This is a genomic window from Thiomicrorhabdus cannonii, from assembly GCF_013391695.1.
In the GTDB taxonomy this organism is placed as follows: Bacteria; Pseudomonadota; Gammaproteobacteria; order Thiomicrospirales; family Thiomicrospiraceae; genus Thiomicrorhabdus; species Thiomicrorhabdus cannonii.
In genome coordinates, this window is sequence record NZ_JACBGH010000013.1 from 1 (window position 1) to 53,569 (window position 53,569).

Here is a 53,569-nt window from a genome sequence, read left to right on the forward strand (position 1 = left end):
ATGCCGGTGAGTGTTGAGAGAGCGGTAGAATTTTCGCCCTGAAGATAGCGCTTTGCTATGGTGACTTTTGTATTGCGACTGTATTTGGAAATGAAAAACCCCCAAAGTTGGTGTCCAACATTTGGGGATCACTTCACAACGGGCGGTTTTTTTGTTTCCGCCACTCACGCAAAATCTCACCAAATTTCCGTTCAAAAAACTCAACAGGCCGGGTATTTCACCCGCGAAATCCCATTATATTTTTTTACAACCCCCATCTTTTTTGTTACAACTATTTTGTGCATACTATGCCGAAATTAACCGAGGCAAATTTTATGGCAAATGTTTTAATTGTAGGATGTGGCGGAATCGGCTGTGATCTAGGTTTGGCGCTGGCCGAGCAAGGTCATAAAGTGTATGGTTTGCGTCGCAATATCGACTGCATTCCGGAAGGCATTGAACCCATCGAGGCCGACCTGACCAATCCTACCCTGCCACTGCCGCAGAACATCGACTATGTGTTCTATACCGCTTCGGCCGGCAAACACAAAGACGCGGCTTACTATCAGGCTTATGTTGCGGGCGTCAAACACACGCTTAAAGCCCTGCAAGGCCAAAACATCAAGCGCTTTTTCTTTATTTCCAGCTCATCGGTATTCGGTCAAAGCGACGGCGAAAAAGTCACCGAGGAGAGCCCGACCATCGGCAACAACTTCTCGACCAAACGCCTGCTGGAAGGCGAGGAACTGGTGCGCGAAGCCACCGTTCCCACAACCATTATCCGCTTTGGCGGCATTTACGGCCCCGGACGCACCCATTTGATTGAACTGGTCATGCAAGGCAAGGCGCACTGCATGGAAGATGTGTACAGCAACCGCATTCACTCGGCGGATTGCGTGGGCATTATGATGCACCTGCTAAACATGAACGAACAGGACGCCACCCAGGTCGAGCCGTTGTATATCGGTGTGGACGACCAGCCCACGCTGTCATGCGAGGTTTATGAATGGCTGGCCGAACAACTGAATGTGGGTTATATCGAACACATCGAGCCCACCGAAAACAGCCGTATGCAGCGCAGCAACAAGCGCCTGTCCAATGCCAAAATCCGCGCCACGGGTTATAAATTCAAATATCCGACTTATCAGGACGGTTACGCCGAACTCATCGGTTAATTCGCCCGTGGTCAATTCATCGGCGACTCAAAAGAAACCGCAAAAAACAAAGCCCGCATTCGCGGGCTTTTTAATTGGCAACATCAAAAGCTACTTTTTATCGTCCAACACTTCACCTTCAAGCGGCTCACGGTGCGATAAACTTTGCGGCTTTTTGGGTTCCGCTTCACGCCATTCGCCTTCAAAAGTGTCGCCCTGACTATTCTGGTAACGATAATGCCCTTTTACGGCAAAACCTTTCATGGTTTGACGAATCAGCGCCCGGCGCACAAACGGGATCAAAAACAGCAGTCCCAACGTATCCGTCATCAGCCCCGGCAACAGTAACAGCACGCCGCCCAGAAAAATAAACACGCCCTCCATCATCGCCATTTGCGGCGCTTCGCCCTGCGCCATGGCAATCTGCGCCTGCTGCAAAGTACTCATTCCCTGGCTACGCATCAACAGAAAGCCGGCAACTGCAGTAAACACCGTCAACAACACCGTGGGTAGCGCACCAATCACACCACCCACCTGAATCAACACATACAACTCCGCCAACGGAATCAATACAAACAAAATCAAAAACACTTTTGCCATTTCAGCCCCAACGCTTTAATTGAAATCTCATTATCGTTGCGCGATTGTACCACGCTTAACACTCTCAACCCCACAGGTACAAACCTTGAAAAACCCTGACTTTTCGACAACTAAAACTCCCAGCCAAAACCCAAACTGGTATAGAATCACTTGATTATTTGGATTAAAAAGACTTGATGACCAGCCGCCCATTTCGGCGCACTTCATCGGATAAAACCAACCTCAATATAAAAAGGGTTTTGTGTATGCGCGGGATTAAAACGCTCAATCTAATGCTCGTCGGGCTATTGCTCTCCTTAACCGCCTGGATGGCGCACGCGGATGATCTGCTATCGGTGGATGACGCCTTTAAATTGAACACCCCGCAGATTGCAAATGGCCAAATTGTGGTCGAATGGAACATCGCCAACGACTACAAACTCTATAAAGACAAAATCAGCGTCAATGCCAACAATGTCACACTGGGCAGCATCAACTACTCCAAAGCCAAACAGGTGGACGATCCGCTTTTTGGTAAAAGCGAAATCTTTGAACATGCCGCCATCCTGAAAATCCCCTACCAAGGCGAGGCCAGTGAAACCAAACTCACCGTAAAATACCAAGGCTGTGCCAGCAAAATCGGCGTGTGCTACCCGCCGCAAACGCGTGAATTCACCCTGGCTTTGCCTCAAGCCGAAGTAAAATCCGAACAGGCCGCCCCCTTCAACTCTCTGAGCGGCCTGAACCAACTACTGGAAGCCAATAGCGGCGAACCTGAATTGCTGGATGCCGACCAGGCCTTCCAATTCACCACCGACATCGTCAACGGCCAACTGGTGGCCAACTGGAACATCGCCCACGACTACCACCTCTACCGCGACAAAATCAAAACCAAAGTGACGTCGGGCGATGTCACACTGGGCGCACTGCAACTGCCACAAGCGGAAACCATCGACGACCCGCTTTTTGGCAAAACCGACGTTTACCACGGCCAGTTCCAAGCAACCTTGCCGGTTAGCGCCATTCAAGGCCAAGCCACCGTCGAATTCGAATTCCAGGGCTGTTCGGCTGCCGCAGGCGTATGCTACCCGCCAATCCATAAAACCGTGACCATCAACGCGGCGGACATCCAAACGCAAAATACGGCCGCACAAACTCAACAGGCCGGGTCTGACAACACCGCAGCGGGCAACCTCTCCGAAACCGACCAGATTACCGACACCCTTAAAAACAGCAGCGTGTGGATTGTCATCGCCACTTTCTTTGTATTCGGTCTGTTATTGGCCTTTACGCCTTGCGTGTTCCCGATGATTCCGATTCTGTCGAGCATCATTGTCGGTCAGGGCGACCAACTGACCACACGCCGCGCCTTTGTAATGTCATTGGTATATGTTTTGGCGATGTCGGTCACCTACACCGTAGCCGGCGTGTTGGCGGGACTGTTTGGCGAAAACCTGCAAGCCGCCTTCCAGAATCCGTGGATTATCGGCACCTTCAGCGCCATTTTTGTGCTGCTTGCCCTGTCGATGTTCGGTTTCTATGAACTGCAGCTACCCAGCAGCCTGCAGTCCAAAATCACCATGCTTTCCAACAAACAGCAAGGCGGCACACTGACCGGCGTGGCAGTCATGGGCTTTTTGTCGGCGCTGATTGTTGGCCCTTGCGTGGCTCCGCCATTGGCCGGCGCCTTGATTTACATCGGCCAGACCGGTGATGCCCTGCTGGGCGGTACCGCCCTGTTTGCGATGAGCATGGGCATGGGCCTGCCCCTCCTGCTGCTAGGCACTTCGGCCGGCAAACTGCTGCCGCGCGCCGGCGGCTGGATGGAAAGCGTCAAAGCCGTGTTCGGCGTAATGCTGATCGGTGTCGCCATCTGGATGGCGGAACGCATTCTGCCGGTCGAGCTAATTCTCGTGGCCTGGGCCTTGCTGTTTATCATTTCTGCCGTCTATCTGGGCGCCTTTGAAAGCACCGCTCAAAAATCGGGCTGGTTCAAGCTGTTCAAAGGGTTCGGCCTGGTGCTGGCGCTGTACGGCGCGATGATTCTGATCGGCCTTTTGGGCGGCGGCAAAGAGTTGCTGCAACCACTTAAGGTCTTCCAGGGCGGAAGCGCCGGCGCACAGGCCGAGCAAAGCCACCTGCAGTTCAAATCCATCAAAAGCATCGATGACCTGAATGCCGAACTGGCCAAAGGTCAGCCGGTCATGCTGGATTTTTACGCGGACTGGTGCGTAAGCTGCAAAGAGATGGAGGCGCTGACCTTTACCGATGCCAACGTACAATCCGCCTTGAAAAACGTCACCTTGCTGCAAGCAGACGTGACCGCCAACGACGCCATCGACAAAGCCTTGATGAAGCAGTTCGGCATTATCGGCCCACCGGCCATTCTATTCTTTAATGCACAAGGCGACGAACACAAAAACCTGCGCGTGGTCGGCTTTAAAAATGCCGCCGACTTCCACGCCACACTTTTGAAAGCCTATCCCTAAGCAAAACCGACAGGCCGGGTCTGAAAATCCAGACCCGGCCTGTTGAGTTTTCGCAAAGTATTTTTTGCGGCCGCATAAATAAAACTCGCACAACTGTCCGTTTAACGACGTTTAAAACAGAACACGACATTTCAGGCGTTTTTTATCTTTTTTAAATCCAGTATCATAGTGTTATAACCTTACTTCAGCTATAATTATTAAATCTAACACTACGGATTTTCCCCATGGCAAGCATCCTCGTCATCAACGGTCCTAACCTCAACATGCTCGGCAGACGCGAACCCGAAATCTACGGCCGTCAAACCCTGGCCGACATTATCGAAGACCTTGAATTGCTGGCCGATGAATACAGCGTGCGCCTGCACAGTTTTCAGAGCAATGCCGAATATGAAATCATCGAACGCATCCATGAAGCCATGGATGACGGCACCGAATTCATCATTATCAATCCGGCGGCGTTTACCCATACCAGCGTAGCGATTCGTGATGCACTTGCAGCAGTCGATCTGCCATTCATTGAAGTGCACCTGTCCAATATTCACAAGCGCGAACCTTTCAGAGCCCACTCCTACTTTTCCGACCTTGCTGTCGGCGTGATCGCAGGTCTGGGCCCCAAAGGTTACGAGTTGGCTTTGCAGGCCGCGGTGGAAAGAATCAAATAAAAATTCAGGGCAAACCGCTGTTGTTTGCCTACACGTATCACCATTAAAACCCTGACAAGGTCAGGTAGATAATCAAAGGAAAACACATGGATATTCGTTCGATTCGTAAACTGATTGAAATCGTTGAGCAGTCTGACATTGCCGAAATTGAAATTAAAGAAGGCGAGCACAATATTCGCATCACCCGTTCAAAAGAACCAGTGATGATTGCTGCCCCAGCGATGGCGGCAGCACCAGCTTATTATGAAGCACCAGCAGCGCCTGCCAGTGCAGCACCTGCAGCCGCGCCAGCCGCAGCAGAAGTCAGCGGTCATAAAGTTACCTCGCCAATGGTGGGCAGCTACTATGAAGCGCCGTCTCCAAACGCGCCAGCGTTCGTCAAAGTGGGTGATAAAGTAGCCGTTGGCGACACCCTTTGTATCATCGAAGCCATGAAAATCATGAACCCGATCGAATCAGACGTAGCCGGTACGGTTAAGCAAATTCTGGGTGTGAACGGCGAACCTGTTCAGTACGGCCAAGTTCTGTTCATCATCGAGTAAGGATCGACAGAATGATTGAAAAAATTCTTATCGCAAACCGCGGCGAAATCGCCTTGCGTGTATTGCGTGCCTGTAAAGAGATGGGCATTAAAACCGTCGCGGTACACTCTACCGTCGACGCCAACCTTAAACACGTCTTGCTGGCGGACGAAACGGTCTGTATCGGCCCTGCCCCGTCTTCAGAAAGTTACCTGAACATTCCGGCGATTATCGCCGCCGCCGAAGTCACTGACGCCGAAGCGATCCACCCGGGTTACGGCTTCCTGTCCGAAAACGCCGACTTTGCCGAACGCGTGGAAGAGAGCGGTTTCGTGTTTATCGGCCCGAAAGCAGACACCATCCGCATTATGGGTGACAAGGTTTCCGCCATCCGCGCCATGAAGGCGGCCGGCGTACCGACTGTTCCAGGCTCGGGCGGACCTCTGGGCGACGATGCCGAAGAGAATATGCGCATCGCCAAAGAGATCGGCTATCCGGTGATTATCAAAGCCGCCGGTGGCGGTGGCGGACGCGGTATGCGTGTGGTGCATACCGAGGCCAGCCTGATGAAATCCGTCCAGTTGACCAAATCGGAAGCCGGCAGTTTCTTCGGTAACCCTGAAGTTTACATGGAAAAATTCCTGGAAAACCCGCGTCACATCGAAATCCAAGTGTTGTCCGACGGTCAAGGCCATGCGATTCACCTGGGCGAACGTGACTGCTCCATGCAGCGCCGTCACCAGAAAGTGGTCGAAGAAGCGCCGGCGCCAGGCATCACTGCCGAACAGCGCGCCAAAATCGGCCAGGCTTGCGTCAACGCCTGTTTGGAAATCAACTACCGCGGCGCGGGCACGTTCGAGTTCCTATATGAAAACGGCGAGTTCTACTTCATTGAAATGAACACCCGTCTGCAGGTGGAACACCCTGTGACCGAACAGGTCACCGGCATTGACCTGGTGAAAGAACAGATCAAAATCGCCATGGGCCAGCCATTGAGCATCAAACAGGAAGATGTGATTATCCGCGGTCATGCGATCGAGTGCCGTATCAACGCCGAAAACCCGGCGCGCAACTTCATGCCTTCACCCGGCACCTTGGAGCGCTTGCACCTGCCAGGCGGCTTGGGCGTACGTTGGGATTCGCATATCTATACCGGTTATCCGATTCCGCCGAACTACGACTCCATGATCGGCAAGCTGATCACTTACGGCCCGGATCGCAACACCGCCATCGCCCGTATGGACGTGGCGTTGCAGGAAATGGTCATCAAGGGCATCGACAGCAACATCCATCTGCAGCGTGAAATCATGAACGATCATGGTTTCCGCGAAGGTGGCATGAACATCCATTATCTGGAGCACCGTTTGGAGCATTTGCTGTAAGCCTATAAACCAACCGGTTTAGCTGAACCACAGCGGCAACACCGCAGTTGAAAGACTGCGGCAAGCCAATGTGGTTTTTTACTTTTTGGATAATTCACGAATTTTTCACGAGAACCCTCATGGCCTGGATACAAATTAATACCATCGTTGACGAGAATCTGGCGGAAACCTTATCCGATGCCTTTATGGAAGCCGGCGCCTGCTCGGTGACTTTTGAAGACGCCAAGGACCAGCCGATCTACGAACCCGAACTCGGTACCACACCAGTGTGGAAAAACACCAAAGTCGTCGGCCTGATTGATGCCGAAATGGATCCCAACGACGTCATTGCCACGGTCACAGCCATGCTACCGCAGATTTCGGCGGAAGCCTACAAGGTCGAACAGCTGGAAGACAAGGATTGGATTCGCGCCTGGATGGACCAGTTCAAGCCGATGCGCTTCGGCGACCGCCTATGGATTGTACCGAGCTGGAGCGAACCGCCGGAAAAAGACGCCGTCAACCTGATGCTTGATCCGGGCATGGCGTTTGGTACCGGCACCCATCCGACCACCGCCCTGTGTCTGACCTGGCTGGATCAGCACACGCCCAGCGGATTAAACGTCATCGACTACGGTTGCGGCTCGGGCATTCTGGCACTGGCGGCACAAAAGCTGGGCGCGCAAACCGTTTCCGGCACGGACATCGACCCGCAAGCCATTCTGGCCAGCCAACAAAATGCCGAGCGCAATCATGAATCCATCCACTTTGCCCTGGTCAAAGACTTTGATTCCGAGCCGGTCGATTTGCTGGTGGCCAATATCCTTGCCGGCCCGCTGAAAGAACTCTCCACCGAATTCGACCGTTTGCTCAAACCCGGCGGACAGTTGGTGCTATCCGGCCTGCTGGAAACCCAAGCCGCCGAACTGCAAGCGCATTACGCCACCCTGGGCATTCAGCTGAATACATTACAGACCAAAGAAGAGTGGGCGTTGTTGAGCGGCTTTAAAAATTAATGGAACCACAGAGACACCGAGTCACAGAGTGGTTTGACATACTTTCTCTATTTCTCTGCGCCTCTGTGCCTCTGTGGTAAAAAATAGATGCTTAAGATTGGTCCCTATCAGTTTCGTCACAATATCGTGCTCGCCCCCATGGCCGGCATTACCGATGCCGTATTCCGCAATCTGTGCCGTGAAAACGGCGCCGACTATGCGCTGGCGGAAATGGTCGCCTCCAAAAAGGAACTGTGGGAATCCAAAAAATCCTCGACCCGCCATGCGTCCTTGCAAGAAGCCGAACCGCGGGCAGTGCAGCTCTTGGGGACTGACCCCATTGAGCTGGCTGAAGCCGCCGCCTGGCAGCAATCGCAGGGCGCGCAGATCATCGACCTGAATATGGGCTGCCCCGCCAAAAAGGTCTGCAGCGTGGCGGCCGGTTCGGCCCTGATGGGGCATCCGGACAAGGTGGCGGAAATCTTCGAAGCGGTGGTCGCGGCGGTGGAGGTTCCCGTGACCGTCAAAATCCGCACCGGACTGGAGCGCGACAGCAAAAACGCCTTGCAAATCGCCCGGATCGCCGAGGAAAAAGGCTTGCAGGCGGTCACCATTCACGGCCGTACCCGCGCAGACAAATTTAACGGGCTCGCCGAATACGACACCATTCGCGAAGTCAAACAGGCTTTGTCGATTCCGGTGATTGCGAACGGTGACATTAACAGCCCCGAACAGGCCAAATTTGTATTAGAATATACCTCCGCTGACGGGGTAATGATCGGACGCGCCGCGCAAGGCTACCCGTGGATATTTCGTGAAATAAATCATTATCTTACAACAGGTGAAAAACTGGCAGGCCCTGACCAAGCGGCCTTCCGGCATACCATGCTGGAACACGCGCGCGGACTGCACCAGCTTTACGGCGACGAGCTTGGCGTGCGCATCGCCCGCAAGCATATCGGCTGGTACAGCCAACACCTGGCCGTTCTGCATAATTGGCCGCCTGAAACGGGCGCAGCCGAGGTTAGACAGGGGTTTAACCGACTAACATCGCCGTTAGCACAACTGGATTATCTTGAGGCGCTTTTTGCCCATGGCAAACGCGCCGTTTAACACGACACCTGACGATTATGACAACCCGCAAAAACGAACACTCTCTGAGCGAACAAGTCACCCTGACACTGGAAAACTACTTCGAAACCCTGCAGGACGAATCTTGCTGTGGTTTGTACGATCTGGTGATTCAACAGGTGGAAAAACCGTTGATTGAGTTTGTACTCAACAAAACCGAACATAATCAATCTAAAAGTGCCCAGATTCTGGGCATTAACCGTAATACCCTGCGCAAGAAGATGCAGCAATACGATCTGATTTAACCGTCTTTTTTTCAGTTTTATTTTAGTTTTAGCTTTATTTTTGGAGAAATTTAACATGATGAAACCCGTTCGCCGCGCGCTGATCAGCGTTTCGGATAAAACCGGCATCCTGGAATTTGCACAAGCGCTTTCTGCGATGAATGTCGCGATCCTTTCTACCGGCGGTACTTACAAAGTGCTGTCAGAAGCGGGCCTGCCTGTCACTGAAGTGTCCGAATACACCGGCTTTCCGGAAATGATGGACGGACGTGTTAAGACCCTCCACCCTAAAATTCACGGCGGCCTGCTGGGGCGTCGCGGCAAGGATGACGCGGTGATGGCCGAGCACGGCATTGAAGCCATCGACATGGTCGTCGTCAACCTGTATCCGTTTGAAGCGACCGTCGCCAACCCAAACTGCTGTTTGGAAGACGCCATCGAGAACATCGATATCGGCGGACCGACCATGTTGCGTTCTGCCGCTAAAAACCACAATGATGTCGCTGTGGTGACTGATCCGGCCGATTACAGCCGCATTTTGGAAGAGCTGAAAGCCAATGACGTGCAACTGTCTTATGCCACCCGTTTCGACTTGGCCATCAAGACGTTTGAACAGACGGCGCGTTATGACGGTGCGATCTCCAACTACTTCGGCAAAATGTTCAACACCGAAGCCGGCGATAACTTCCCACGCACCTTCAACACCCAATTCGTTAAAAAGCAGTCAATGCGTTACGGCGAAAACCCGCATCAGGCGGCGGCGTTCTATACTGAGCGCAATCCGAGCGAAGCGTCTATCTCGACAGCCACGCAAATCCAAGGTAAGGAATTGTCTTTCAACAATATCGCCGATACCGACGCGGCGTTGGAACTGGTTAAAACCTTTGACGAGACGGCTTGCGTTATCGTCAAACACGCCAACCCTTGCGGTGTGGCGATCGGTTCAAACCAGTTTGAAGCTTACGACCGCGCTTACAAAACCGATCCAACCTCGGCGTTTGGCGGCATTATCGCCTTCAACCGTGAACTGGACGCTGAAACCGCCAAAGCCATCGTTGATCGTCAGTTTGTCGAAGTAATTATCGCCCCAACGGTTTCCGAAGAAGCCAAAGCCGTCGTGGCTGCCAAGCAGAACGTGCGTTTATTGGCTTGCGGTGAATTCAATGGGCAGCAAGCGGCTTACGACTTCAAGCGCGTGACCGGCGGCCTGTTGGTTCAAGACCGCGACTTGGGTGCGGTCGCTGTTGAAGACCTAAAAGTAGTGTCGAAACGTGCGCCGACCGACAAAGAGATGCAGGATCTGATGTTTGCCTGGAAAGTCGCTAAATACGTCAAATCCAACGCCATCGTTTATGTAAAAGACGGCATGACCATCGGCGTGGGCGCAGGCCAGATGAGCCGCGTGTACTCCGCCAAAATCGCCGGCATCAAAGCCGCTGACGAAGGCTTGGAAGTGCCAGGTTCGGTCATGGCCTCAGACGCTTTCTTCCCGTTCCGCGACGGAATCGACGCAGCAGCCGCTGCGGGAATCACAGCGGTGATCCATCCGGGCGGATCGATGCGCGATCAGGAAGTCATCGACGCAGCGGATGAACATGGGATTGCAATGGTGTTCACCGGAATGCGTCATTTCCGCCATTAAGGGTGCTTGAACCACAGAGACACAGAGGCACAGAGTTTTGATTCAAGCGCAAGATCCATTGACTCATAAAATTATTGGCTGTGCCATAGAAGTTCATAAACAACTTGGACCAGGGCTTTTGGAATCAATCTACCAAGAAGCCCTCGCAGTTGAATTTCTATTACAGGGAATTCAATTCGACAAAGAGCTGAACTTCCCGTCTCGTACAAAGGGAATCCCCTAGGTTCTAAATATCGCTTAGATTTTATGGTTTCGAACGAAATTATTATTGAACTCAAATCAGTTGAAAAAACATTGCCTATACATCATGCACAGTTGTTAACCTATATGAAATTGACAAATAAACCGAAAGGATTACTCATCAATTTCAATGTTCCAGTGTTAACTAAAGGCATCAAACGATTTGCTCTTTAACTCTGTGCCTCGGTGTCTCTGTGGTTCAACAAAAGGAAAATTATGAAAGTATTAATTATTGGTAGTGGCGGGCGCGAGCACGCCTTGGCTTGGAAAGCGGCGCAATCGTCGAAGGTTTCTCAGGTTTTTGTGGCGCCGGGTAATGCCGGAACGGCCATCGAGCCTAATCTGCAAAACGTCGATATCGCCGTCACCGACCTACCCGGCCTGGTGAAATTCGCGCAGGACAACCAGATCGAGATCACCATCGTCGGCCCCGAAGTGCCGCTGGTGTTGGGTGTGGTCAACGCCTTCAAGGCAGCCGGATTGAAGTGTTTCGGCCCAGACAAAGATGCCGCGCAGTTGGAAGGTTCCAAAGCGTTTTCTAAAGATTTCTTGGCGCGCCACAATATCCCGACAGCCGCTTATTCAGTGTTCACAGAGATCGAACCGGCGGTGGCCTATATCGAGAAAATGGGCGCCCCTATCGTCGTTAAAGCCGATGGTTTGGCGGCCGGTAAAGGTGTGATTCTGGCTGAAACCAACCAGGAAGCGATCGACGCGGTTAAAGACATGCTAGCCGGCAATAAGTTCGGCGATGCCGGCGCGCGCGTGGTCATCGAAGAATTTTTGGTGGGTGAAGAAGCGAGCTTTATCGTCATGGCTGACGGCAAAAACATTCTGCCGATGGCCACCTCGCAAGACCACAAAGCCCGCAACAACGGCGATACCGGCCCTAACACCGGCGGCATGGGCGCTTACACGCCGGCACCAGTGGTTACCCCTGAAATCCACGACCGCATTATGCGCGAAGTCATCCGCCCGACGGTGGATGGCATGGCCAAAGACGGTCTGCCCTATACCGGCTTCCTGTATGCCGGTGTAATGATCGATTCAAGCGGCGCGCCGAAGGTATTGGAATTCAACTGCCGTTTCGGCGATCCTGAAACCCAGCCGATTATGATGCGCCTGCAATCCGACCTGGTTGAACTGTGCCTGGCCGCCGTTGACGGTAAGCTTGATACGGTCAGCGCCAACTGGGACGAGCGCGCCGCGTTGGGCGTGGTCATGGCAGCCGGCGGCTACCCGGCCGACGATTACCGCAAAGGCGATGTGATCTCCGGTTTGGATAACGTCAATGCCGACGACCTGAAAGTTTTCCATGCAGGTACTAAACTGAACGCCCAAGGTGAAGTCATCACCGCCGGCGGTCGCGTATTGTGTGTCACCGCATTGGGTGAGAACGTCACCGCCGCGCAGAAACGCGCTTACGAAGGCGTGGCTAAAGTCCAGTGGAATGAAGTGTATTACCGTACCGATATCGGCCATCGCGCCGTGAGCCGCGAAAACGCTTAATCGAGCAAACTTGCGTTAAAACAAGTCAGGCTGCTTTTATGAAAAGCACCCGTGCAAAGCCTTTGCCGGGTGCTTTTTTTGTGCCCGGAATTTATGTATAGTGAAAACTCACTCAATGCAGGAGTTTATTATGGAATTCGATTCCGTCCACAATTATTATGATCGCCTGGTATTCAACGAAATCGCCGAGAACTATACCGAAAGAGATTTAAACAATGAGCAACTTGCCGATATGGCCTGCATTGCGTTGAACCACCTTCCTCCCCGCTACATCCGTTATGATATCGACATGTCTTTCTACATGTCCGGTCAGGAACGCCTGGAAACCGAGGAACGCGTCAGACGCGCGGTACATTCCGCTTACTTGAAAATCAAAAAACTCGATCACCTGACGGAAGAAGGATTGTAGAAACTTCGGCACCAGAAACAAACAGGCCGGGTGACGCCCGGCCTCAGCTTGGTTGGCGAAAACCGCTCGCAACCCGCTAATAGATTTTACTAATCCCATATAAAAAATATCACGTCCATTAATAACCGGTTTTAACGTCTGCTTATTTCTCCCTATTCGCAACTTTGCTAAACTCTCACCCCCAAGAACATAAAACAAATTAGGTCGTCTTTGCTGGGAATTCCGCTTTCCGTCACAAGAACACCGCTTAAGAGTTAGCCGTTTCAATGCTTTTTCAAGCCACAGAATTAAGTTGTACGCGCCAAAGCAGACCGCTTTTCCAACCGGTTTCCTTCTCGCTTCATGCAGGCGATGCCTTGTTGGTCGAAGGCCCCAACGGCGCCGGCAAAACCACTTTGCTCAAGACCTTGTGCGGCCTGCGCCGCCCGGAAAGCGGCGACATTCAATTGAACAGCCAACCCATCGCAAGCCATGCGTCATCCTTTCTGAGCTGGCTCGGACACCACAATCCGCTCAAAGACGATCTGAGCGCCCTGGAAAATCTGGAAATGCTCGCCCTGCTGCGCGGGCACAATCAGCATTGCCCGCTTGAAGCTCTGCACTTTATGCAACTGGGTAAACAGCGCCATCACGCCGTTAAAACCTTTTCCGCCGGCATGAAACGGCGTCTGGCGCTGTCCAGCCTGCTATTGAGCGATGCGCCCTTGTGGATTCTCGACGAACCGCAAACGGCGCTCGACGTGAACGGTATCCGCCTGTTTGAGAAGATGGTCGAAAACCATCTGCAACGAAGCGGCCTGCTGATTATGACCTCCCACCAACCGCTGGACATTGCCTTGCAACGCCTGCAACTTCAACCTCTATAGGCAAGCGGATGCATAGTCTGTTCACCCTTATGCAGCGCGATCTGCGCCTCGCCTGGCGGCGCCGCGGCGAGTCCTACCAGAACCTGCTGTTCTTTGCGATGGTGGTGGTGCTGTTTCCGATCGCCATGGGCGGTTCCGAAGCCAAACTCGCACAGATCGCCCCCGGCGTGCTGTGGATTGCCGCTCTTTTAGCCGCCCTGATGTCCATGCCCGTCCTTTTTAAAGACGACTTGGAGGACGGCACGATCGAGCAGTGGATTCTCAGCCGCCACAGTCTGATCGGCTTTGTGTGGGCACGACTGCTGGCGCATTGGCTGCTCACCGCCGTGCCCTTGCTGCTCATGGCGCCGTTTTTTGCGCTGGCGCTGCATCTGCCGCAGGCCAGTTTAGAAACCCTATTACTCAGTCTGCTGCTTGGCACCCCGGCGCTGATTTTTATCGGCGGCATCGGCAGCGCCCTGACCAGCGGACTGCAAAAAAACAGTCTGCTTTTGCCCTTGCTGATGCTGCCGTTCTACCTGCCGATACTGATTTTCGGCGCCAGCGCCGTGCAGGTTGCGGCCGAAGGCTGGTCGGCGGCCGGACAACTATACCTACTGGCGGCCTTGCTGGTGTTGAGCCTGGTGCTCGCCCCGTTTGCCATTGCCGCCGCATTGCGGCTTGGCGCCACACAATAGCCGCAAACAAACAGGAAACCACCGTGACTGAAAAACGTACTATGCACCCTCTGCTCAAATGGTTTTACCGCCTCGGCGCGCCCGCCTGGTTCTACCCGTTTGCCGGCAAACTGCTGCCGTGGCTCGGCGGCCTGTTTTTGCTGTTGCTGGTACCCGGCCTTTATCTGGGATTGTGGCACGCTCCGGCCGACTACCAACAGGGCGACTCTTTCCGCATTATGTATGTGCATGTCCCGGCGGCGTGGCTCTCCATGTTCGTCTATTTCGCCATGGCCGTCAGCGCGGTGATTGCGCTGGTATGGCGGGTGCGTATGGCGGAGATCATGATTATTTCGAGCGCACCGATCGGCGCCGGCTTTGCACTGATTGCGCTGGTCAGCGGCGCCCTGTGGGGCAAACCCATGTGGGGCGCCTGGTGGGTGTGGGACGCCCGCCTCACCTCCGAACTGATCCTGCTGTTTATCTATCTGGGCATTATCGCCCTGTACAACGCCATCGACGAGCGCCGCAGCGCCGGCCGCGCCATGAGTTTGCTGACGCTGGTGGGCGTGGTCAACCTGCCTATCATCCATTACTCGGTGGTGTGGTGGAACACCTTGCACCAGGGCGCCACGGTCAGCAAATTCGACACCCCCTCGATTCATATCGACATGCTCATCCCGCTGCTGCTCATGGCCGCCGCCTTCAAGGTCTTCTACGGCTGGGCGATGCTGCTGAAAATGCGCGCCCATCTGCTGGAACAAGACCTGCACTGCGGTTGGGTGAAGGAACGCATTTTTAACGCCCAAAAAATGCCCCGAAAAAACTCAACAGGCCGGGTAGCCAACCAAGGACACAAGCATGAGTGAATTTTTGAATATGGGCGGTTACGCCTTTTATGTGTGGAGCGCCTTCGGTTTCAGCACGCTGGTGATGACCATCCTGTTGATTCAGCCGCTTCTGCAGCACGCGCAGGCATGGCGCGAAGCCGAAGCCCTGCACGACCATGACGGAGAACGCCGATGAGTCCGCTGCGCAAAAAACGCCTTTATACGCTGCTGCTGCTTCTCAGCGGCGTCGGCCTCGCGACCTTTCTATTGCTGCAAGCCTTCAGCGAAAACATGATGTTCTACTTCTCCACCAGCGAAGTCCAACAGGGCAAAGCCCCGCAGGGGCGCGATTTCCGCTTGGGCGGTCTGGTGGTCAACGGCACGGTGCAGCGCGACCCGACCAGCCTCAAGGTGCGTTTTGACCTGACCGACGGGGCCGCCAACGTCACGGTAGAATACAACGGCATCCTGCCCGACCTGTTCCGCGAGGGCCAGGGGATTATCGCCAACGGCCGCCTCAATGCCGAGGGGATTTTTATGGCCCACGAAGTGCTCGCCAAACATGACGAAAACTATATGCCGCCCGAAGTGGCCGACTCCTTGAAACAGGCCGCCAAAAACGTGCCGCAACCCCAGCAGGCCACCCCATGATTGTCGAAATCGGACATTTTGCCCTGATTCTGGGACTGGCGTTTGCCATGGTACTGGCCAGCGTGCCGCTTTTAGGTGTGCAGCAGCGCCAACCGCTCTGGATGGAACTAGCCAGAACCGCCGCCGTCGGCCAGTTTGCGCTGTTGGGGCTGGCGTTTGCGTGCCTCATCTACGCCTTTATACAGGACGATTTCTCGGTCAAATACGTCGCCGCCAACTCCAACAGCCAACTGCCGCTGATTTATAAAATCTCCGCCACCTGGGGCGCACACGAAGGCTCGCTGCTGCTCTGGGCGCTGATTCTGACACTCTGGACACTCGCCGCCGCGCTGTTCGCCAAACAGCTGCCGCCGACCCTCAAAGCGCGCCTGTTAAGCGTGCTCGGCTGGATTGCGGCGGGGTTTATCCTCTTTATTCTCATCACCTCCAACCCGTTTGAACGCCTGCTGGAAGTCCCGCAGGAGGGCCGCAGCCTCAATCCGCTATTGCAGGACATCGGCCTGGCGATCCATCCGCCGATGCTCTACATGGGCTATGTGGGCATGGCGGTGGCCTTTGCCTTTGCGGTGGCCGTGCTTATGGAGGGCAAAATGGAAAACGCCTGGGCGCACTGGGCGCAAACCTGGACTTTGATCGCCTGGGCGTTTCTGACGCTGGGCATCGCGCTGGGCAGCTGGTGGGCTTACTACGAACTCGGCTGGGGCGGCTGGTGGTTCTGGGACCCGGTGGAAAACGCCTCGCTCCTGCCGTGGATTGTCGCCACCGCCCTGATCCATTCGCTGGCGATTACCGCCAAACGCGGCAGTTTCCAGGCGTGGAGCCTGCTGCTGGCCATCCTCGCCTTCGGCCTGAGTCTGCTGGGCACCTTTCTGGTGCGTTCCGGCGTACTCACCTCGGTTCACGCCTTTACCAGCGACCCGTCGCGCGGGGTGTTTATTCTGGTGTTTCTGGTGGTGATCGTCGGCGCGGCGCTGCTGCTGTTTTCGGCGCGCGCCCATCTGGTCACCCAGCAGCGCGCTTTTAAGCCCCTTTCCAAAGAAACCCTGCTGCTGCTCAATAACGTACTGTTGATGGCCATGATGGCGACGGTGCTGCTCGGCACGCTTTACCCTTTAATTCTGGATGCGCTCGGCATCGCCAAACTCTCGGTCGGCGCGCCCTACTTCAACAGCGTCATCGTGCCACTGACAGTTCCGCTGGCACTGTTGATGGGATTAGGGTTTGCCGCCCACTGGCGCGAAAGCCGGGCGGGCGGCCTGCTCAAACAACTCTGGCCGGTGCTGCTGGTCAGCGCCCTGCTGGCGTTTGTACTGCCGCTGTTATTACTGCCCGATCTGCAAGGTTGGGCGGTGGTTGGCCTGTTTATGAGCGCCTGGATCGCCTTGAGCGCCTTGCAGTGGCTTTGGCAAAACCGCGCCGCCACAAACTCAACAGGCCGGGTGCAGCGCCGCCGCATTCTCGGCGCGGTACTGGCGCATATCGGTTTTGCCGTGACCCTCGCCGGCATTACCGTCACCTCCTTGTACAGCATTGAAAAGGACCTGCGTCTTGCACCCGGCGAATCCTACAGCATCGGCGACACCCGCTTTCAATTCGTCGGCGTCATCCAGAAGCAGGAACACAACTATCTGGCATCGGAAGGCACAATCAAAGTCTATGCAAACAACCAATGGCTGACCGACCTGCACCCGCAGAAACGCACCTACCTGAGCCAGGCCATGCCCATGACCGAAGCGGGGATTGACGCGCAGCTGTCACGCGACCTGTTCGTGGCGCTCGGCGAGAAACTCGACGGCGCGGCTTGGAGCCTGCGGATTCAATACAAGCCGCTGATCCGCTGGATCTGGCTCGGCGCGATTCTCATGGCACTGGGCGGTTTGCTCGCCCTCCCCTCCGGCCGTCAACGCCGCAAGGAGAGCGCTGCATGAAAAAACAGTGGCTGCCTATCGCGGTGTTCTCGCTGCTAGTGGCGTTTTTGGCAATCGGCCTGACGCTCAACCCCAAAGCCGTGCCTTCGCCGCTGATCGGCAAACCGGCGCCGGATTTTACACTGCCGCTGCTGAATCAGCAGACCGCCTTTTCGCCGCAACAGCTGCGCGGCCAGGTCTGGCTGCTCAATGTCTGGGCGTCATGGTGCAGCTCCTGCCAACAGGAACATAGGCTACTGGTGCGTTTTGCGCAGAACCGCACACTGACGATGGTGGGGCTGAACTACAAAGACACCCCCAACGAAGCGCAAGCCTGGCTCGATGCTTTGGGCAATCCCTACAGCTTTGTGGTTGAAGACCAAAACGGACAGGCCGGTATCGACTGGGGGGTTTACGGCGTACCGGAAACCTTTGTGGTGGATGCGGCCGGCATCATCCGCCATAAATTCACCGGGCCGCTCACGCAGCAACGCCTCGATAACGAATTGCTTCCCTTGCTGAATACGCTGGAGATGACTCAATGAAAATGCATCTGACCGCCCTTTTACTGGCCTGTTTAAGTTGGCCGGCGCAGGCGATGATCGAGAGTTACCGCTTCGACACGCCCGAGCAGGAAGCCAACTACCGCGAATTGATTTTCGAGTTGCGCTGCCTCGTCTGCCAGAATCAGAATCTGGCCGATTCCAACGCCCAGTTGGCGCAGGACTTACGCCAGCAGGTTCACCATCTGCTGGTCGAAAAACAGGCCGACAAACAGCAGGTGGTGGATTACATGGTGCAACGCTACGGCGACTTTGTACTCTATAACCCGCCGCTCAAAACGCACACCGCGCTGCTCTGGTTTGCGCCGCTACTGTTCGTGGCTTTGGGCGTTATCTGGCTGCTGACCCTGCTACGCAAACAGGCCAACCCCCTAGACAAGGAGACGCCATGACCCTCCTTAGCCTCGCTTTAAGCGCCCTGCTGATTCTTGCCTTGTTGTGGCTGCTGCTGCCTTTTCTCAAAAACCCATCCTCCACGCAGCAGCCATCGCATCGTCGCGTCATCGCCGCCGTGGCGCTGTTTGTGCCGGTTTTCAGTCTGGGCGTCTACGCCTGGCTGGGCACACCGCAGTTTGCCGACATGCAACGCGAAAAACAGCCCGCCCCGATGGTGACGCTGGTCGATAAGCTCGAACAGAAACTGGCGCACGACCCCAAACACCTGGATGGCTGGTTGTTGCTAGCGCGCTCCTACAGCGTGACCCGCGATTACAGCAAAGCGGTCATCGCCTATGAAAAAGCGCTTGCGCTCGCGCCTGACAATGCCAATATTGCCCTGGCACTGGCTGACAGCCTCACCCTGCAAAATGGCGGACGCATCACCGCAAGGGCCCGCGAACTGCTGCAAACCGCCTATCAGCGCAATCCGCACGACAACACCACCCTGTGGATGCTGGGCATGGCCGAGCAGCAAGCCGGGCATCCCAGAGAGGCGGCGCGCTATTGGCAGACGCTTTATGCGCAGTTGCCCGAAGGCAGTGAACAACGTCTTGAGGTCGCCAAGTTACTCGTCGCACTGGAAGTGCCTGACATGCCTGTTGCCGCGCCCGATTCGGCCGCGACATACCTGCCGGAACAGACTGCCGCCCCCGCCTTCCGGATACACCTCAACCTGGATAGCAAATGGCGTCAGGCATGGGGAGATGCCGAGGTGTTTATTTACGCCAAAAGCACGGACGGTATGCCGATGCCGATTGCCGCCAAAAAGCTAGCGCTTGCAAATCTGCCGGCTAGCGTGCGCTTGACGCCAGCCGATGAACTCCTGCCGCAGCGCCGTTTGCAAGATTTTTCAACGCTGATCATCGGCATCAAAATCACCCGCGGTGGTTTGCAAAACCACCAGGAGCTGCTGTTCCAAAGCGAGCAAATCACCACTCAGGCGCGAGAATACACATTTCTAATCGAACAGCAATATTAGCCCTTTCTAATATTACTGTTTTATTAAATAAATCTACCCTATCTATCATCAAATTTACTAGCTTTACCATCAAAATTTTCTCTCATAACATAGCCATGCAATTCAAGGATTGCATGAGTCTATAAAATTCGTTTATAAAAACTCATAAATAAAAGTACGCACTCATTTAGCAAATCACGATCGGCGTTAATGCTAAAAGATGGCCCAAGTTAAACCGCCAAAATAAAAAGATAAGCAATACTATGTTCAACAAAAAAGTCGGCCTTGTCGTGGTCGTTTTCCTACTCGGTTTCGCTTCGTTCGGCGCAATGAACGCCTTTTTCGCTTACACCAACACCACCGAATTCTGCACCTCTTGCCACAGCATGACGGTCAATCTCAAAGAATACCAAGAGACCATCCACTACAAAAACCCCTCGGGCGTGCGCGCGGAATGTGCCGATTGCCATGTTCCACACGATTTCCTGCCTAAACTCAAAGCCAAAATCCTGGCGGCCAAAGACGTCTACCATGAATTTGTCGGCGATTTTGCCGTAAGCGATGAACTCAAGGCGGACGAGGAAGCCTATCTGGAACACTACAACCAACATCGCTGGGAGATGGCCAACGCTGTCTGGAAAAAAATGAAGGAAACCGACTCCCGCGAGTGCCGCAGCTGCCATAACTTTGCGGCAATGGATTTTGACGAACAGGGCAAACAGGCGGCCAACAAGCATCCACGCGCGATGGAAAAAGGGCAAACCTGTATCGATTGCCATAAAGGCATCGCCCATATGGAACCGGATGAACCGGAAGAGATCGATATCAAACGCCGCGACGGCTTGGTTGAGGACATTCTGCCTAAACGCTAGCCGTGCACTAGGATCCTTGACGCCTGACGACTCGACGGCGTCCGGACAGCGGCAAAGATAACGAAACCGGAACGCATCTTGCAGCCGTTTTCATCATCGAGTCTATCACTGAGCAATACTTCTGAGGAGGAGTAACTTATGAAAAAAGCTAAACTAGGCTTTATCGCAAAAGCCGCTTTGGTCGCCGGCGGCATGCTGGCATCAAACGTCGCTTTTGCCGGCATTGACCGTGCCGAAATGCTGGCCAACACCTGTGCCGGCTGTCACGGCCCCAACGGCGTGAGCCACGGACCGGCCACCCCGTCGATTGCCGGGATTTCTAAGGACTACTTTATTGAATCGATGAACGCCTACGCCTCCGGTTCGCGCCCTTCAACCATTATGATGCGTATCGCCAAAGGTTATACCGAGGCAGATATCGCGGCGATGGCCGAATATTTCTCCAAGCAGCACCACCAGTCAGCGGTTCAAGCCGTGAATGACAGCCTGGTGCAAAAAGGCGAAAAACTGCATAACAAATATTGCGAAAAATGCCACTCCGAAGGCGGCAGCCTGGCATCCGACGATGCCGGCATCCTGGCAGGACAATGGAAACCTTATCTGCAGTACAACTTGCATGACTTCACTTCCGGCAGCCGCGAAGCGCCCAAGAAGATGGCCAAACAGCTCAAAGCCATGCATGACAAGTACGGCCAAGAAGGTGTAGATCAACTGATTGAATTCTACTCAAGCAAATAAGGAGCAGACAACATGAGCAATATTTCAAGAAGAAATCTATTTAAAGGCGCAGCAGCGGGAGCAATCGGTGTTGCGGCGGCGACTCAGGCCACGTCTGCTTCTGCCGGCAGCAAGCGCGTCGTCATCGTCGGCGGCGGCATCGGTGGCGCTACGGCGGCACAATACCTGAAAAAAATGGACAAAAGCATCGATGTCACCATCATCGAGAAAAATCCGGACTACTACACCTGCTTTATGAGCAACGAGGTATTGAGCGGCGAGCGTCAAATGTCGTCCATTCACTTCAACTACGACAAAATCAAAGCCAAAGGCATCAACGTCATTTTTGACAGCGTGACCGGGATTGATGCCAAAGGCCAGACCGTTTCTACGGCAGGCGGCCAGAAACTGGCGTATGACCGCTGTATCGTTTCGCCGGGCGTAGACTTCAAATACGAAGCCATTGAAGGCTATTCCGCCGACGTCGCAGCCAACAGCATTCCGCACGCCTGGAAAGCCGGCCCGCAAACCGAAATGCTACGTCAGCAACTGCTGGACATGAAAGACGGCGGCACCGTTGTGCTGGTGGCTCCGCCAAACCCGTTCCGCTGCCCTCCAGGACCTTACGAGCGCGTTTCGCAAATTGCGGCTTACTTAAAAGCGCACAAACCCAACTCTAAAATCGTTCTGCTCGACCCTAAAGAGAAATTCTCTAAACAAGGTCTGTTCATCGACGGCTGGAAGCGCCATTATGGCTATGAAACCGATGCGAGCATGATCAAGTTCATCAACTCCAAGGATGGCGGCACGGTCACCAAGGTGGATGTCGCCAGCAAAACCGTCACCTGCGCAGCCGGTGATTTCAAAGCCGATGTGCTAAACATCATTCCGCCGCAGAAAGCCGGCAAAATCGCGTTTGATGCAGGCCTGGTGGACGACAAAGGTTGGTGCCCGATTGATCACAAAACCTTTGAATCGACCATTCACAAAAACATCCACGTTATCGGCGACGCGGCGGTAGCGGCGCCTCTGCCGAAATCCGGCTATGCCGCCAACTCCGAAGCCAAAGTCTGTGCGGCAGCCGTGGCTTCTGCATTGAACGGTCTGGAAATGGTCGAGCCTTCATGGGTCAACACCTGTTATTCGGTGATTGCACCGGGCGACGGCATTTCGGTGGCGGCGGTTTACAAATATGAAGACGGCAAAATCGTCGCGGTGAAAGGCGCGGGCGGTTTGACCGGCGCTTACGATCCTGAGTTGCGCAAACGCGAAGTGTTGTATGCCCACTCCTGGTTCAGCAACATCACTGCGGACGTCTTCGGTTAATCGTGGATACATTCAAAAATCAACTCTCCTAAAACTCTGCTTTTGCCCCGCTTTTGCGGGGTTTTTTATAGCTCAAACAAAGCGCCAATAAAAAAGGCCGGATGCCCTATGACACCCGGCCTGTTCACTTTTTTAAACGACGTTTTGGAGACTTACGCGAAGGTGATATCGCCTTCGTGTTCGCCGATATGAATGGTCGAACCCGCCACAAACTCGCCGCGCAGGATACGCTGCGCCAACGGATTTTCGATGCGCTGCTGGATGGCGCGTTTCAACGGACGCGCACCATACACCGGATCGAAGCCGGCTTCGCCCAGCAGATCCAGCGCGGCATCGCTGATCGCCAAACCCAGTTCCGCCTGCTGCAAACGTTTGCGCAGGTTCTGCAACTGGATATTGGTAATCGAACGAATCTGTTCGCGCCCTAGCGGATGGAACACCACGATCTCGTCGATACGGTTGATGAACTCCGGACGGAAATGGCCGCCGACGACCTCCATCACATCCGCCTTCATCGCCTCGTAGTTCTCCTCGCCGGCCTTCTCCTGAATGACCTGCGAACCGAGGTTGGAGGTCATCACAATAACGGTGTTCTTGAAGTCCACCGTGCGTCCCTGCCCGTCGGTCAGGCGACCGTCGTCCAACACCTGCAACAGGATATTGAATACGTCAGGATGCGCCTTTTCCACCTCGTCCAGCAAAATCACCGAATAGGGCTTGCGGCGCACCGCTTCGGTCAGATAACCGCCCTGTTCGTAACCCACATAGCCCGGAGGCGCACCGATCAAACGCGCTACGGAGTGTTTCTCCATAAACTCCGACATATCCAGGCGCACAATCGCCTCTTCGGTATCGAACAGGAAATCCGCCAAGGCTTTGGTCAATTCGGTTTTACCGACACCTGTCGGCCCTAAAAACAGGAAAGAGCCGTTCGGACGGTTCGGATCGGACAGGCCGGCACGCGAACGGCGGATCGCATCCGACACCGCCGTGACCGCCTCTTTCTGACCGACCACCCGTTTTTGCAAAGCCTCTTCCATACGCAACAGCTTCTCACGCTCGCCTTCCAACATGCGCGAAACGGGAATGCCCGTCCAACGCGCCACCACTTCGGCAATCTCTTCGTCGGTCACCTTGTTGCGCAGCAGATGCAGGGTTTCGCCATCTTCCGATTCCGCCTGCTCACCGGCCTTGATTTTGGCTTCCAATTCCGGAATCTTGCCGTATTGCAGCTCCGACATCTTCGCCAGATCGCCGGCACGGCGTGCCGCTTCCATCTCGATACGCGCCTGATCCAACGCCTCTTTATACTGTTGCGTGCCTTGCAGTTTGGCCTTGTCTTTTTTCCAGACCTCCTCCAAATCGGAATAGGCTTTTTCCAGTTCATCAATCTGCGTCTGCAAGTCTTCCAAGCGTTTTTTGGAGGCCGCGTCCTTCTCCTTCTTCAGCGCTTCGCGCTCGATCTTCAACTGAATCAGACGGCGATCCAGCTTATCCATCTCCTCGGGCTTGGAGTCGATCTCCATACGGATGCGCGAGGCCGCTTCGTCGATCAGGTCAATCGCCTTGTCCGGCAACTGGCGGTCGGTAATGTAACGCTGCGACAACTGCACCGCCGCGACAATCGCCGGGTCGGTGATGTCCACGCCGTGATGCACCTCATAACGCTCTTTCAGACCGCGCAGAATCGCCACCGTATCCTCTTCGGTCGGTTCGTCCACCAACACCTTCTGGAAGCGGCGCTCCAACGCGGCGTCTTTTTCGATGTACTCGCGGTATTCGTCCAGCGTGGTCGCGCCCAAGCAGTGCAGTTCGCCGCGCGCCAAAGCGGGCTTGAGCATATTGCCGGCGTCCATCGCGCCGTCCGATTTGCCGGCGCCGACCATGGTATGAATCTCGTCGATAAACAGAATAATCTGCCCTTCGTTCTTGGCCAGATCGTTCAGCACCGCTTTGAGGCGCTCTTCAAACTCACCACGGTATTTGGCACCGGCCAGCAACGCGCCCAAATCCAGCGACAGCACTTTTTTGCCGCGCAAACCCTCCGGCACTTCGCCGTTAATAATGCGCTGCGCCAGCCCTTCCACAATCGCCGTCTTACCCACGCCCGGCTCGCCGATCAGCACCGGGTTGTTTTTGGTACGGCGCTGCAACACCTGAATCGCGCGGCGGATTTCGTCGTCACGGCCGATCACCGGATCGAGTTTGCCGGAAGCGGCGCGCTCGGTCAGATCAATCGTGTATTTCTGCAATGCCTGACGTGTCTCTTCTGCATTTTGATCCATTACCTTGTCACCCCCGCGTACTTGCTGAATCGCTTGTTCAATCGCATTTTTATTGGCACCGGCCTGTTTCAATACATCGGCCACCACATCGTTGGACTCCAGCGCCGCCACAAAAAACAGTTCGCTGGCGATATAGGCATCGCCCTGCTTCTGCGCTGCTTTGTCCATCAGGTTCAACACCTGCGCCGACTTCTGCGACAGCTGCACATTGCCCGCCGCCCCGCTGACTTTAGGCAGCGTTGTCAGCTTCTGCTGCACCGTCTGACGCAATGCCGCCACATTGACCTTGGCGAGCTGCAACAGCGCGCCCTGCTCGTCCAGCAAGGCGCTCAGGATGTGCAACGGCTCGATAAACTGGTTGTCCTGCCCAATCGCCAGCGACTGCGCCTTGCCCAGCACCGACTGAAACTGCGTGGTAAATTTGTCCATCATAAAAAGGTCCTCAAAAACGTTATTTGGCTAGAATATAAGGACAGATGCGCACTATTCAAGCTAAGTTGGCAATTAGTGGCCAATAAACTCCTTGCTTTTGCGATAAATCAATTTCTGCCAAAGGAAACTTATGGATACGCTGTTTTTCTTCGCCTCCAAAATTGCCTGGATTTTTCTCAGCCCCGGCAACCTGCTGATTATCGGTGCGGTTTTGGGTGCGGTTTTTTTACTGTTTAACCGCCAGCGTGCCGCCAAATGGTGCTTGTTGCCAACGGCTATTATCGGTTTTATGGTGATGGCCTACCCGGTCGGCGATTTTCTGATGCAACCGCTGGAAAAACGTTTCAGCAAACCCGACCATTTGCCGGCAGCGATTGACGGCATTATCGTGCTCGGCGGCGGCGAAGACTTGAAACGCGCCCTAAGTTGGCAGACCGCCGAGCTCGGTTTAGGTGGCGACCGCTATATCGGTGCGGCCACGCTCGCCCGGCATTATCCGCAGGCTCCGGTGATTTTTACCGGCGGCAGCGGCTCGATGCAGTTGCAAAACACCGGCTCGGAAAGCGATTTGGCGAAAACGCTACTCACCACTGTCGGCATTGCGCCCGCCCGCCTCATTTTGGAATCCCAATCGCGCAATACCTTTGAGAACTTCGTCAACACCAAGCCGCTGCTGCCCAAAATCGACGGTACTTACCTTTTGGTGACCTCCGCATTCCACATACCGCGTGCCGTCGGCATCGCTCGCCAACAAGGTGTCAATGTGGTTCCTTATCCGGTCGATTATCGCTCTAATAGCGAGACTTATCGCTATTGGGATTTCGACCTGTTCGACCACCTCAAATCATTGGAACCGGCTTGGCGCGAATGGATCGGCTTGACCGTCTATTATCTGACAGGCAAAACCGCCAGTTGGCTGCCGGCTGAAAATCCCGCCTAAAAACTCAACAGGCCGGGTCTGGAAAATCGTGATTTTTTTGCTTGCAATGCCCCAACAAGGGTGATTAAATACATCGTTATATTCTTGTGGATATAACGATGTATGGAATAATGGCTTCGCACCATTTTTTAATGCCAAGCGTTATTCCCAAAAGAATATAACGAATTTCAGTCCGGCGATTCAGACATTGAACCCGCTGAACTCCCCATTTGCCAGGGATTGCTTCCAAAACAATCCATAGCGCCCGTTTTCCTCATTCTTCTGATCTGTCATTTTTTTGTGAGGATTAGGTTCAGGTTGCTCCGGCCTGAACCTTTTTTTATGCCTTCTGAAAAGGTTCAACCCGGCCTGTTGAGTTTTTTTAGCCGCAAAATTCAGCCAATAAAAAAGGGCGTAAAACGCCCTTCTTTATCTTATTTATCTTACTTGCGCTTATATCACTTTTGAAAAGCGGTTTTCGGTGCCGGCTTTCAGATAGGCGTCAAACACCATGCAGATATTGCGGATCAGCAGACGCCCTTTGGCGGTCACGTAAATGTCCTCGTCGCTCAACGTAATCAGACCGTCTGCCGCCATCGGCGCCAGATTCTGCAACTCCTTGGCGAAATACTCCTTGAAACGGATATTCCACGCCTGATCCAGCTTGGCGAAATTCAGATGGAAATGGCTGATCAAACGGGTGATGACATCGCGGCGCAGTTCGTCGTCTTCGGTCAATTGCACGCCGCGATACACGGCCAGATGCCCGGCATCGATCGCCTCGTAATACTCCTGCAGGCTCTTGCGGTTCTGCGCATAGGTGTTGTCGATCAGCGAGATCGAGGTCGCCCCCATGCCCACCAGATCGCAATCGGCGTGCGTCGAATAGCCCTGAAAGTTGCGGTAGAGGGTTTCATTGCGCTGCGCCACGGCAAGCTCGTCATCCGGCTTGGCAAAGTGATCCATGCCGATATAAACATAACCTGCTTCCAGCAGTCGATTGGTGGAGGCATGCAGAATCGCCAGTTTTTCGTCGGCGCTAGGCATATCCGCTTCGTTCATCTTTTTCTGCGTGGGGAACAGTGCCGGCATGTGCGCGTAATTGAAGATCGAGAAGCGATCCGGTTCGGCTTCCAACACGCGATCCAGGGTTTTGATAAAGCCTTGCTCGGTCTGGAACGGCAGGCCGTAGATCAGATCGACGTTGACCGACATAAACCCGGCTTCGCGCGCGCCTTCCAACACCTCAAACGTCTCTGCCTGCGTCTGGATGCGGTTGACCGCTTTTTGCACCTTTTCGTCGAAATCCTGCACGCCGAGGCTCATGCGATTGAAGCCGAGTTGACGCAGCAGTTTGACCGATTCGCGGTTGGCCTCGCGCGGGTCGATTTCGATCGAGTATTCGCCGGAATCGTCGTCATACAGATTAAAATGCTGACGTGTCTTGTCCATCAACTGGCGCATTTCGTCGTTGTTGATAAAGGTCGGCGTACCGCCGCCCCAATGCAACTGCGCGACCTTGCGGCTGGGATCGAACAGCTTGGACTGCATTTCGATCTCTTTGAACAGACGTTCCAGATAAGGAGTGGTTTTAGAACGGTCGCGTGTCCACACCTTGTTGCAGGCGCAGAAGAAGCAGACCGTATCGCAGAACGGAATATGAAAATACAGCGACAGATCGCGCCCCGAAGCGTTGCTGCGCGCTGCGGCGGCCTCGTAATCGGCCATCCCGAAGCTCTCGTCGAACTGCAAGGCCGTCGGATAAGAGGTATAACGCGGCCCGGTCTGGTTGTAGCGCTTAATCAGGGCTTCATCAAACTGTATTTTCTGTTCCATTGTCAGCATCCATGTTGTTCAGGCCGCCAAGCATAAAGCAAAAACCGGTCGCGGGAGTTAATCTGCCTCAAGTGTCGGCAAATTAGTCCCCCGCGAATGTGTACCCGAAAATGAGTAGCCTTAAGCCTTGATGATTGACCACACCTGATGAATTTTGTCGTTGCGCTCAAAATCCTTGGGCATAGTCTGACGCGTCAGATTGGTGATCTGCAAACCGGCCTGCACCTGCTGCAATCCTGCTTCATCCAACTTGAACTTGCGCAGGTTGTTAGAGAACACCAGCTCACCGCCCGGCTTCAGCAAGCGCAAAGTCTGCTCGATCAGTCCCACATGATCGCGCTGAATATCGAGCGTGCCTTCCATGCGTTTGGAGGTGGAGAACGACGGTGGGTCGAGGAAAATCACATCAAACTGTTCTTTATGCCCTTTCCACGCGGTTTGCAGCCAATCGAGCACATCGGCCTGATGCAAACGGTGCTGCTGCTCGTCGATGCGGTTGTTCATAAAGTTGTGCTTGGCCCAATACAGATAGGTTTTGGACATATCCACGCTCAAGCTGCTCTTGGCGCCGGCCACTGCCGCCTCCGCCGTGGCCGTGGCGGTATAACAGAACAGATTCAGCAAGTGCTTGCCGCTGGCCTGTTTGGCGACATAAGCCCGCACATCGCGGTGATCCAGAAACAGGCCGGTATCCAGATAATCGGTGAAATTCACACGCAGCTTGGCACCGTTTTCCAGCACGGTAAAAAATTGTTTGCTCTCATCCAGCCGCTCATACTGCGAGGTGCCCTTCTGACGCTCGCGCACCTTGTAGATAATATGCTCCAACGGCATCGAAAACACACGCGGCAAGGCGGCCATCGCTTCATACAGACGCTTGCGCGCCTTCTGACGGTCGACCGATTTCGGCGCGGCATATTCGTTGACCACCAGCCAATCGCCGGCCTCTTCGGTATGGTAAAAATCCACCGACAAGGCATATTCCGGCATATCGGCGTCATACACGCGGTAGGCATTCACCTGATGCTGCTGCGCCCATTTCTTGAGGGTTTTGAGGTTTTTCTGCACGCGGTTGGCGAACATCTTCGCCCCCTCGCTCTCCACCAATTCCGGCAGGGCGTTGTGAATCTCCTCCGCCAGATGCAAACCACCTTTGATGGCCGGCTGGCGATGGTAAGCCTCAATGACGTCAAAACGGAACAACTTACATTCCAAGGCGCCGTTGAAGAAACTGTGCGAACGCTTGGCCTTCAACCCCAGATACATGCCCAACTCGTCGTTACAGGTCAGAATTGCCGCCTGCCAGCCGTCGAATTCGGTTTTGAGGTAGTTGCCCAATTCCACATAGAGCGCCTTGACCTCTTCGATCTCGCCCAAACGCTCGCCGTAAGGCGGGTTACAAATCACCAGGCCGGGTGTCCAGTCGCCCCAGCGGCGGCCTTGCGCCACCGCCATCTGCTTGATTTCGATACTGTCGTCGTAACCGGCGTTGGCAATCGCTTCATGGGCAATGTCCAAACTTTTGTGCGACACGTCCGAACCGTAAATCGGCGGCAGATGGCGCAAGCCCTCGGCTTCACGCTCACGCGCCTCAGCAATCAGGTTTTTCCACAAGGCGCGGTCATGCTGCTTCCAGCTTAAAAACGCCATCTGATCGGCTTTTTCCAGCCCCGGCGCCAAATCCGAGGCCATCATCGCGGCTTCGATCAGAAAGGTACCGGAACCGCACATCGGGTCATACAGCGTGCCGCCGGCTTTGGCGATTTCCGGCCAGCCGGCGCGCATCAACAACGCCGCAGCGACGTTCTCTTTCAATGGCGCCTTGACCTGCTGGCCTTCGCGGTAACCGCGCTGGTGCAGGCTGTGGCCGGTCAGATCAAGACTCAATGTCAGTTCATTGCGGTTCAAATGGCCGTGCACACGCAGTTCGGGGTAAGTGGTATCGACACGCGGACGGGTATGAAACTTGTCGCGGAAGTAATCGACGATGCCGTCCTTGATTTTGAGCGCGCCGTAATGGGTATGGTCGATGCCCATGCCTTTACCGGAAAAGGAGACCACAAAGGTGCCGTTGCCTTCCATGTGTTCTTCCCACGGCACTTGGGCCATCGCCGTGGTCAGCTCTTCCTGATTGTCGAGTTTGGTTTCCAACAGCGTAATGTAGATGCGGTTGGCCAGACGCGACCACAGACAGGCGCGGTAAGCCACTTCCAAGCTCCCCTCAAAGCTGACGCCGCGCGGCTGCGCCTTGACATTCTCGGCACCGAAGCTCATCAGCTCTTCGCGCAAAATCTCACTCAACCCACCCGGCGCGGTGGCAAAACATTTCAACATAATTCTATCCATTTACAGTCAAGGGGCCGGCTCCCATTTTCCCTAAAAATTCGGTACTTAAATGTATGGAGAACAGGCGTTTTTAATAAGCGCATTTTACTTGTTTTACTGGTCTCTCATTCAAGTTTCTGTAAAATAGGATGTCCGATTAGAAACCGCACGGCCGTGGTAAAAACCGCAATGACGTTCCCGATTCCTCCATCCCTATCTCGTCTGTTACGCCACTGGTCGGGCGCGCTTTTGCTTGCCGCGCTTTTGCTTGCCGCGCTTTGGCCTGCATTCTATGCAGGCTCGGCGATGGCGCAGGATGACGCCGAATTCCAGAGCTGGGTTCAACAATTCAAACAGCAGGCGGAAACTCAAGGCATCTCCAAAACCACGCTGGAGCGGGCTTTTGCCGACGTTCATCTGAATGAAAAGGTGCTGGAACTGGATCGCCGCCAACCGGAATTTACCCGAACTTTCTGGCAGTATTTCCAAAGCGCGGTGACCGAATGGCGCATTCAGCGCGCCGCAATGCTCTATCGCAAACACCGCAGACTGCTCGATCAGGTCACCAAACAATACGGCGTTCCGGGGCGTTTTCTGGTCGCTTTCTGGGGCATGGAAACCAATTTCGGCGGCTACACCGGCAATATCCCGATTATCGAGTCGCTCGCCACCCTGGCCTACGACCCGCGCCGCAGCGACTTCTTTAGCAACGAACTGCTGGAAGCGCTGAAAATTCTCGATCAGGGCAATATTTCCCTGCAAGACATGAAAGGTTCCTGGGCAGGCGCGATGGGACAGTGCCAGTTCATGCCGTCCAACTATATGCGCTATGCGGTGGACGGCGACGGCGACGGCAAAAAAGACCTGTGGAACAGCCTGGAAGACGTATTCTTCTCCGCCGGCCATTTTCTGGCCGAACTGGGCTGGCAGCGTGAGGAGAACTGGGGACGCGAGGTGCATCTGCCCAAAGGATTCGACTATGCGCTGGCCGACGGCCAAACCGAACGCTCCTTGCAGGAGTGGGCGCAACTGGGCATCCAACTCGCCGATGGCCGCGCCCTGCCGCAAGAGAGCATGAATGCCAAACTATTGCTGCCTTCTGATTATCGCGGGCCGGCGTTTCTGGTGTACGCCAATTTTGACGTCATCAAGCGCTGGAACAACTCCAATAACTACGCTTTGGGTGTCGCCCATCTCGCCGACCGCATCATCGGGCGCACCACCTTGAGCAAAGAGCGCCCCGACGATGACGAAGCCATGAGCCTTGCGGATATGCAGGCCCTGCAGGATCACCTCAACTGGCTCGGCTACGACGCCGGCAAACCCGACGGCATCGCCGGCAGCCGCACCCGCAACGCGCTGCGCGCCTTCCAGAAAGACCAGCGCCTGCCGGCTGACGGCTTCCCATCAGCCGCCATGCTTAAACGCTTGGAACAGGTGCGAACTCCTTCGTAAATCGCCATGAAAAAGCCTGCCACGCCCCCCAAACCGACTGATGACCATAGCCAACCGGCGGCCTTCCTGTTCTGGAAAACCCAAAGCCGCTTAGCCAGACTCGCCTTGCGGTTGCAGCATCTGCTTCACCTCAAACGCCTGAACCGCAAAGAGCGATAACCCGGCCTGTTGGGTTTTTAAAAGCCTTTTCAGAAATGCTCAAACCACAAACTTAGGCGGCTATTCACTTTCCACGCGGTTACGTCCCCCCGCTTTGGCACGATAAAGCGCGTCATCGGCGCGCATCAACAGTTCATCCAGGGTAGTGTCAGTGGGCCAAAGCGTGCTCACGCCGATACTCACCGTTATCGTCAGCGGCGATTCGGAATCGGCCAACGCCAGCTCCATTTGCGCAATCTGTACCTTGAGGCGTTCGGCCGTGGTCAGCGCCTCGGACAAAGACTGTTCCGGCAACAACACCACAAACTCCTCGCCGCCGAAACGCGCCACCAAATCCTCGCGACGCAGTTCGCGCTTGAGTGTTTCTGCAAACGCCACCAGCGCTTTGTCGCCCACCGCATGTCCGTAACGGTCGTTAATGGCTTTGAAATGGTCAAGATCCAACATCAAGCAGGCCAGCGGGCGTGCATAGCGCCGGGTGCGTTCGAGTTCTGTATGCGCCAATTCAAAAAAGTAACGGCGGTTGAGCAAGCCCGTTAAATAATCGGTGGTGGCGGAGGTGAAGAGTTGCGCATTGGCAGCCTCCAGCGCCAGGCGGTGTTCGCGTTCTTGATAGTTTTGTATGAACATGATCAACAGAAAGAGCAGCACTTGCATGGTCAAGGCCAGGCTCATGCTGTTGTCTGTCCAGAAATTAATGGGAACAAACCCTTGTATCACGCCAATGCGCACCATGAGTGCAAACACAGTCACCGCAAATACCAGCACGTACACTTTGGCGAGCGGCTCTTTGCGCCAAAGCCTAACGGCAGTGAACAGCAGGCCCAACATGATAAAAAACGCTACCAGATGCGTGACGGGCAGTGACCAGCGATATTGCCCCATAACCACCGACACCACCGCCCAGCCCACCACCAAGCTGGTGGCGATGAACTGTGCGTAAAATAGCTTTTTGTAATAGTGCTTCAATTTGAGCAACTCATTACTGAGCAACACCAGAAAGAACAGCGCGAAGGCCTGCGCCAGCGTGCCAATCGCATCGCCAAAGCGCGCCGGCCAAAATACGGTCGTCCAGCCGTGGACAAACATCATGATGAAACTGATGGCGGCGGTAAATCCGGCAAAAAACAGAAAGCCTTTGGCTCTGAAAATAAACAGCTGCAACAGGGCAAACAGCAGCGCAAGCAAAATCAGCGCGCCGACAAATGCCGAAACCAACAGCATGGTTTGTTCGTGCTGCTGGTATGCCTGTTCGCTGATCAAATCCATTGACACATTCAGGGTATTTTGCGACGCAAAACGGATCAGAAACGTTTGCGGGTTTAACGGATCGGAGGAAAGCAAACTCAGCGGAATAGTCGGCAAACGCGCGGTTTGCTGGTGTTGGCCTTGTACTTGATCGCCGCCCTGCCAGTGTATCAGTTGGTGATTTGCATCTTGCCAGTAGGCGTCAATCCGGTCATGGTAGGGCACATTCATCCGCAGCAGCCAGTTTTGCGGAGCCTTAAGACACGCCGGCGGCGCACTCACATCGAGCTTGACCCAGATAGCCGAACGGGTCGAACCATACGAAAAGCTGCTTTTAACCGCTTCGAACGGTTGCTGTATCGCATCGCTATAGCCGGCCGATGCGGTGGCATCGATCCACACGCTGACCTTGCCGGCAAGCTCTATCTTTGACGGACAGCTTGCCTGGCCCGTCCAAGACTGGGCAGCGACCATCCATAACAACACTCCGCCAACAAAGTACAACCACCCTCTCTTCAGCAGCATGAATCAACCTCTAACAATGACGATTCTTTGTCTTCAAAGACAAATCCGATTTGGCCGAGCAGATACAGCATTTTCTGCAAGAACGCGGTGATTGCGCACCCTGTACAAAGACCCTGACCGAAAATTCAACGGTAAAGCGTGCATTTTAACCCGTTGTAATAGAAGAAAAACGCAATTTATCGTCCGCAACGGTTGGGGTGCTTCGCATTTTCCTGTCATTTCAGTTATACTCATGCACGTTTAATTTTTTTAAATTGTCGGAGTGCCTAGACTAGGCTGAGATCGCGCAAGCGGGATCCGTAGAACCTGATCTGGATAATACCAGCGAAGGGAACAATCAGACATACGCCCATTCCATCCCTTGGAATCTTTGTAAACCGCGCCGTTTCAAAACTCAACAGGCCGGGTACCACGCAACTGTCTGCTCTACCGAAGTTCTATAGTCTAATGCGCTTCGCCTTAATCGTTACGAAAAGGCAAAGCCATGAGTTCATCTAATACCGCAACCAACATCAATCAAAGCAAAGGCCGCCGCGAGCGCCGCGCCGAAGCCGAAGCGTTTATCCAGAACGTTTCCGGACAGTCTTTCCCCAACTCCCAGAAAGTCTATGTGGACGGCGCCATCCACCCGATCAAAGTCGGCATGCGCGAAATCACCCTGAGCGACACCTATGTTTCCGGCCCGGAAGACAATCCGGTGATGGAAAAGAACGAACCGGTCTGCGTGTACGACACCTCCGGCCCTTACACCGACCCGAACGTCACCATCGACGTTTACAAAGGCTTGCCGAAACTGCGCGCCGCCTGGATCGAAGCGCGCGGCGATACCGAAGTGCTGAACTCGGTCACCTCCAAATTCACCCAGGAACGTCTGGCGAATGAAGGCTTGGACCACATCCGTTTCGAAAACCTGCCGCCGGTGCGCCGCGCCAAAGCCGGACAAAACGTCACCCAGATGCACTATGCGCGTCAGGGCATTATCACGCCGGAGATGGAATACATCGCCATCCGCGAGAACATGAAACGCGCCGAAGTGCGCAGCGAAATGATCAAACAGCAGCATCCGGGCATGTCGTTCGGCGCCAGCATCCCGAAAGAGATCACCCCCGAATTCGTGCGTGACGAAGTGGCACGCGGCCGCGCGGTCATCCCATGCAATATCAACCACCCGGAATCCGAGCCGATGATTATCGGCCGCAACTTCCTCATCAAGGTCAACGCCAATATCGGCAACTCGTCGGTCGGCTCGTCGATCGCCGAAGAGGTCGAAAAACTGGTGTGGGCCACCAAATGGGGCGCGGATACGGTGATGGATTTGTCCACCGGCCGCAATATCCACGAAACCCGCGAATGGATCATGCGCAACTCGCCGGTGCCGATCGGCACCGTACCGATCTATCAGGCGTTGGAAAAGGTCAACGGCATCGCCGAAGACCTGACGTGGGAAATCTTCCGCGATACCCTGATCGAACAGGCCGAACAGGGCGTTGACTACTTCACCATCCACGCCGGCGTGTTGCTGCGTTACATCCCGATGACCGCCAAGCGCGTCACCGGCATCGTCTCGCGCGGCGGTTCGATTATGGCCAAATGGTGTCTGGCACACCATCAGGAAAACTTCCTCTACACCCATTTCGAGGAAATCTGTGAAATCATGAAAGCCTACGACGTCAGCTTCTCGCTGGGCGACGGCCTGCGTCCGGGCTCGATTGCCGACGCCAACGACGAAGCGCAGTTCTCCGAACTGGAAACGCTGGGCGAACTGACGCAAATCGCTTGGAAACACGACGTTCAGGTGATTATCGAAGGCCCGGGTCATATTCCGTTGCACATGATCAAGGAAAACGTCGAGAAGCAGCTGGAAGTCTGCGGCGAAGCGCCCTTCTACACCTTGGGGCCATTGACCACGGACATCGCGCCGGGTTACGACCACATCACCTCCGGCATCGGCGCGGCCAATATCGGCTGGTACGGTTGCGCCATGCTGTGTTATGTCACGCCAAAAGAGCACTTGGGATTGCCAAACAAGGACGACGTGAAAGAAGGCTTGATGGCCTACAAAATCGCCGCCCACGCCGGTGACTTGGCGAAAGGCCATCCGGGCGCGCAAATCCGCGACAACGCGTTGTCAAAAGCACGTTTCGAGTTCCGTTGGGTGGATCAGTTCAATTTGGGTCTCGATCCGGAGCGCGCACGTGAATACCACGACGACACCATTCCGCAGGAATCCGGCAAGGTGGCGCACTTCTGCTCGATGTGCGGGCCTAAATTCTGTTCCATGAAGATTTCGCAGGAAGTCCGCGACTACGCCGCCGAACAGGAAGCAGCCGCCAACGCCGGACAGATTACCGAAATCACGTTGGAAGAGATCAAGGAAGGCATGAAACAGAAGTCGGCGGAATTCATCCAGGCCGGCAGCGAGATTTATCAACCTGAAACGCGCCAGAAAGAAGCCTGAAATGAACATCGGAATTCTGGGCGCCGGTCTCATCGGTCGCCTGACGGCGTTGCAACTCAGCAACGACCATCAGGTGACGCTGTTTGATGCCGACGACGAACAAGCCACGCAAAGCGCCGCTTATCTGGCGGCGGCGATGCTGGCGCCGATTGCCGAATCGGTGGAAACCTCGCACACCTTGATGCAGATGGGGCAGCGCAGCCAGCTATTATGGCCGCAGCTGCTCGCGCAACTCAATGCGCCGGTGTTTTTTCAACAGGCCGGGTCGCTGATTCTCGCTTTCGAGCAGGACAGCGGCAACCTGCAGGACTTTGCCCGCCACCTCAAAGGCATCGAAGGCGAGGATTTCATGCGCATCGACAGCACGCGTCTGGCCGAGCTGGAGCCCGAACTGGCGGCACAGAGCAAGCCGTTCAAGCATTTGCTCTATCTGCCACACGAAGGCCAGCTCGATAACCGCCAGCTGTTAAAGGCGCTGCAAAGCACCTTGCAAGCGCGCGGCGTGACCTGGCATGCGCAAACCCCCGCGGAAATCCGCGATGGACAAGTGTGGGCGAACGGTCAACTGCACGCTTTCGACCGGATTATCGACTGCCGCGGCCTCGGCGGCAAAACGCAGATTCCATCGCCAAGCCGTTTACGCGGCGTGCGCGGTGAAGTGTTGCGGCTTTACGCGCCGGAAGTCATTTTAAACAGGCCGGTTCGGCTAATGCATCCGCGTTATCCGATCTATATCGCCCCCAAAGAAAACCACCATTTTGTGGTGGGGGCCACGCAGATCGAATCGGAAGACAGCCGCGAGCCGACGGTGCGTTCGGCGTTGGAGCTTCTGTCGGCCTGTTTCAGCGTGCATAAGGGCTTTGCCGAAGCGGAGATTTTACAGATCGCCTCCGGCCTGCGTCCGGCGCTGGGCGACAACGAGCCGAAAATCTGGGTGAACAACAAGGTCATCCAGATCAACGGCCTGTTCCGCCACGGCTATCTGCTCGCCCCAGTCATGGTCGAACAATGCGTGGCACTGGTCAACGGCAAAACCGACGACCTGCCCCAGTATCCAAACTTAATCGAAACACTTTAAATAAGAAAACTGATTCACCACAGAGGCACAGAGGCACAGAGAGTTGAATGGCCGGCATCTGACTCTTTAAGCCAAGCATGACGTGCAGTTCAAGATACTCTGTGTCTCTGTGTCTCTGTGGTGAAAACTAAGAACATACTATGAACATCACCATCCATATCAACGATCAACCAATGGACATAAAAACCGGCAGCAGCTTGCTCGATGCCGTGATGGCCTTCGGTGCTACGCCGCCGTTTGCGCTGTTATTGAACCAGAACTTTGTTCCCGCGTCGGAACACGCGAACACCGCCGTGCAAGAAAACGACCGCATCGAAGTCATTTCCGCCATTCAAGGAGGCTAACGCATGTCAGCAGCAAAACCTTTAAACATCTACGGCACGGAACTCAATAGCCGCCTGCTGGTCGGCAGCGCGCTCTATCCGTCGCCACAAGTCATGCAGGACTCCATCAAGGCCTCCGGCGCGCAAATCGTGACCCTGTCGCTGAGCCGCCAGAACCCGCAGGCCAACGGCGGCGCCAGCTTCTGGGAGATGATTCAGTCGCTGGGTCTGCATCTACTGCCCAACACCGCCGGTTGCCATTCCAGCAAAGAGGCGGTGAACATGGCGAAAATGAGCCGCGAACTTTTCCAGACCGACTGGGTCAAGCTGGAACTGGTCGGCGACGACTACAATCTGCAGCCCGATCCGATCGAACTGGTCAAGACCACCGAAATCCTCTTGAACGACGGCTTCAAGGTGCTGCCCTACTGCACCGACGACCTGGTCATCGCCCGCCACCTGATCGAGCTTGGCTGTAAAGTCATTATGCCGTGGGGCTCGCCGATCGGCACCGGCAAGGGGCTGCTAAACCCTTACGCGTTGCAGGCCATCCGCGACCGCTTCCCGGAAGTCACCCTGATTGTCGACTCCGGCATCGGCAAACCGTCGCACGCCATTCAGGCGTTAGAGATGGGCGTGGATGCGATTCTGCTGAACACCGCCATCGCCCACGCCCACCAACCGGTGAAAATGGCGCAGGCCTTCGCCAAGGCGATCGAAGCCGGTCGCTTGGCGTACGAAGCGGGGCCGATGTCTGAGCGCTCCACAGCGAGCCCGAGCACGCCGACGTTGGATCAGCCTTTCTGGCATCAGGTCAATGTGGGATAAAACGTGGGAAACGCGATGATCAAAAACAAAAAACGCCCGATTCTCTGGACGATTGCCGGCTCCGACTGCAGCGGTGGTGCCGGCATTCAGGCCGACGTCAAAACCGGCCATGCCCTCGGCATGGAAGTCTGTACGCTGATGACCGCCAATACGGTGCAGAACTCGCAGAAACTGGTCAGTGTTAACCCCGTGCCGGTTGAATTGTTGCAACAGCAAGTGGAAACCCTGCTGTCGGATAAACCGCCAGCGGCCATCAAAATCGGCATGTTGGCCAATAACGCCCAGCTGGACTGGCTGGTGAAAACCCTTAAAAGACTCAAACGACAACATCCCGATCTGGTGGTGGTCTGCGACCCGGTTATGAAAGCCAGCGTCGGCCAACACCTGATGGTCGAATCCCTGGCGGGGATGCTCTATGAAGACCTGCTGCAACTGGTCGACGTGGTCACCCCCAATCACTGCGAAGCGGCCGGCTTGGCGAGCGACTTCAATGAATCAAGTCCACCCTCGCAATGGGCAGCCGCCATGATCGATAAAGGCTGTCCTGCGGTGTTGATTACCGGGGGGCATTGCGAATCCGCCGATACCGTGACCGACGAGCTTTTTTGGGCGGAACACCATCTGGCATTGCATTCGCCGCGCGCACAGACAGGTTACGGCCACGGCAGCGGCTGCAGCTTATCCACCGCACTGGCCAGTTTTCTGGCGCAGGGCACTCTGCTGCGCGACGCCTTTATTCAGGCGCAAGCCTTTATGAATAAGGCGTTTGCGCTGTGCCCGCAGGATTATTCGTATTACGGCGCGGTGATTCAGCCGACCTGGCCTGTTGAAAAGTCTTTTTATCCACAGGTTGTTATGAATGACGCCATGCACGCGGTGGCCGAAGCGGGTTTTCCCGAATTGGGCGTCCAAAAACTCGGGTTGTATCCGGTGGTGGATTCGGTTGAATGGCTAAAACGCTTGATGCCGCTCGGCTTGCAGATTATTCAACTTCGCCTTAAAAACCAAACCGAAGACGAATTGCGCGATGCCATTCAACAGGCGGTTGAGCTTGCCAGACAGCACCCGCAATGCCGTCTGTTTATCAACGACCACTGGCAACTGGCGATCGAATACGGCGCTTACGGCGTGCATCTCGGGCAGGAGGATTTGCAGGCGCTTTGCAAAGCGGAACTACAGACCATCCAGCAATCCGGCATCCGTTTGGGCATCAGCACGCACGGCGCTTACGAGTTTGTATTGTCGCAGCAGATCAAGCCGAGTTATCTTGCCATCGGCGCGATTTTCCCGACGCGCACCAAAGACATGACCGGGCAGATTCAAGGAGTGGATAATTTGCGCCATCTGCTGACACTGCGCGACGCGCGCAACACACCAATCGTCGCCATCGGCGGCATTACGCTGGAGAATGCCGACAGCGTCATCGCCACCGGCGTCGACAGTATTGCCGTGGTGACGGCCATTACCGAAGCGGATGATTATCAAACCGCAGTAAGCGGCTTTCAGTCGAGGTTAAACGCCTAATCCCGCCTATCAATCAGGCGCTCTCCATTTAACAATGCAAACATGGCATTGACGTGGCTTTGCTATAATCAATCAAAGCGTACGACCTTGGAGGTCGCCATGACATGGCTGCTACATTCATTGCTTTTCTGCTGCGCCCTGCTGCTACAGATTCCGGCACAGGCGGCGTCAACGGAGATGCCTTTGAGCCTGGAGGCGATTCTGGCTCGCTCCGATGCCATGCCATCCCCCAGCCCATTTGCCCATCCACAAGCATTGCGTGCCTTTTATCGGGCATGCCACTACCAGCCTGTCTGGCAGGCGCCGGCCATTGAAGCCCTGTTAAACAGCCTTGACCAGCTTGAAGCCGACGGCCTCAACCCCGACAACCCACGCTACCATCGAACCGAATTGCGCGCCCTATTGGGCAAAGACACTTTAACGCCCAACGAGGAACTCCTTCTCAGCGACGCTTTTTTGGCGGCCGCGTACGACCTGTTCTATGGCGTGGCGTTTGCGAGTGATGCCAATACCGTCTTCTACGAGAGCGGCAAAAAATCGCTGGATTTGGGCAAAACCCTGCAAACGGCGCTTGAACAGGACAATATCACCTCCACACTGGCGGGTTTGCCCCCCAAGCATGGCTACTATCAAAACCTCAAAAAGGCATTGCAGCGCTACCGTGCGTATGCGCAAGAAACCTCCTGGCACCACAATCCTGAAGACTATGCCGACCGCAATCTAGTCAGAGAGCGTCTGTTGATCACCGGCGACTATCCAAGCGATTGCCTGCAACAACAGCTGCGCTTGGACAACCCTCCTTCAGATTGGTGTTGGGATGCGAATTCTGCCGAGAAGGATGCCATGCTGGAACCCTCCATCAGACGTTTCCAGCAACGCCATGGTTTGCTGGTGGACGGCATCGTCGGCAAGCGGACCCGCAACGCCTTGGCGCAAAGCGCCGTAGAGTTGGTTGAACGGATCGAACTGAATCTGGAACGCTGGCGCTGGTATCGTACTTTGCCGGAGCGTTATCTGCTGGTGAACATTCCCGATTACACCTTGACGCTGATGCAGGATGCTTCCCCTTTAAACATGAAAGTCGTCGTCGGCAAGCAGAAACGCCCCACCCCGCTGATGGAGGACCAGATGGCCTATCTGGTGCTAAACCCCTACTGGCGCATTCCCAAAACCATCTTGCTGGAGGACGTATTGCCCAAACTTAAGTCCGGCAATCCCTATCTGCAACGCAACCAAATCTCGGTGTTCAGCAGTGGCGACACCAAAGAACAGCAGCCGCTGAACGCGGAGTCGATCAACTGGCAGGCGATCGACGGCAACCAAATCCTCAACTATGTGTTTCGTCAGGAACCCGGCGAGAAAAATCCGCTCGGCAGGATCAAATTCATCTTTCCCAACAGCCAGGACATCTATATCCATGACACCTCCGAGCAGCATCTGTTCAAAAACAGCACCCTGATGGCCAGTTCAGGCTGCATCCGCGCCGAAAACGCGTTGCAACTGGCAACACAACTGCTCGCTTTTGAGAATCCGGAGATGGACAGCGTACAGCTGCAGGAGATGATTCAATCCGGAGAACAGCAGATTATCTGGCTGGAGCACAAAGTGCCGGTATTGGTTACCTATCAAACCGCTTGGGCGGATGACAGCGGACAGCTGTTCCTGCGTCCGGACATCTACGAACTTGACGATAAGTTATTATCAGCCATAGAAAAACTTGAAATACGGCCATAGCGTTCTTATCTTATAATGCAACGAAGAGAGTAGAAGCAAAAGGATGATGTTATGAGTCTTAAACATGCCGAACACAACCCGATCAACCGCAGAACATTTCTGAAACTGGGCATTGCCGGCGCAACTGCGGCCACGCTCGTGCCGAGTTCGGTATTTGCCAAATCGGTTGAAGAGCGGCATCGCAGCATCGCCCTGTACAACCTGCATACCGGCGAATCCATCAAAACCACCTATTGGGAAGATGGCGTTTACCATGCCGAAGCGTTGCAGGAACTCAATCAGCTGCTGCGCGACCACCGCAACAATGAACTGCACGCTATCGACATGAAGCTGTTTGATTTATTGCATAAAATCCAGCAACGCAGCGGCAGTAAAAAAGCCTTTCACGTGATTTCCGGCTACCGTTCGCCGCAAACCAACGCCCTGCTGCACAACACCACCCATGGCGTCGCGACAAAAAGCCTGCATATGCAGGGCAAAGCCATCGACATCCGCCTGCCCGGCTTCCAGCTCGAAGACCTCAGAAAAGTCGCGATGCGTGAAAAAGTCGGCGGGGTCGGTTTTTATCCCAAATCCAATTTCGTGCATGTCGATACCGGCCGCGTGCGTTACTGGTAATGATTACGCTACGGCGTTCCCCAAACGTAAACGATATTGCTGCACCAGATCGGGTTCGCTCGTCGCCAACATCGCAAACAGGTTCACAATCATCTCGCGCGCCGCACCTTCCTTGTAGGTCGGTTCCTGCTCGAAAATAGCAAACAGACACTCCAGTGCGCCCTGATAATCAAATTCCGCCACCAAGCAGACCGCCAAATCGAAATAGGCATCAAAATCCAACGGATTCTGATCCAATCGTGCCAGTAGCGCCTGCTTGCCGGGGGTTTTCGCCGCCAAGTCCTTGAAGGTGATCTGCCCGATCAGCGCCTTGCCGGTATCGCTGCCGCGATCCTTTTCCGGCAAACGGTTAAACAGCGATTTCGCCTGTTCCAATTCGCCGATATCCAGCATCACCTGCACCATATCCATCGCCACGCGGGTATTGCCCGGGTCGCTCTGAATGGCCTGCGTCAGCAGTTGAATCGCACCGGCAATATCGCCCGCCAAATGCTTGTGACGCGCCTGCTCGCGCATCTCCTCCGATGGTCGCGAAATACCGAGGCTTTTCAGCATCTCCGCTATCTCGTCCTTTTGCATCAGGCCTTCTTCGCTGCGCACCACATTCGTATCCTTGAATACTTTCAGCGTCGGAATGTTTTTAATCTGATACTGCTCGACCAGTTCGGGCTGTTCGTCTATGTCCACCTTGGCAAAAATAAACTGCCCCTTAAAATCCTCGGCAAATTCAGTCAACTGATTTTCCAGTGCAATGCTCGGACCGGAATAGACCCCCATAAACTCCACAATGACCGGCAGCTTATAGGAGTTCATCAACACCAACTCATTGAATCGTTTGGCATTTACTTCAAACACATATGGATTATTCACACTTTTCCCTTACTTAAGTGGTTTAGGACATTATAAGGAGGATCGCAATAAAGGTAATTTGGATTTGTTAGGGTCAATATAAGCATCTGTTAATGAACTGCAACAAAACGCCAAAATCCGGGCATAAAAAAACCAGCAGGCCGGGTGTCGGCAATGCTGGTTCCATGATGACGTCCGCGCCGGGCTTACTGGGCGTTCTGTCGTGCTTTTTCCGCTCGCGGCTTTAAAATCAGCTCGCTTAAAATCAACAGGCCGGCTCCCACGGTAATGGCGATATCGGCGACGTTAAAGGTGGCGTAATGCCATGCGCCGATGTAGAAATCCACAAAATCGGTCACACGGCCTTCCACCACGCGGTCAATCAGATTACCGAGCGCGCCGCCGAGAACCAGATTGATGCCCCAGGTTTCCACCGTCAGACGATTCGGCAGCTTTTTCAACCAGGCAATCAGAATCGCACTCACCACCAGCGCCAATCCGCTGAAAAACCAGCGCTGCCAACCGCCCATCTCCGCCAAGAAACTAAAGGCAGCACCGTAGTTGTAGACCAGCGTCCAGTTCAGATGCGGCAGCACCGCCAGCGGTTCGCCCAGCGTCAGACTGCCCACCGCCCAGACTTTGCTCAACTGGTCGATGACAATCACCGCCAGCGCCAACCACAGGGTACGCATGGCCGTCTGACGCATGGTACGGTCGATGCGGTTAGGCATAGTGACGCACCTCACCCTCACCGGCGACGTTGTCGATACAACGCTGGCACAGTTCAGGATGTTCGGCATTATGCCCGACCTCTTCGCGGTGGTGCCAGCAGCGCGCGCACTTCGGTTTTTCGGTGGCATTGGCGGCGATCCACAGCCCTTTCATTTCCGATTCCACCGCATTGCCGGCTTTCTCGCCCAGCGGTTTGACGGCGGCATAAGAGGTAATCAACACAAAACGCAACTCATCATCCAGCGCATGAATCGCATCGTAAAGCTCGCCTTCGCAATACAAGGTCACTTCGGCGGTCAGCGAACCCTTGATCACCTTGTCGTTACGCAGCTGTTCCAACTGCTTGGCCACCGCCGAGCGCACCTCCATCATGCGTTCCCAGTAGGCCGAGTTCATCGCAGTCGACTCGTCAAGTGCCGTTAAGCCCTGATACCATTCGGCCACAAACACCGTCGGCGCACGCTCGCCCGGCAGCGCCTGCCAGATTTCTTCGGCAGTGAAGCTCAGAATCGGCGCCATCCAGCGCGTCATCGCCTCGACGATATGGTACATCGCCGTCTGTGCCGAGCGGCGCGCCAGCCCATCGGTCTTACAGGTGTACTGACGGTCTTTGATGACATCCAGATAGAACGAACCCAGCTCCACCGAGCAGAAATGCGTCACCGCCTGCGAAATCGCATGGAAGTTGTAGCTCTCATAGGCTTCGATAATCTCCTGCTGCAACTTGGCCGCATGGCCGACCGCCCATTTGTCCAGCGGCAACAGGTCTTCATACGCCACCGCATCGGCCAGCGGATTAAAACCATTGATGTTAGCCAGCAGGAAGCGCGCGGTGTTGCGCACACGGCGATACGCATCGGCGGTACGGCTGATGATCTCATCGGAGACCGTCATCTCATAACGGTAATCGGCCTGCGCGATCCACAGACGCAGAATATCCGCGCCGTATTTATTGGCGATTTCCTGCGGCGCGACCACATTGCCTTTGGACTTGGACATCTTCTTGCCGTCCTTGTCCACGGTAAAGCCGTGCGTCAGCACCTGCTTGTAAGGCGCATGATCACCCGTCGCCAATGCAGTCAGCAGTGACGACTGGAACCAGCCGCGGTGCTGGTCGGAACCTTCCAGATACAAATCGGCAGGTGAATACAATTCGTCGCGCTGATCCAGAACCGTATAGTGAGAAATTCCCGAATCGAACCAGACATCCAGGATGTCCTGCACCTTCTCGTAATCGCTGGCTTCATCACCCAACAACGTCGCCGCATCCAGGTCATACCAGGCGTCGATGGAGTTCTGTTCCACCAGTTTGGCGACGGCTTCCATCAACTCCACGGTGCGCGGATGCATCTCGCCAGTGACCTTATGCACGAAAATCGTAATCGGCACACCCCAGAAACGCTGGCGCGAAATACACCAGTCCGGACGCCCGTCGATCATGCCTTCGATACGGTTTTGACCCCATTCCGGAATCCACTGCACTTTTTTGATTTCGCCCATCGCTTTTTCGCGCAGGCCGGCTTCGGTCATGGAGATAAACCATTGCGGCGTGGCACGGAAAATCAGCGGCGTCTTGGTACGCCAGCAGTGCGGGTAACTATGCTCAATCACTTCAATATGCAACAGTGCCTGGTGCTCTTTCAACACCTCGATCACATGGTCGTCGGCTTTAAGCACGTTTTCGCCTTCAAAAATCGGCGTGCCGGCCACATAGTTGCCGGAACCGTCCACCGGGCAATCAACCTCCAGATCGTATTTCAGACCGACCGCAAAGTCTTCCTGACCGTGACCCGGCGCGGTATGCACACAGCCGGTACCGGCGTCGGTGGTGACGTGCTCACCCAGAATCAGCGGCACAATGCGCTCATAGAACGGATGACGCAGACGAATCAGCTCAAACTGCTCGCCGCGGCCGTAAGCCACCACGTTGTATTTGTCGAAGCCCCAACGCGCCATGGCATCCTTGACCATCGCTTCGGCCAGAAACAGACGCTCAGGCCCGTGCTCGCCTTCCACCTGCACCAGTGCATATTCCAGCTCGGGATTGATCGAAACCGCCTGGTTGGCCGGCAGCGTCCAAGGCGTCGTGGTCCAGATCACTACCGAAATCGGGCCTTCGCCCGTGTGGTTTTCCACATGATGGCAGCGTTTGAAGAACGCTTCTTCATCCACGACCTTGAAACGCACGTCGATCGACTTGGAACGCTTCATCTCGTATTCCACTTCGGCTTCCGCCAAGGCCGAATGCCCGCCCACCGACCAGTAAACCGGCTTGGTGCCCTTCACCAGATGGCCGTTCTCGATGATCTTCGCCAAAGCGCGGATTTCGTTGGCCTCGAATTTGAAATCTTTGGTCAGATACGGATTTTCCCAATCCGCCATGACACCCAGACGCTGGAAATCGGCCATCTGCCCTTCGACCTGCTCCTGCGCATAGTCGCGGCACGCCTGACGGAAATCGGTGGCATTGATCTTCTGCCCGACCTTGCCTTTCTGTTTTTCCACATTCAACTCGATCGGCAAACCGTGGCAGTCCCAACCCGGCACAAACGGCGCATCAAAACCGCTCAATCCCTTGGACTTGACGATCATGTCTTTCAACACCTTGTTCACGGCGTGGCCGATGTGAATGTTACCGTTGGCGTACGGCGGGCCGTCGTGCAGAATGAATTTAGGACGACCGGCCATGTGTTCGCGTACGGTCTTGTACAGATTCATCTGCTGCCAGGCAGCGACCTGCTCGGGCTCACGGCTCGGCAGATTGCCGCGCATCGGGAAATCGGTTTCAGGAAGGTTCAGGGTCGGTTTGTAATCTGTCATGATTTCGCTTCTTTGTTAATCAAGACTCTCGCCTTGGTCACTCGTTAAAACTGTTAAAACTATTCGGTCTTTTTAAACCACAGAGAGCACGAAGAACACGAAGTTTTCCAGCGGTCGCCCACTTTGCGTTCAGTCAACGTCGGTTGTCATTAAACACAAACTGGACTTCAAATCAGGCTTTTACTTGGCCATTGAATCTTCGTGTTCTTCGTGCACTTCGTGGTTAACTAGACATTCAATTTGTCGCTCAAGCACCCGCCAAGCCAAAATAGGCACGCGCCTCGGCCGCATCCTCGGCAATCTGCGCTTTCAGCGCTTCTAAGCCGTCAAACTTCATTTCCGCACGGATAAAATGCCGTAAGCTCACATCCACATGGCGGCCGTAAACCTCTTCGCTCCAGTCGAACAGATGCACTTCGATGGAGGGGCGGTGGCCGTTGACGGTCGGACGCACGCCGATATTCGCCACCCCCGGCCAGGGCCGGTCGGCCAGGCCGTCTACCGTCACCGCAAAAACGCCGGATACCGGCATCTGCAGGCGTTTGGGATTCAGATTCAGGGTTCTAAAGCCCAGCTTTCTGCCCAACTTTTGGCCGTGAATCACCCGGCCGCTGAACGTAAACGCATGTCCCAGCAGGCTTTCCGCTTCGGCCAAGTCCGGCTTGGCCAGCGCCTCGCGGATGCGCGTACTGCTGACACGGCTGTCTTCCACCGCAAAGGTCGGCCGTTCGCTGACGCTGAATCCCTTGAGTGCGCCCTGCTGCTGCAAAAACGCGTAATTGCCTTGGCGTTTCGCGCCGAAATGGAAATCGTCGCCCACCACCAGATGTTTGACGCGCAGGCTCCGGCACAAAATACGTTCCACAAACTCTTCGGCTGTCAGCGCCGCAAAAGCGGCGTCAAACCGGATGCACACCACATAATCGATATGGGTTTGTGCAAACGCCTGCAATTTCTCGCGCAGATTCATCAGCCGCACCGGCGCCGCCGCAGGGTTGAAAAACTCCGTCGGCAGCGGCTCAAACAGCATCACCACACTCGGCAGGGCTTTGGCTTGGGCTTGGCGAATCACCTCCTGCAAAACCTGACGATGCCCGAGATGCACCCCGTCAAAATTGCCGATGGTCAGCACACAGCCATTCTGCAAAGCGGCTTTAAACGGTTCCAAATTGTGCAGGCCACGGATTAACTGCATGGGTCCGATTATCTTCCGACTATCTTAGTGATTCGCTCTGTATCAGCTTGGATTGAATCGTGTGGATAAACGCCGAATTATACCGCAGTTAAACGCCCGACTTCAGGCTAACTTTTTGTAAATCGGCCAAAAAAACCGCCGCCAAAACTCAACAGGCCGGGTGCCGGGCGCTAACCTTTTTTCAATAAACGCCGCGGGTTCAGCCCCACCGCCAGCAACACCAGCGCATACAACAGCATCGCACCGCCGACCAAAGCGGCCAGCCAGCTCAAACGCTGCACGGCGCTAAAATCCAACCACGCCTGCAACGGCGGCGACAGCCACCACAAAAACAGCACCAACGCCACATTGGCCACGGCGATCTTGACCCACCAAATCGACCAACCCGCCAAAGGCGCAAAGACATGCTGCTTGCGCAGATACCAATACAGCATCCCCGCGTTGACAAACGCCGACACCGTCGTCGCCGCCGCCAACCCAACGTGCGCGAACGGAATAATCAGAATCAGGTTCAACACCGTATTCGTCACCAAGGCCACCACCGCGACCTTCACCGGCGTCTTCATATCCTTGCGCGCGTAAAACGCCGGCGCGAGGATTTTCACCAGAATAAAGCCCTGCAAGCCGAAGGCATAGGCCATCAAACTGCCGCCCGCCATGCTCACGTCGTGGTCGGTAAAGGCGCCGTAATGGAACAGCGACACGATCAAGGGTTCGGCCAACAGCAGCAATCCAAAGGTCGCCGGCAGGCCGATAATAAACACAAGCCGCAAGGCCGCATCCAGATCGGCCTGAAAACCCTGCCAATTTTCATTCGCGGCTTTTTTGGACAGGCCGGGTAACACCACCGTGGCCAAGGCGACGCCGAAAACGCCCAGCGGAAACTCCATCAAGCGGTCGGAGTAGTAAAGCCACGACACCGAACCGGTCACCAGAAATGAGGCCAGCACCGTATCGATCAGCAGATTGATCTGCGCCACCGACACACCGAACAGCGCCGGCAGCATCAGCCGCTTGACCTCGCCGACGCCGGGGTCGGTTTCGCGCGACGGATGCGGCAGCAAATCGAGCTTGTAGAGAAACGGCAAATGGAACAGCAGCTGCACCACGCCGGCCACCAACACCCCCCAGGCCAGCGCCATGACGGGGATTTCCAGCAGCGGCGACACCCACACCGCAAAGGCGATCAGCACCAGATTCAAAAACACCGGCGTAAAGGCCGGCACCGCAAAACGGTTGTAGGTGTTCATAATCGCCGACGAGAACGCCACCAACGAGATCAGCAACAGATACGGAAAGGTGATGGCGAGCATGTCGGAAGCGAGCTGGAATTTTTCGGGGTCGTCCACAAAACCGGGCGCAAATACCAGCATCCACAAGGAAGAACCGAATACGCCGAAGGCCGTCAGAATCAACAGGATGCCGCCCAGACGGAAGCTGATGGCGTTGACCAGATGCTTGACCGCTTCATGGCCGCGCTTCTCTTTGGCTTCCGCCAGCACCGGCACAAACGCCTGCGAAAACGCCCCTTCGGCAAACAGGCGACGGAAGAAGTTGGGGATTTTAAAAGCCACAAAAAAGGCGTCCGCCCCCATGCTCGCGCCGAAATAGCGGGCGATAATCATATCGCGCACAAACCCGAGCACGCGCGAAATCATGGTCATGCCGCCGACCGTGGCTGTGGCTTTAATTATACGTTTCAACTGGATGAAATCCTGAAAAGACAAAGAACTGGCATTGTATCAGAGGCACGCCCGAAACCGCCAATGCACTGGCCCTCTAAACCCGGCCTGCCCAGTTTTCCCAAGCCGAAACTTTAGGAACCGCATCCTGCCTCAAGCACTTCAAGCTGAATTCGGCTTTTACCCGCTTCTTTGGCTGCATACATGGCCTGATCGGCCGCTTGCAACAACTTCTCGGCGGTGTAATCGCCGCCACCGGCGTACAGACAAACGCCGATACTGGCAGAGACTTGCAGCGTCAGATCATTAAAAGGTACCGGTTGCTTTACGGCCTCGAGAAAACGATTCACGATCCCGATGACATCCTGACCGCTTCCCGCCTCGTGTAACAGCACGGTAAATTCATCCCCGCCAAGACGCGCCACGGTATCACCATCACGCACAGCCTCCAGAAACCGCTTGGCAATCACTTGCAGCAGATGGTCGCCGGCCTGATGACCGAATTGGTCATTGACCTCCTTGAAACCGTCCAGATCAATAAACGCCAGCGCTATCACCTGCGGCGTGCGTTTCTGCTGCAGAATGGCTTGCTCGACGCGATCGTAAAACAACCCGCGGTTCGGCAGATGGGTCAAACCATCGTAATGCGCCATTGTCTCGAGTTCAAGCTGCTGTTCCGCTATTTTCTGCTGCGTACGGCGCAACTTGACCAAACGCCAGATTTCATTGGAGAGTAACTGTACCGTCTCCACATCCAGCTCGCTGTAGGGCATTTCCTTGTTGCCGACACCGGTGAGCATCACCACTTCGTTCTGTTCAACCACCGGCAAGGAGATCATACGCCGCAGAGGTGCATGACCCGCCGGCAAGCCTTTTTTATCGGCATAGGCAGCATAGTCATTGATGACCACCGGCTTTTTGGCACGTGCCGCATCCGCCCACACACCCGCTGATTCGAGCGGATAATGTGGTTCATAATTTTCCACATGGCAGTAATGTGCCAGTGTGCGTCTTGACCAGGCCACCAACTCGATTTCACCAGAGGCCTCGTGCACGAAATGGATGAACGAAATCTGGCTGCTGGTGAGATCTTCCGCCATCTCCTGCCCTATTTGCATAAAACTCGATTCATCGTGTGTTTCCGCAAGTACAGGCAGTTTGAGTAAGGCTTCATCGCGTCTGACGCGTAAATCGAGCAGCCGCTGGTTCTCCTTGATGACATGGATATCGGTATTGGTACCGGAAATCACCCGCGGCTTTTTGTCCGCCCCCCACTCTGTGATACGCCCGCGCGCCATCACCCACAACCAATCGCCACTGATATGCTGCAGCCGCATTTCCGCTTCGAACAAGGGACTTTTGCCATCAAGATGGAGGCGGATGCTGTTCATAACCTCCTCAAAATCATCCGGGTGCACCAACTCAGACCAGCGTTCATAGGAGAACCCGGCAAAGTCTTGCGCTTCCCACCCCAGAAAGCTCGACCAGGCCGAATTGACCACAACCCGGCCGCTATCGATATGCCAGTCCCAGGTCATCGCCTGGGTCGCGAACAGCAAATTGTCCAGCTTGTTCTTCTGGACCTCGACCTTGCGTTTAAACCAGTAGGTCACGACCAGCCCGGTCAACAGCAATACAATGATCAGCGCCACTCCCAGCACTTCAGCGTTATAAACGTGCAACAATTCCCGCCAGCTCAGCATGGGAATCTCATCAAACGGCGAAAGCCGCATCTCCCGCAATATCGTTCTGAGCCGCTCGTAATCAGCCGGCGAGACAAATCCGGCAACACCCGCCTGAAGCGCCGCTGGATGATCAGAACGCAACGAATAGAGCGCGATCGAAAGCGCCTTTTTGGTTTCCTCGTTGACTTGTGCCGTGACCACAAATGGCCATTCCGGATACAGCGAGGTGGAGAGCAGATAAGGGAAATCCGGATAGTGTTTGGCATTGACAACCTGCACCCTATCAGGCTCCAAACGCCCCTGGTCAAAAAACTCTTCCAATATCCCGGTACGCACAAACCCCACTTCGGCATCGCCGCGCAAAACGGCCTGCACCACCGCGGAATTATTACCGGTCAGCAGATAATTCACCGACTCCTTGGGCATCCCCACCTTATGCATCTCGTACAGGGGCAAGCGAAAAGCTCCGGCATTGCTATAGCTCGAAATGGCCACCGTTTTACCGGCAATATCCTGCAAGCGTGCAAGTTTAGGCGAGCTGTTCAGGGCGAAAATCACACCGCCCAAAACCTCGCTTTTTTTACCTTGTCTCTCGCGTTCTACGGTGGCAATAACGCTGGTCAGTGCATTTTGGTTGCGGATGATTTCATACAGTGAGGGATTGACCAGCATAAAATCAATCCGGTTGGCGAACACCGCACGCTGAATCTCTTCGGCATCGAGCACCTGAAGCGCCACCGGATGGTTTAACGCCTCTGCCAGATAATCGCTTAAAGCGCCATAACGCTGCTCGACTTCCGCCTTGGACTCATACGCGTAGACAGCAAACTGATAAGGGGCGGCAGACGCCGTTGCGGCCATCAGCCCGACACCCCAAGCCAAGTAGACAGGCCTAAACAGCCTATTCAGGCAAAAAAGCATCGCTGAATAAATCATGGAGTTCGACATCCTGTTCGATAATCCCTTCTTTCATGAGTACGCTTTTAGCAAACTGCGCCGATTGCAGCAGGCTGGAATCCTGTTTCAGCAAAGCACGGTTGTTAAGTTCGCTTGGAAAGACAACGCCGGTAAACGACTGTTTGGCTTCTTCCAATGTTATGCCGTCTTGCGCGGCAATCTGGTACAACGCATCCATGGTATTGGTGCGCAGTCGCTTAAGCCCCTGGAAATGCGCGGCAACTAACGCCCGGACACTATCAGCGTGTGTTTCCAGACGGTCGCTTCGAACAGCCAGTACATCCACGATGGTTTCCGGCATGCTTTTGCTGTCATACAGTTTTTTCGCCCCTTCGCGCAACAGCTTGGAGACCAGAGGCTCGTAAGTAATCGCAGCATCAATCTGCTGCCTGCGCCAGAGCTCGAGTTGCACGTCCTGTCTAGCAACCGGCACTTTGATAATCTCATCTTCTCTCAGACCCGCCTCACTCAACAAGCGCGCCAAAAAAAGCGCGCCGACTGCCGAAGGTTCGTAACCGATGCGCTTGCCTTTCAAATCCTGCAACGCCACAATATCGGGTCTGGCGACGATGGCATCACCACCGGCGGAAATATCCACTACCGCCACAATCTTCAGATCCACCCCGCGGGCACGCATTACGATGACTTCATCCAGCGTGAAATAAGCGCCATCGACTTCTCCCTTTTCCAAAGCCCCCATCGATTCGGTGGCCGATCTTACGGGCTTAAGGGTGATTAACGGGTTGAGTTTGCCATCATTGGCGGTCAAATAGATCAAGCTGTAGCCAATCCAGGGGGACACCGCGATTTTGAGCGGTTTGGCGGTAGAACAGGAGAATGTCACAATCAGGCCCAGAATAGCCAGCCAACCAGCTAGCTTGAACCCATAGAGACGATACTTGAAAGGGTTGGAAAACATAAAGTCAGAACTTATCCAATATGCACTTGATGCCTCATCAGCACTGCTTGTTAGCGCTCTATGCATAATACGCAGCATTTATAGTTTCGGCAAATTATTTAACCGCCAGACTATCCCCGCCCTATCTCCTCAAGAAAAAACGCCCGCCTTTTCATTCAGGCATAAAAAAACCGGGATAAATGAAGTGACCCCAAAAACTTGGACATTTTAGTTAAGCGGTACCCAAGGCCTGATTTCGATACTCTATCGGACTCAGGCCTTTGAGTTTCTGCTTGATGCGTTTGTGATTATAGTACTCAATATA

Annotated in this window: 46 protein-coding genes, 1 pseudogene and 1 riboswitch; of the genes and pseudogenes, 34 read left to right on the forward strand and 13 right to left on the reverse strand. The window is 54.8% G+C overall.

Annotated features, from left to right (window positions below):
* The first annotated feature begins 314 nt into the window (after nucleotides 1-314).
* Nucleotides 315-1,154: an NAD-dependent epimerase/dehydratase family protein gene (locus HZ297_RS10850; protein ID WP_178863661.1), complete on the forward strand. Its 840-nt coding sequence runs from the start codon at nucleotides 315-317 to the stop codon at nucleotides 1,152-1,154.
* Nucleotides 1,155-1,244: 90 nt separating this feature from the next.
* Here the strand turns inward: HZ297_RS10850 and HZ297_RS10855 are convergent, their stop codons facing one another.
* A complete protein-coding gene (locus HZ297_RS10855) occupies nucleotides 1,245-1,733 on the reverse strand; it encodes an FxsA family protein (protein ID WP_178863663.1) in 489 nt (162 codons plus the stop codon).
* Nucleotides 1,734-1,978: 245 nt separating this feature from the next.
* Here HZ297_RS10855 and HZ297_RS10860 point away from each other — a divergent pair, with 245 nt between their 5' ends.
* The 23 genes and pseudogenes from HZ297_RS10860 to HZ297_RS10970 all read left to right on the forward strand — a co-directional run bounded on the left by HZ297_RS10860 (nucleotide 1,979) and on the right by HZ297_RS10970 (nucleotide 22,679).
* The gene (locus HZ297_RS10860) at nucleotides 1,979-4,201 is read left to right on the forward strand and encodes a protein-disulfide reductase DsbD (protein ID WP_178863665.1); all 2,223 of its coding nucleotides are present in this window, start codon (nucleotides 1,979-1,981) and stop codon (nucleotides 4,199-4,201) included.
* Between the two features lie 224 nt (nucleotides 4,202-4,425).
* Complete coding sequence (aroQ, locus tag HZ297_RS10865) at nucleotides 4,426-4,863, forward strand: type II 3-dehydroquinate dehydratase (RefSeq protein WP_178863667.1); 438 nt, start codon at nucleotides 4,426-4,428, stop codon at nucleotides 4,861-4,863.
* 86 nt (nucleotides 4,864-4,949) lie between these two features.
* Nucleotides 4,950-5,405 (forward strand): acetyl-CoA carboxylase biotin carboxyl carrier protein, encoded by a 456-nt coding sequence (accB, locus tag HZ297_RS10870; protein WP_178863669.1) that lies wholly within the window; start codon nucleotides 4,950-4,952, stop codon nucleotides 5,403-5,405.
* A gap of 11 nt (nucleotides 5,406-5,416) precedes the next feature.
* A complete protein-coding gene (gene accC / locus HZ297_RS10875) occupies nucleotides 5,417-6,766 on the forward strand; it encodes an acetyl-CoA carboxylase biotin carboxylase subunit (protein WP_178863670.1) in 1,350 nt (449 codons plus the stop codon).
* Between the two features lie 119 nt (nucleotides 6,767-6,885).
* Complete coding sequence (gene prmA, locus HZ297_RS10880) at nucleotides 6,886-7,761, forward strand: 50S ribosomal protein L11 methyltransferase (RefSeq protein WP_178863672.1); 876 nt, start codon at nucleotides 6,886-6,888, stop codon at nucleotides 7,759-7,761.
* Nucleotides 7,762-7,848: 87 nt separating this feature from the next.
* Entirely contained in the window at nucleotides 7,849-8,853 is a 1,005-nt protein-coding gene (gene dusB / locus HZ297_RS10885; protein ID WP_178863674.1) for a tRNA dihydrouridine synthase DusB, read from the forward strand.
* Nucleotides 8,854-8,870: 17 nt separating this feature from the next.
* Nucleotides 8,871-9,116, forward strand: coding sequence for a helix-turn-helix domain-containing protein (locus HZ297_RS12125; protein ID WP_178863676.1), 246 nt, complete (start codon nucleotides 8,871-8,873; stop codon nucleotides 9,114-9,116).
* A gap of 58 nt (nucleotides 9,117-9,174) precedes the next feature.
* Nucleotides 9,175-10,737, forward strand: a complete 1,563-nt coding sequence (purH, locus tag HZ297_RS10895) for a bifunctional phosphoribosylaminoimidazolecarboxamide formyltransferase/IMP cyclohydrolase (protein ID WP_178863729.1) — start codon at nucleotides 9,175-9,177, stop codon at nucleotides 10,735-10,737.
* A 58-nt stretch (nucleotides 10,738-10,795) separates the two neighbouring features.
* Nucleotides 10,796-11,151 (forward strand): annotated as a pseudogene (locus HZ297_RS12215) (GxxExxY protein).
* A 42-nt stretch (nucleotides 11,152-11,193) separates the two neighbouring features.
* Nucleotides 11,194-12,486, forward strand: a complete 1,293-nt coding sequence (purD, locus tag HZ297_RS10905) for a phosphoribosylamine--glycine ligase (RefSeq protein ID WP_178863678.1) — start codon at nucleotides 11,194-11,196, stop codon at nucleotides 12,484-12,486.
* Nucleotides 12,487-12,616: 130 nt separating this feature from the next.
* A complete protein-coding gene (locus HZ297_RS10910; protein WP_178863680.1) occupies nucleotides 12,617-12,895 on the forward strand; it encodes a late competence development ComFB family protein in 279 nt (92 codons plus the stop codon).
* Between the two features lie 266 nt (nucleotides 12,896-13,161).
* Nucleotides 13,162-13,761 carry a heme ABC exporter ATP-binding protein CcmA gene (ccmA, locus tag HZ297_RS10915; protein WP_178863682.1) on the forward strand — a complete coding sequence of 200 codons (600 nt, stop codon included), beginning with the start codon at nucleotides 13,162-13,164 and terminating at the stop codon, nucleotides 13,759-13,761.
* A gap of 8 nt (nucleotides 13,762-13,769) precedes the next feature.
* Nucleotides 13,770-14,438 carry a heme exporter protein CcmB gene (ccmB, locus tag HZ297_RS10920; protein ID WP_218644623.1) on the forward strand — a complete coding sequence of 223 codons (669 nt, stop codon included), beginning with the start codon at nucleotides 13,770-13,772 and terminating at the stop codon, nucleotides 14,436-14,438.
* Nucleotides 14,439-14,461: 23 nt separating this feature from the next.
* On the forward strand, nucleotides 14,462-15,286 hold the full coding sequence (locus tag HZ297_RS10925; RefSeq protein ID WP_343034824.1) for a heme ABC transporter permease: 825 nt from the start codon (nucleotides 14,462-14,464) through the stop codon (nucleotides 15,284-15,286).
* On the forward strand, nucleotides 15,279-15,443 hold the full coding sequence (gene ccmD / locus HZ297_RS10930; RefSeq protein WP_178863684.1) for a heme exporter protein CcmD: 165 nt from the start codon (nucleotides 15,279-15,281) through the stop codon (nucleotides 15,441-15,443). Before HZ297_RS10925 ends, ccmD begins: the two co-directional genes overlap by 8 nt.
* Nucleotides 15,440-15,898, forward strand: a complete 459-nt coding sequence (gene ccmE, locus HZ297_RS10935) for a cytochrome c maturation protein CcmE (RefSeq protein WP_178863686.1) — start codon at nucleotides 15,440-15,442, stop codon at nucleotides 15,896-15,898. The genes ccmD and ccmE overlap by 4 nt, the downstream gene beginning before the upstream one ends.
* On the forward strand, nucleotides 15,895-17,826 hold the full coding sequence (locus HZ297_RS10940) for a heme lyase CcmF/NrfE family subunit (RefSeq protein WP_178863688.1): 1,932 nt from the start codon (nucleotides 15,895-15,897) through the stop codon (nucleotides 17,824-17,826). Before ccmE ends, HZ297_RS10940 begins: the two co-directional genes overlap by 4 nt.
* Nucleotides 17,823-18,350: a DsbE family thiol:disulfide interchange protein gene (locus tag HZ297_RS10945; protein ID WP_178863690.1), complete on the forward strand. Its 528-nt coding sequence runs from the start codon at nucleotides 17,823-17,825 to the stop codon at nucleotides 18,348-18,350. The genes HZ297_RS10940 and HZ297_RS10945 overlap by 4 nt, the downstream gene beginning before the upstream one ends.
* The gene (locus HZ297_RS10950; protein ID WP_178863692.1) at nucleotides 18,347-18,760 is read left to right on the forward strand and encodes a cytochrome c-type biogenesis protein; all 414 of its coding nucleotides are present in this window, start codon (nucleotides 18,347-18,349) and stop codon (nucleotides 18,758-18,760) included. The genes HZ297_RS10945 and HZ297_RS10950 overlap by 4 nt, the downstream gene beginning before the upstream one ends.
* Nucleotides 18,757-19,785: a tetratricopeptide repeat protein gene (locus HZ297_RS10955; RefSeq protein WP_178863694.1), complete on the forward strand. Its 1,029-nt coding sequence runs from the start codon at nucleotides 18,757-18,759 to the stop codon at nucleotides 19,783-19,785. Before HZ297_RS10950 ends, HZ297_RS10955 begins: the two co-directional genes overlap by 4 nt.
* Nucleotides 19,786-20,027: 242 nt before the next feature.
* Complete coding sequence (locus tag HZ297_RS10960) at nucleotides 20,028-20,636, forward strand: NapC/NirT family cytochrome c (RefSeq protein WP_178863696.1); 609 nt, start codon at nucleotides 20,028-20,030, stop codon at nucleotides 20,634-20,636.
* 138 nt (nucleotides 20,637-20,774) lie between these two features.
* Nucleotides 20,775-21,374, forward strand: coding sequence for a c-type cytochrome (locus HZ297_RS10965; RefSeq protein ID WP_178863698.1), 600 nt, complete (start codon nucleotides 20,775-20,777; stop codon nucleotides 21,372-21,374).
* Nucleotides 21,375-21,386: 12 nt separating this feature from the next.
* Entirely contained in the window at nucleotides 21,387-22,679 is a 1,293-nt protein-coding gene (locus tag HZ297_RS10970) for an NAD(P)/FAD-dependent oxidoreductase (protein WP_178863700.1), read from the forward strand.
* Between the two features lie 152 nt (nucleotides 22,680-22,831).
* On the opposite strand, the gene clpB is transcribed toward HZ297_RS10970, so the two are convergent.
* A complete protein-coding gene (clpB, locus tag HZ297_RS10975; RefSeq protein WP_218644624.1) occupies nucleotides 22,832-25,396 on the reverse strand; it encodes an ATP-dependent chaperone ClpB in 2,565 nt (854 codons plus the stop codon).
* Between the two features lie 130 nt (nucleotides 25,397-25,526).
* Here clpB and HZ297_RS10980 point away from each other — a divergent pair, with 130 nt between their 5' ends.
* Nucleotides 25,527-26,336 (forward strand): YdcF family protein, encoded by an 810-nt coding sequence (locus HZ297_RS10980; protein WP_178863701.1) that lies wholly within the window; start codon nucleotides 25,527-25,529, stop codon nucleotides 26,334-26,336.
* A 432-nt stretch (nucleotides 26,337-26,768) separates the two neighbouring features.
* Here the strand turns inward: HZ297_RS10980 and hemN are convergent, their stop codons facing one another.
* Entirely contained in the window at nucleotides 26,769-28,151 is a 1,383-nt protein-coding gene (hemN, locus tag HZ297_RS10985; RefSeq protein WP_178863702.1) for an oxygen-independent coproporphyrinogen III oxidase, read from the reverse strand.
* 120 nt (nucleotides 28,152-28,271) lie between these two features.
* Nucleotides 28,272-30,485: a bifunctional 23S rRNA (guanine(2069)-N(7))-methyltransferase RlmK/23S rRNA (guanine(2445)-N(2))-methyltransferase RlmL gene (rlmKL, locus tag HZ297_RS10990; protein WP_178863703.1), complete on the reverse strand. Its 2,214-nt coding sequence runs from the start codon at nucleotides 30,483-30,485 to the stop codon at nucleotides 28,272-28,274.
* A gap of 180 nt (nucleotides 30,486-30,665) precedes the next feature.
* On the opposite strand from rlmKL, the gene HZ297_RS10995 reads away from it, so the two are divergent.
* Both HZ297_RS10995 and HZ297_RS11000 read left to right on the forward strand, forming a co-directional pair.
* Nucleotides 30,666-31,931: a lytic murein transglycosylase gene (locus HZ297_RS10995; protein ID WP_178863704.1), complete on the forward strand. Its 1,266-nt coding sequence runs from the start codon at nucleotides 30,666-30,668 to the stop codon at nucleotides 31,929-31,931.
* A gap of 6 nt (nucleotides 31,932-31,937) precedes the next feature.
* Entirely contained in the window at nucleotides 31,938-32,090 is a 153-nt protein-coding gene (locus HZ297_RS11000) for a hypothetical protein (protein ID WP_178863705.1), read from the forward strand.
* A 60-nt stretch (nucleotides 32,091-32,150) separates the two neighbouring features.
* Here the strand turns inward: HZ297_RS11000 and HZ297_RS11005 are convergent, their stop codons facing one another.
* Nucleotides 32,151-33,863, reverse strand: a complete 1,713-nt coding sequence (locus tag HZ297_RS11005; RefSeq protein WP_178863706.1) for a sensor domain-containing diguanylate cyclase — start codon at nucleotides 33,861-33,863, stop codon at nucleotides 32,151-32,153.
* 248 nt (nucleotides 33,864-34,111) lie between these two features.
* Nucleotides 34,112-34,213, forward strand: a riboswitch (TPP riboswitch).
* 134 nt (nucleotides 34,214-34,347) lie between these two features.
* Between HZ297_RS11005 and thiC the strand changes: the two genes are divergently transcribed.
* The 7 genes from thiC (at nucleotide 34,348) to mepK (ending at nucleotide 42,426) form a co-directional block, all read left to right on the forward strand.
* Nucleotides 34,348-36,321 carry a phosphomethylpyrimidine synthase ThiC gene (gene thiC / locus HZ297_RS11010; protein WP_178863707.1) on the forward strand — a complete coding sequence of 658 codons (1,974 nt, stop codon included), beginning with the start codon at nucleotides 34,348-34,350 and terminating at the stop codon, nucleotides 36,319-36,321.
* 1 nt (nucleotide 36,322) lies between these two features.
* The gene (gene thiO, locus HZ297_RS11015; protein WP_178863708.1) at nucleotides 36,323-37,399 is read left to right on the forward strand and encodes a glycine oxidase ThiO; all 1,077 of its coding nucleotides are present in this window, start codon (nucleotides 36,323-36,325) and stop codon (nucleotides 37,397-37,399) included.
* Nucleotides 37,400-37,539: 140 nt separating this feature from the next.
* Nucleotides 37,540-37,743 carry a sulfur carrier protein ThiS gene (thiS, locus tag HZ297_RS11020; RefSeq protein WP_178863709.1) on the forward strand — a complete coding sequence of 68 codons (204 nt, stop codon included), beginning with the start codon at nucleotides 37,540-37,542 and terminating at the stop codon, nucleotides 37,741-37,743.
* Between the two features lie 3 nt (nucleotides 37,744-37,746).
* The gene (locus HZ297_RS11025; protein WP_178863711.1) at nucleotides 37,747-38,550 is read left to right on the forward strand and encodes a thiazole synthase; all 804 of its coding nucleotides are present in this window, start codon (nucleotides 37,747-37,749) and stop codon (nucleotides 38,548-38,550) included.
* A 15-nt stretch (nucleotides 38,551-38,565) separates the two neighbouring features.
* Entirely contained in the window at nucleotides 38,566-40,074 is a 1,509-nt protein-coding gene (gene thiE / locus HZ297_RS11030) for a thiamine phosphate synthase (RefSeq protein ID WP_178863713.1), read from the forward strand.
* 99 nt (nucleotides 40,075-40,173) lie between these two features.
* Nucleotides 40,174-41,808 (forward strand): L,D-transpeptidase family protein, encoded by a 1,635-nt coding sequence (locus HZ297_RS11035; RefSeq protein WP_178863715.1) that lies wholly within the window; start codon nucleotides 40,174-40,176, stop codon nucleotides 41,806-41,808.
* A gap of 51 nt (nucleotides 41,809-41,859) precedes the next feature.
* Nucleotides 41,860-42,426 carry a peptidoglycan L,D-endopeptidase MepK gene (mepK, locus tag HZ297_RS11040; RefSeq protein WP_178863717.1) on the forward strand — a complete coding sequence of 189 codons (567 nt, stop codon included), beginning with the start codon at nucleotides 41,860-41,862 and terminating at the stop codon, nucleotides 42,424-42,426.
* A 3-nt stretch (nucleotides 42,427-42,429) separates the two neighbouring features.
* On the opposite strand, the gene HZ297_RS12185 is transcribed toward mepK, so the two are convergent.
* The 8 genes from HZ297_RS12185 to HZ297_RS11080 all read right to left on the reverse strand — a co-directional run.
* Nucleotides 42,430-43,296, reverse strand: a complete 867-nt coding sequence (locus HZ297_RS12185; protein ID WP_178863719.1) for a tetratricopeptide repeat protein — start codon at nucleotides 43,294-43,296, stop codon at nucleotides 42,430-42,432.
* A 185-nt stretch (nucleotides 43,297-43,481) separates the two neighbouring features.
* On the reverse strand, nucleotides 43,482-44,006 hold the full coding sequence (gene lspA, locus HZ297_RS11050; RefSeq protein WP_178863721.1) for a signal peptidase II: 525 nt from the start codon (nucleotides 44,004-44,006) through the stop codon (nucleotides 43,482-43,484).
* Nucleotides 43,999-46,827, reverse strand: a complete 2,829-nt coding sequence (ileS, locus tag HZ297_RS11055; protein ID WP_178863723.1) for an isoleucine--tRNA ligase — start codon at nucleotides 46,825-46,827, stop codon at nucleotides 43,999-44,001. The genes lspA and ileS overlap by 8 nt, the downstream gene beginning before the upstream one ends.
* Nucleotides 46,828-47,074: 247 nt before the next feature.
* The gene (gene ribF, locus HZ297_RS11060) at nucleotides 47,075-48,022 is read right to left on the reverse strand and encodes a bifunctional riboflavin kinase/FAD synthetase (RefSeq protein WP_178863725.1); all 948 of its coding nucleotides are present in this window, start codon (nucleotides 48,020-48,022) and stop codon (nucleotides 47,075-47,077) included.
* A 170-nt stretch (nucleotides 48,023-48,192) separates the two neighbouring features.
* Nucleotides 48,193-49,725, reverse strand: coding sequence for a murein biosynthesis integral membrane protein MurJ (murJ, locus tag HZ297_RS11065; protein WP_178863726.1), 1,533 nt, complete (start codon nucleotides 49,723-49,725; stop codon nucleotides 48,193-48,195).
* A 113-nt stretch (nucleotides 49,726-49,838) separates the two neighbouring features.
* A complete protein-coding gene (locus tag HZ297_RS11070; RefSeq protein ID WP_178863727.1) occupies nucleotides 49,839-52,250 on the reverse strand; it encodes a diguanylate cyclase domain-containing protein in 2,412 nt (803 codons plus the stop codon).
* 40 nt (nucleotides 52,251-52,290) lie between these two features.
* Nucleotides 52,291-53,265, reverse strand: coding sequence for an ABC transporter substrate-binding protein (locus HZ297_RS11075; protein ID WP_178863728.1), 975 nt, complete (start codon nucleotides 53,263-53,265; stop codon nucleotides 52,291-52,293).
* A gap of 211 nt (nucleotides 53,266-53,476) precedes the next feature.
* Nucleotides 53,477-53,569, reverse strand: a 93-nt coding sequence (locus tag HZ297_RS11080; protein WP_178862052.1) for an IS3 family transposase, incomplete at its 5' end; no start/stop codon positions are given.

Coding starts and splice junctions, on each gene's coding strand:
- HZ297_RS10965 (WP_178863698.1), top strand. CDS start 20,775: ATGAAAAAAGCTAAACTAGGCTTTATCGCAAAAGCCGCTTTGGTCGCC.
- aroQ (WP_178863667.1), top strand. CDS start 4,426: ATGGCAAGCATCCTCGTCATCAACGGTCCTAACCTCAACATGCTCGGC.
- ileS (WP_178863723.1), bottom strand. CDS start 46,827: ATGACAGATTACAAACCGACCCTGAACCTTCCTGAAACCGATTTCCCG.
- HZ297_RS10995 (WP_178863704.1), top strand. CDS start 30,666: ATGACGTTCCCGATTCCTCCATCCCTATCTCGTCTGTTACGCCACTGG.
- ribF (WP_178863725.1), bottom strand. CDS start 48,022: ATGCAGTTAATCCGTGGCCTGCACAATTTGGAACCGTTTAAAGCCGCT.
- HZ297_RS11005 (WP_178863706.1), bottom strand. CDS start 33,863: ATGCTGCTGAAGAGAGGGTGGTTGTACTTTGTTGGCGGAGTGTTGTTA.
- ccmB (WP_218644623.1), top strand. CDS start 13,770: ATGCATAGTCTGTTCACCCTTATGCAGCGCGATCTGCGCCTCGCCTGG.
- ccmA (WP_178863682.1), top strand. CDS start 13,162: ATGCTTTTTCAAGCCACAGAATTAAGTTGTACGCGCCAAAGCAGACCG.
- HZ297_RS10970 (WP_178863700.1), top strand. CDS start 21,387: ATGAGCAATATTTCAAGAAGAAATCTATTTAAAGGCGCAGCAGCGGGA.
- HZ297_RS11000 (WP_178863705.1), top strand. CDS start 31,938: ATGAAAAAGCCTGCCACGCCCCCCAAACCGACTGATGACCATAGCCAA.
- lspA (WP_178863721.1), bottom strand. CDS start 44,006: ATGCCTAACCGCATCGACCGTACCATGCGTCAGACGGCCATGCGTACC.
- mepK (WP_178863717.1), top strand. CDS start 41,860: ATGAGTCTTAAACATGCCGAACACAACCCGATCAACCGCAGAACATTT.
- prmA (WP_178863672.1), top strand. CDS start 6,886: ATGGCCTGGATACAAATTAATACCATCGTTGACGAGAATCTGGCGGAA.
- HZ297_RS11075 (WP_178863728.1), bottom strand. CDS start 53,265: ATGTTTTCCAACCCTTTCAAGTATCGTCTCTATGGGTTCAAGCTAGCT.
- HZ297_RS10910 (WP_178863680.1), top strand. CDS start 12,617: ATGGAATTCGATTCCGTCCACAATTATTATGATCGCCTGGTATTCAAC.
- thiO (WP_178863708.1), top strand. CDS start 36,323: ATGAACATCGGAATTCTGGGCGCCGGTCTCATCGGTCGCCTGACGGCG.
- thiC (WP_178863707.1), top strand. CDS start 34,348: ATGAGTTCATCTAATACCGCAACCAACATCAATCAAAGCAAAGGCCGC.
- HZ297_RS10860 (WP_178863665.1), top strand. CDS start 1,979: ATGCGCGGGATTAAAACGCTCAATCTAATGCTCGTCGGGCTATTGCTC.
- clpB (WP_218644624.1), bottom strand. CDS start 25,396: ATGATGGACAAATTTACCACGCAGTTTCAGTCGGTGCTGGGCAAGGCG.
- purH (WP_178863729.1), top strand. CDS start 9,175: ATGAAACCCGTTCGCCGCGCGCTGATCAGCGTTTCGGATAAAACCGGC.
- purD (WP_178863678.1), top strand. CDS start 11,194: ATGAAAGTATTAATTATTGGTAGTGGCGGGCGCGAGCACGCCTTGGCT.
- HZ297_RS10855 (WP_178863663.1), bottom strand. CDS start 1,733: ATGGCAAAAGTGTTTTTGATTTTGTTTGTATTGATTCCGTTGGCGGAG.
- rlmKL (WP_178863703.1), bottom strand. CDS start 30,485: ATGTTGAAATGTTTTGCCACCGCGCCGGGTGGGTTGAGTGAGATTTTG.
- accC (WP_178863670.1), top strand. CDS start 5,417: ATGATTGAAAAAATTCTTATCGCAAACCGCGGCGAAATCGCCTTGCGT.
- HZ297_RS11025 (WP_178863711.1), top strand. CDS start 37,747: ATGTCAGCAGCAAAACCTTTAAACATCTACGGCACGGAACTCAATAGC.
- HZ297_RS12125 (WP_178863676.1), top strand. CDS start 8,871: ATGACAACCCGCAAAAACGAACACTCTCTGAGCGAACAAGTCACCCTG.
- HZ297_RS10945 (WP_178863690.1), top strand. CDS start 17,823: ATGAAAAAACAGTGGCTGCCTATCGCGGTGTTCTCGCTGCTAGTGGCG.
- HZ297_RS10940 (WP_178863688.1), top strand. CDS start 15,895: ATGATTGTCGAAATCGGACATTTTGCCCTGATTCTGGGACTGGCGTTT.
- thiS (WP_178863709.1), top strand. CDS start 37,540: ATGAACATCACCATCCATATCAACGATCAACCAATGGACATAAAAACC.
- HZ297_RS10950 (WP_178863692.1), top strand. CDS start 18,347: ATGAAAATGCATCTGACCGCCCTTTTACTGGCCTGTTTAAGTTGGCCG.
- hemN (WP_178863702.1), bottom strand. CDS start 28,151: ATGGAACAGAAAATACAGTTTGATGAAGCCCTGATTAAGCGCTACAAC.
- ccmE (WP_178863686.1), top strand. CDS start 15,440: ATGAGTCCGCTGCGCAAAAAACGCCTTTATACGCTGCTGCTGCTTCTC.
- HZ297_RS10850 (WP_178863661.1), top strand. CDS start 315: ATGGCAAATGTTTTAATTGTAGGATGTGGCGGAATCGGCTGTGATCTA.
- dusB (WP_178863674.1), top strand. CDS start 7,849: ATGCTTAAGATTGGTCCCTATCAGTTTCGTCACAATATCGTGCTCGCC.
- HZ297_RS11070 (WP_178863727.1), bottom strand. CDS start 52,250: ATGGCCGCAACGGCGTCTGCCGCCCCTTATCAGTTTGCTGTCTACGCG.
- accB (WP_178863669.1), top strand. CDS start 4,950: ATGGATATTCGTTCGATTCGTAAACTGATTGAAATCGTTGAGCAGTCT.
- HZ297_RS10955 (WP_178863694.1), top strand. CDS start 18,757: ATGACCCTCCTTAGCCTCGCTTTAAGCGCCCTGCTGATTCTTGCCTTG.
- HZ297_RS11035 (WP_178863715.1), top strand. CDS start 40,174: ATGACATGGCTGCTACATTCATTGCTTTTCTGCTGCGCCCTGCTGCTA.
- HZ297_RS10980 (WP_178863701.1), top strand. CDS start 25,527: ATGGATACGCTGTTTTTCTTCGCCTCCAAAATTGCCTGGATTTTTCTC.
- HZ297_RS10960 (WP_178863696.1), top strand. CDS start 20,028: ATGTTCAACAAAAAAGTCGGCCTTGTCGTGGTCGTTTTCCTACTCGGT.
- thiE (WP_178863713.1), top strand. CDS start 38,566: ATGATCAAAAACAAAAAACGCCCGATTCTCTGGACGATTGCCGGCTCC.
- ccmD (WP_178863684.1), top strand. CDS start 15,279: ATGAGTGAATTTTTGAATATGGGCGGTTACGCCTTTTATGTGTGGAGC.